This is a genomic window from Collinsella sp. SGI.184, from assembly GCF_050313415.1.
Lineage (GTDB): Bacteria > Actinomycetota > Coriobacteriia > Coriobacteriales > Coriobacteriaceae > Collinsella.
This window is the reverse complement of sequence record NZ_JBNPLJ010000018.1, coordinates 1-47,367: the sequence shown is the minus strand read 5'-3', so window position 1 is coordinate 47,367 and position 47,367 is coordinate 1. Positions and strand designations below refer to the sequence as shown.

At 57.7% G+C, this 47,367-nt stretch carries 38 protein-coding genes and 7 tRNA genes; 27 read left to right on the top strand and 18 right to left on the bottom strand.

Annotated elements, in window-relative coordinates; translation table 11 throughout:
- Positions 1-79: 79 nt before the first annotated feature.
- The 4 genes from ACQRAJ_RS07035 (at position 80) to ACQRAJ_RS07020 (ending at position 2,626) form a co-directional block, all read left to right on the top strand.
- Positions 80-170: transfer RNA gene (locus tag ACQRAJ_RS07035), tRNA-Ser, on the top strand.
- A 48-nt stretch (positions 171-218) separates the two neighbouring features.
- Positions 219-309 (top strand) — tRNA-Ser (locus tag ACQRAJ_RS07030).
- A gap of 297 nt (positions 310-606) precedes the next feature.
- The gene (locus tag ACQRAJ_RS07025) at positions 607-1,296 is read left to right on the top strand and encodes a trimeric intracellular cation channel family protein (protein ID WP_229770653.1); all 690 of its coding nucleotides are present in this window, start codon (positions 607-609) and stop codon (positions 1,294-1,296) included.
- A 184-nt stretch (positions 1,297-1,480) separates the two neighbouring features.
- Positions 1,481-2,626 carry a hypothetical protein gene (locus tag ACQRAJ_RS07020; protein WP_427748163.1) on the top strand — a complete coding sequence of 382 codons (1,146 nt, stop codon included), beginning with the start codon at positions 1,481-1,483 and terminating at the stop codon, positions 2,624-2,626.
- A 104-nt stretch (positions 2,627-2,730) separates the two neighbouring features.
- Here the strand turns inward: ACQRAJ_RS07020 and typA are convergent, their stop codons facing one another.
- The 14 genes from typA to ACQRAJ_RS06950 all read right to left on the bottom strand — a co-directional run bounded on the left by typA (position 2,731) and on the right by ACQRAJ_RS06950 (position 17,924).
- On the bottom strand, positions 2,731-4,569 hold the full coding sequence (gene typA / locus ACQRAJ_RS07015; RefSeq protein WP_154516764.1) for a translational GTPase TypA: 1,839 nt from the start codon (positions 4,567-4,569) through the stop codon (positions 2,731-2,733).
- Positions 4,570-4,686: 117 nt separating this feature from the next.
- The gene (locus ACQRAJ_RS07010) at positions 4,687-5,136 is read right to left on the bottom strand and encodes a hypothetical protein (protein WP_154516767.1); all 450 of its coding nucleotides are present in this window, start codon (positions 5,134-5,136) and stop codon (positions 4,687-4,689) included.
- A 30-nt stretch (positions 5,137-5,166) separates the two neighbouring features.
- Positions 5,167-5,556, bottom strand: coding sequence for a hypothetical protein (locus ACQRAJ_RS07005; protein WP_427748161.1), 390 nt, complete (start codon positions 5,554-5,556; stop codon positions 5,167-5,169).
- Positions 5,557-6,057, bottom strand: coding sequence for a bifunctional nuclease family protein (locus tag ACQRAJ_RS07000; RefSeq protein WP_427748159.1), 501 nt, complete (start codon positions 6,055-6,057; stop codon positions 5,557-5,559). It lies immediately after the preceding gene.
- A 153-nt stretch (positions 6,058-6,210) separates the two neighbouring features.
- Positions 6,211-6,287: transfer RNA gene (locus tag ACQRAJ_RS06995), tRNA-Ile, on the bottom strand.
- Positions 6,288-6,291: 4 nt separating this feature from the next.
- A tRNA-Ala gene (locus tag ACQRAJ_RS06990) sits at positions 6,292-6,367 on the bottom strand.
- Positions 6,368-6,434: 67 nt separating this feature from the next.
- Positions 6,435-6,511 (bottom strand) — tRNA-Ile (locus tag ACQRAJ_RS06985).
- A gap of 298 nt (positions 6,512-6,809) precedes the next feature.
- A complete protein-coding gene (gene gyrA / locus ACQRAJ_RS06980; RefSeq protein ID WP_427748165.1) occupies positions 6,810-9,497 on the bottom strand; it encodes a DNA gyrase subunit A in 2,688 nt (895 codons plus the stop codon).
- 209 nt (positions 9,498-9,706) lie between these two features.
- Positions 9,707-11,737, bottom strand: coding sequence for a DNA topoisomerase (ATP-hydrolyzing) subunit B (gene gyrB, locus ACQRAJ_RS06975; RefSeq protein WP_427748157.1), 2,031 nt, complete (start codon positions 11,735-11,737; stop codon positions 9,707-9,709).
- Between the two features lie 104 nt (positions 11,738-11,841).
- On the bottom strand, positions 11,842-12,405 hold the full coding sequence (locus ACQRAJ_RS06970) for a DciA family protein (RefSeq protein ID WP_427729032.1): 564 nt from the start codon (positions 12,403-12,405) through the stop codon (positions 11,842-11,844).
- Complete coding sequence (gene recF / locus ACQRAJ_RS06965; protein WP_427748156.1) at positions 12,392-13,498, bottom strand: DNA replication/repair protein RecF; 1,107 nt, start codon at positions 13,496-13,498, stop codon at positions 12,392-12,394. The genes ACQRAJ_RS06970 and recF overlap by 14 nt, the downstream gene beginning before the upstream one ends.
- A 9-nt stretch (positions 13,499-13,507) precedes the next feature.
- Positions 13,508-14,611, bottom strand: a complete 1,104-nt coding sequence (dnaN, locus tag ACQRAJ_RS06960; RefSeq protein ID WP_427748154.1) for a DNA polymerase III subunit beta — start codon at positions 14,609-14,611, stop codon at positions 13,508-13,510.
- Positions 14,612-14,849: 238 nt separating this feature from the next.
- Entirely contained in the window at positions 14,850-16,553 is a 1,704-nt protein-coding gene (locus ACQRAJ_RS06955) for a DnaA ATPase domain-containing protein (RefSeq protein ID WP_427748152.1), read from the bottom strand.
- 15 nt (positions 16,554-16,568) lie between these two features.
- Entirely contained in the window at positions 16,569-17,924 is a 1,356-nt protein-coding gene (locus tag ACQRAJ_RS06950; RefSeq protein WP_427748150.1) for an ATP-binding protein, read from the bottom strand.
- A gap of 365 nt (positions 17,925-18,289) precedes the next feature.
- Here ACQRAJ_RS06950 and rpmH point away from each other — a divergent pair, with 365 nt between their 5' ends.
- The 9 genes from rpmH to ACQRAJ_RS06905 all read left to right on the top strand — a co-directional run bounded on the left by rpmH (position 18,290) and on the right by ACQRAJ_RS06905 (position 23,325).
- Positions 18,290-18,424, top strand: coding sequence for a 50S ribosomal protein L34 (rpmH, locus tag ACQRAJ_RS06945; RefSeq protein ID WP_019127408.1), 135 nt, complete (start codon positions 18,290-18,292; stop codon positions 18,422-18,424).
- A 20-nt stretch (positions 18,425-18,444) separates the two neighbouring features.
- Positions 18,445-18,783 carry a ribonuclease P protein component gene (gene rnpA / locus ACQRAJ_RS06940; RefSeq protein WP_427729023.1) on the top strand — a complete coding sequence of 113 codons (339 nt, stop codon included), beginning with the start codon at positions 18,445-18,447 and terminating at the stop codon, positions 18,781-18,783.
- A complete protein-coding gene (yidD, locus tag ACQRAJ_RS06935; protein WP_154516787.1) occupies positions 18,780-19,004 on the top strand; it encodes a membrane protein insertion efficiency factor YidD in 225 nt (74 codons plus the stop codon). The genes rnpA and yidD overlap by 4 nt, the downstream gene beginning before the upstream one ends.
- A gap of 29 nt (positions 19,005-19,033) precedes the next feature.
- Positions 19,034-19,804 carry a YidC/Oxa1 family membrane protein insertase gene (locus tag ACQRAJ_RS06930; RefSeq protein WP_154516790.1) on the top strand — a complete coding sequence of 257 codons (771 nt, stop codon included), beginning with the start codon at positions 19,034-19,036 and terminating at the stop codon, positions 19,802-19,804.
- Between the two features lie 44 nt (positions 19,805-19,848).
- Entirely contained in the window at positions 19,849-20,418 is a 570-nt protein-coding gene (locus ACQRAJ_RS06925) for a protein jag (protein WP_154516793.1), read from the top strand.
- Positions 20,419-20,514: 96 nt separating this feature from the next.
- Positions 20,515-21,252: a 16S rRNA (guanine(527)-N(7))-methyltransferase RsmG gene (rsmG, locus tag ACQRAJ_RS06920; RefSeq protein ID WP_427748148.1), complete on the top strand. Its 738-nt coding sequence runs from the start codon at positions 20,515-20,517 to the stop codon at positions 21,250-21,252.
- 130 nt (positions 21,253-21,382) lie between these two features.
- Positions 21,383-22,183: a ParA family protein gene (locus ACQRAJ_RS06915; protein WP_427729019.1), complete on the top strand. Its 801-nt coding sequence runs from the start codon at positions 21,383-21,385 to the stop codon at positions 22,181-22,183.
- A gap of 19 nt (positions 22,184-22,202) precedes the next feature.
- Positions 22,203-23,081 carry a ParB/RepB/Spo0J family partition protein gene (locus tag ACQRAJ_RS06910; RefSeq protein ID WP_427748147.1) on the top strand — a complete coding sequence of 293 codons (879 nt, stop codon included), beginning with the start codon at positions 22,203-22,205 and terminating at the stop codon, positions 23,079-23,081.
- A complete protein-coding gene (locus ACQRAJ_RS06905) occupies positions 23,071-23,325 on the top strand; it encodes a hypothetical protein (protein WP_427748145.1) in 255 nt (84 codons plus the stop codon). Before ACQRAJ_RS06910 ends, ACQRAJ_RS06905 begins: the two co-directional genes overlap by 11 nt.
- Positions 23,326-23,516: 191 nt before the next feature.
- Here the strand turns inward: ACQRAJ_RS06905 and rlmN are convergent, their stop codons facing one another.
- Positions 23,517-24,569, bottom strand: coding sequence for a 23S rRNA (adenine(2503)-C(2))-methyltransferase RlmN (gene rlmN / locus ACQRAJ_RS06900; RefSeq protein WP_427748143.1), 1,053 nt, complete (start codon positions 24,567-24,569; stop codon positions 23,517-23,519).
- Between the two features lie 85 nt (positions 24,570-24,654).
- Between rlmN and ACQRAJ_RS06895 the strand changes: the two genes are divergently transcribed.
- Positions 24,655-25,620 (top strand): D-alanine--D-alanine ligase family protein, encoded by a 966-nt coding sequence (locus ACQRAJ_RS06895; protein WP_427748142.1) that lies wholly within the window; start codon positions 24,655-24,657, stop codon positions 25,618-25,620.
- Positions 25,614-28,508: a helicase C-terminal domain-containing protein gene (locus tag ACQRAJ_RS06890; RefSeq protein ID WP_427729000.1), complete on the top strand. Its 2,895-nt coding sequence runs from the start codon at positions 25,614-25,616 to the stop codon at positions 28,506-28,508. The genes ACQRAJ_RS06895 and ACQRAJ_RS06890 overlap by 7 nt, the downstream gene beginning before the upstream one ends.
- Here the strand turns inward: ACQRAJ_RS06890 and ACQRAJ_RS06885 are convergent.
- Positions 28,505-29,422 (bottom strand): helix-turn-helix transcriptional regulator, encoded by a 918-nt coding sequence (locus ACQRAJ_RS06885; protein WP_427729001.1) that lies wholly within the window; start codon positions 29,420-29,422, stop codon positions 28,505-28,507. The genes ACQRAJ_RS06890 and ACQRAJ_RS06885 overlap by 4 nt on opposite strands.
- A complete protein-coding gene (locus tag ACQRAJ_RS06880; RefSeq protein WP_427729003.1) occupies positions 29,409-30,431 on the bottom strand; it encodes a helix-turn-helix transcriptional regulator in 1,023 nt (340 codons plus the stop codon). Before ACQRAJ_RS06880 ends, ACQRAJ_RS06885 begins: the two co-directional genes overlap by 14 nt.
- A 198-nt stretch (positions 30,432-30,629) precedes the next feature.
- Here ACQRAJ_RS06880 and ACQRAJ_RS06875 point away from each other — a divergent pair, with 198 nt between their 5' ends.
- Both ACQRAJ_RS06875 and ACQRAJ_RS06870 read left to right on the top strand, forming a co-directional pair.
- A complete protein-coding gene (locus tag ACQRAJ_RS06875) occupies positions 30,630-33,740 on the top strand; it encodes a hypothetical protein (RefSeq protein WP_427748140.1) in 3,111 nt (1,036 codons plus the stop codon).
- Positions 33,741-33,760: 20 nt separating this feature from the next.
- The gene (locus ACQRAJ_RS06870) at positions 33,761-33,979 is read left to right on the top strand and encodes a hypothetical protein (RefSeq protein WP_427729007.1); all 219 of its coding nucleotides are present in this window, start codon (positions 33,761-33,763) and stop codon (positions 33,977-33,979) included.
- Between the two features lie 62 nt (positions 33,980-34,041).
- On the opposite strand, the gene ACQRAJ_RS06865 is transcribed toward ACQRAJ_RS06870, so the two are convergent.
- Positions 34,042-37,473, bottom strand: coding sequence for a SpaA isopeptide-forming pilin-related protein (locus ACQRAJ_RS06865; protein WP_427748138.1), 3,432 nt, complete (start codon positions 37,471-37,473; stop codon positions 34,042-34,044).
- Between the two features lie 297 nt (positions 37,474-37,770).
- On the opposite strand from ACQRAJ_RS06865, the gene ACQRAJ_RS06860 reads away from it, so the two are divergent.
- The 10 genes from ACQRAJ_RS06860 to ACQRAJ_RS06815 all read left to right on the top strand — a co-directional run bounded on the left by ACQRAJ_RS06860 (position 37,771) and on the right by ACQRAJ_RS06815 (position 46,685).
- Positions 37,771-37,845, top strand: a tRNA-Gly gene (locus tag ACQRAJ_RS06860).
- Positions 37,846-38,231: 386 nt separating this feature from the next.
- Entirely contained in the window at positions 38,232-39,578 is a 1,347-nt protein-coding gene (purB, locus tag ACQRAJ_RS06855) for an adenylosuccinate lyase (RefSeq protein WP_427748137.1), read from the top strand.
- Between the two features lie 129 nt (positions 39,579-39,707).
- Positions 39,708-39,971, top strand: coding sequence for a TIGR03905 family TSCPD domain-containing protein (locus tag ACQRAJ_RS06850; protein ID WP_427717875.1), 264 nt, complete (start codon positions 39,708-39,710; stop codon positions 39,969-39,971).
- Complete coding sequence (locus tag ACQRAJ_RS06845) at positions 39,971-41,182, top strand: hypothetical protein (protein ID WP_427748135.1); 1,212 nt, start codon at positions 39,971-39,973, stop codon at positions 41,180-41,182. Before ACQRAJ_RS06850 ends, ACQRAJ_RS06845 begins: the two co-directional genes overlap by 1 nt.
- A 152-nt stretch (positions 41,183-41,334) precedes the next feature.
- Positions 41,335-42,057: a response regulator transcription factor gene (locus ACQRAJ_RS06840; protein WP_006236208.1), complete on the top strand. Its 723-nt coding sequence runs from the start codon at positions 41,335-41,337 to the stop codon at positions 42,055-42,057.
- An 11-nt stretch (positions 42,058-42,068) separates the two neighbouring features.
- Positions 42,069-43,634, top strand: coding sequence for a sensor histidine kinase (locus tag ACQRAJ_RS06835; RefSeq protein WP_154516828.1), 1,566 nt, complete (start codon positions 42,069-42,071; stop codon positions 43,632-43,634).
- A gap of 118 nt (positions 43,635-43,752) precedes the next feature.
- Positions 43,753-44,631 carry a phosphoribosylaminoimidazolesuccinocarboxamide synthase gene (locus tag ACQRAJ_RS06830; RefSeq protein WP_427748164.1) on the top strand — a complete coding sequence of 293 codons (879 nt, stop codon included), beginning with the start codon at positions 43,753-43,755 and terminating at the stop codon, positions 44,629-44,631.
- Complete coding sequence (locus ACQRAJ_RS06825) at positions 44,632-45,207, top strand: hypothetical protein (protein ID WP_427717870.1); 576 nt, start codon at positions 44,632-44,634, stop codon at positions 45,205-45,207.
- 93 nt (positions 45,208-45,300) lie between these two features.
- Complete coding sequence (locus tag ACQRAJ_RS06820) at positions 45,301-46,581, top strand: aminopeptidase (RefSeq protein ID WP_427748134.1); 1,281 nt, start codon at positions 45,301-45,303, stop codon at positions 46,579-46,581.
- A gap of 28 nt (positions 46,582-46,609) precedes the next feature.
- Positions 46,610-46,685: transfer RNA gene (locus ACQRAJ_RS06815), tRNA-Lys, on the top strand.
- The last annotated feature ends 682 nt before the right edge of the window (positions 46,686-47,367 follow it).

Here is a 47,367-nt window from a genome sequence, read left to right as displayed (position 1 = left end):
GAGCGATGCAATTTAAAAAATGCCAAGTTTTTGGTTTGCACTTTGCGATTCCTCGTGTATACTGACTTTCGCATTTAACGGAGAGTTGTCCGAGTGGCCGAAGGAGCACGATTGGAAATCGTGTAGGCGTCAAAAGCGTCTCCAGGGTTCAAATCCCTGACTCTCCGCCAGTTAATTCCAAAGCAGGCCTTTGTGCCTGCTTTGTTTTTACCCCACGCGGAGGGGTGGCAGAGTGGTTGAATGCGGCGGTCTCGAAAACCGTTTGGCCTGTATAAGGTCACGAGGGTTCGAATCCCTCCTCCTCCGCCATTTTGGTTGAGAAAGCTCCCAACAAAGGGAGCTTTTTTTGATTCCCTTACAGACAAATACGGCGGCGGAGGAGGGGGTTCGAACCCGCCAGGGCGTTCAACACCAACCCAGATCTCCAAACATGTACATCACCCTCCAAAGATGTCAAAAAATGTCGTTTTTGGATGCTGATGTACATGTTTGGAACCTGTGACCGCGCCCAGTTCCGACCGTTTACCGAGCAATGGGGTCACGACCTCCCACAACCATGTACTATGTACGGGCATTTTCCAATCCAACTACCCAAAGGAACCCACCTTGCCCGTCATCGCCACTGTAATCGTTACCGCACACGCCTCGGATGCCATGGTTGCCATCCCGTTTTGGCTCGAGATGTTCGCTGTCGTCGCGGCATCGATTTCGGGTGTACTGGTTGCGCGCGAGCACAAACTCGATCTGGTGGGCGCCGTCGCGCTCGCCGTGGTCTGCGGTCTGGGCGGCGGTCTTTTGCGCGATATGACGCTCCAGGTGGGCAACGTCTACATCCTTAACCAGCCCATGGCGCTTCCGCTGTCCATCGCCACGGCGGCCATCATCTACATCTTCCCTGCCATCGTCGACAAGCCCGACAAGCTCATCCCCCTGCTCGACATCATCTCGGTGGGTATTTATGCGGCAACCGGCGCAGATAAGGCGCTCGTGTACGGATTTGCACCGGTCGTGTGCATCATGATGGGCTTTTTTACCGCGGTAGGCGGCGGCATGCTGCGCGATGGTTTTATGGGCGTGGTGCCGGGTATTTTCCAGCGCACCAACTTCTATGCCATCGCGGCTATCGCTGGATCGGCAAGCTATGTTTGCCTTGTCATGAGCGGCTTGGTCAGCAATGTCGTCGCGCTGGTCGTTTGCGTCGCAGTGACCATGGGCCTGCGCTGGCTCTCGCTGCGCTTTGACATCAAAAGCCCCACCGAGGACGATATCGCGCGTTTCCTACATCGTAAAAAATAGATTGCACGGCCCGGCCCATCGCAAGGTGACAGCCTATCTACAACCGGCCGCAGGCCCGATATCCCGCGACGCCTTACGTAGGCAATTGCCCATGCAGAATACTGCAACCGCGAGTTTCTTTTAGAGCGAAGGCGCAATGGGTACCATATTGGGCGTATGCAAATCACCAAGCAAAGGATTCACCATGCCTCACAACCAACCCGCGGCGGCGCAACATCACAACATGCGCGAACACCTCATTATGGCCTTCGCGCTTATCGCGCTGGCGTTTACCGCGCTGCCTTCCATGGCATTCGCCGGCACCGACACCGCGGGCAATGTTTTCGTGTCCGACGGGGATTCCAGTCCATCCGGCGTCGGGGGCGATCTGTACTGGGCCGGTCAAAGCCTTAGCCTGGACGACGCATCCATCGACCGCGATATCATCGCCGCCGGCGAAAGCCTGTCGATTCGCGACTGCACCGTAGGCGGCGCCGTTCGCCTGGCAGCGCGCACCATCGATATCGCCAAGACCACCATTGATGGAAGCGTGACAGTTGCCGCTCAGCACGTCGTACTTAACTCCGGCAGTACCGCCAATTGCTTCTATGCCGCAGGTGAGACGGTTGCCCTGCGCGGCTCCGCCAAGTCGGCAGTGCTCGCGGGCAGTACGGTAACCATCGACGGCACTGTCGATGGCGATGTTGAGGTCTGGGCCGACAAGCTGGTGCTCGGCAAAAACGCCAACATCACCGGCACCGTAAACGCTCATGTCTCACAGGATCCCGAACGCGCCGACGGCGCCAAAGTGGGAGCCCTCAAGATCGACCGCACCGAGAACGAGGATACCTCCACCATCAACGACGTCATCGGCGGCATCGTTGCCGCAGCTCTTTCCACCTGCTTTGTCGCGATTCTCCTTGAGCTCGTCTTTCCGCGTGCAACAGCCAGCGCGGCCGGCATGCTTCACCAGCACCCCGCCCCGCTGTGGGTGAGCGGTCTTTTGGGCACGGTAGCCGCCGTTCCCGCCATCTTGCTGCTCATCATCTCGATTGCCGGCCTGTCGCTCGCCGGAGCCCTGATGTGCGGCGTCATCGGCATCGCCCTGGTCTCGGCGGCCTTTGCGGGCACCGCGATCGCACGCATGGTCGGGCACAGCCAGAACCGCTACGCCATGGCCGCTGTGGGCGGCGCCATCGCCGGCGCCCTTACGGCACTTCCCCTTATGGGCAACTTTATCAGCGGCGTAGCCTTCGTCTTTATGCTGGGCTATCTCATTCAGATCATCTGGCGCAACGCCCACGTCAAGCCGCAACAGGCCCCCAACACCCCGGGCCTTCCCTCCGCCTAACCGCCAACCACCGCAAAGGTGTCCTTTCTCTTTGTGGTGGTACAAAAAGGGCGCCGGCCGCGATGGTCGACGCCCTTTCTTGTGAATGCTACAGAGTTCAGCGCTTATTTGTTGACCTGACCGGCGCGAACGGCAGCCTTCTTGCGATCGGTGGCGTTGAGCAGACGCTTGCGCAGACGGATGTTCTTGGGGGTGATCTCCACCAGTTCGTCATCGGCGATGTACTCCAGCGCCTCCTCCAGCGAGAAGGTGCGAGGCGGCACCAGCTGCACGGAGATATCGGAGGTCGAGGAACGCTGGTTGCCCAGGTTCTTGGTACGGGCGATGTTGACGACCATGTCGCCGGCCTTGCTGCGCTCGCCCACGATCATGCCCTCGTAGCACTCGACACCCGGCTCAACAAACAGCTGGCCGCGCTCCTGCAGCGTGCCCAGAGCGTAGGCAACGGCCTTCTCGGTGGTCATGGAGATCATGGCGCCGTTCTGACGGTTGCCGATCTCGCCGGCGTAAGGACCGTACTCCAGGAAGGTGTGATAGAACACGCCCTCGCCGTGAGTGACGTTCATGATGCGGTTCTTAAGGCCCATGATGCCGCGGGTCGGGATCTTAAACTCAAGGTGCGTCACGATACCCGATGTGTCCATGCTGGTCATAATGCCGCCAGAGGTGCCAAAGACCTCGACGACCTTGCCCGAGTACTCGTCCGGGCACTCGACGACAGCCTGCTCGACGGGCTCCATCTTGTTGCCGTTCTCATCCTTCTTAAACAGAACGCGGGGACGGCCGACCTGGAACTCAAAGCCCTCGCGACGCATGGACTCCATCAGGACGGACAGGTGCAGAATGCCGCGGCCCGAGACCTCGACGCCGCTCTTGTCCTCGAGCTCCTCGATCTTCATGGTCACATTGTTCTCGGCCTCATTGAACAGGCGCTCCTTGAGCTGACGGGCGCCCACAATGTCGCCATCGCGGCCGACGAGCGGAGAGGTCGAGGCCTCAAAGACGATGGACAGGGTCGGCGGATCGATCTCGATAGGCTCGAGCTCGACGGGGTTCTCGGGATCGGTGTAGACATCGCCGATGTCGGTGCGCTCGATACCCACGACGGCGGCAATGTCGCCGGCGCCGACTTCCTGGCACTCGGTGCGGCCCAGGTAGTCGAAGGTAAAGAGCTGCTTGACGGTAGCGGTGGCGCTGGAACCGTCGTTCTTGACGACCAGGATCTGATCGCCCTGGCGAATGGTGCCGGAGTACACGCGGCCAATGCCGATGCGGCCGACAAAGTTGGAGTGGTCGATGGTCACGCACTGCATAGCGAGCGGCGCGGTCTCGTCAACCTCGGGCGCGGGCATGTCGTCGATGATCATGTCGAGCAGCGGGTACATGTCCATGTTGCCGTCGTTGGGGTCAAGGCGGGCAAAGCCATTCATGGCGCTGGCATAGACCACGTGCTCCATGGCAAACTCGAGCTGGTCGTCGGTGGCGCCCAGGTCGGCCATAAGGTCCAGACAGTCGTTGTAGGCCTTCTCGGGGTTGGCGCCCGGACGGTCGATCTTGTTGATGACGATCATGATCTTAAGGCCGGTGTCGATGGCGTGACGTAGGACGAAGCGGGTCTGGGGCATGGGGCCCTCAAAGGCGTCGACCAGCAACAGGGCACCGTCGGCCATGCGCAGCACGCGCTCGACCTCACCGCCAAAGTCGGCGTGGCCCGGGGTGTCGATGACGTTGATCTTAACGTCCTTGTACTCGATAGAGATGTTCTTGGCGAGAATCGTGATGCCGCGCTCGCGCTCCTGGTCGTTGGAGTCCAGGACGCGATCCTCGACCTGCTGGTTGGCACGGAAGGCGTCCGTGGCACGCAGGAGCTTGTCAACCATCGTCGTCTTACCGTGGTCGACGTGGGCGATAATGGCGATGTTCCTCAGATTGTCTACGCGCATGTAGTTCCCCTATCTTCTATCTATATACAAACGGCACGCGTATGTGACCCGTCCAGCAACACAACGCTCGGCGGGAATATTGAGCCTTTTACCGAAAACTCGTTTATTTTAGCGATTCTAGATGAGAGGGGTTTCCTCACCTGCAGGTTCAGGGTCGCTCCACATAAAACCATCGCCGGCGCCCATGCCCTCGTACAGCACATATGCCGAAAAACCGCTCTCGAGCGTGGTCTCGAAGAAGCTAACGAGCAAAGCGTCGTGATATCCGCCCTCGATCTCCACACAACCGGTGTAGCCGATGGCATAGCGGGCGATGCGGCCCAGGCCTTCGTCCTTGAGACCCATCTTGTGCTCGGAGATAAAGTTGGTGGCAGCCTCCAGGCATGCCTCCTCACCGTCCTCGTCGAGAGCCGCAAGATAGCGGTTGGAGGCGGCATCCTCGATCGCCACGACAACGCCCGGGTTTTCACCGGCGGCAAGGTCGTCCAAAAACGCACCGATCAGATCGCACACCATGGCGTCGAGCTCGGCGGAGACGTTACCGGCGTCCTGCATATCCTGTGCCATCTTTTGACCTTCCCATCGCATTCGGCGTCGTTATAACTCCTGTGCCTCGGCCGCGATTCTGGCGGCAGCGTCACGGGCGCGAACCATATCCGCCGCGCGCTTGTCGAGCACCTTGATCTGGCTGGTCAGCATTACCGCATCGACCACGCCCCAGATCACCAGGCCCGCCGAAATCGAAAACCCAAGCGCACCAACTGTACCACGAAGCCGCGACAAGATTACCGCGGCAAGCGCGGAGACAACAACCATCTTGATATAGGAGTCACGGCGCTCGCGAAGGGTGCGAGCCTGCGTCACATACGCAATGCGCGCGGCCTCAAATGCCTCGGCGCGTATATGGGCCTCACGCGCGATAGCGGCTGCTTCGGTCGACACACTGGTACCCATCAGCGCTCGCCGTGCATCGTGCTCAACCGACATTTAGAAATCATCGGGCGAGAGCGTGTGGACAAACTCGTCAAACTTCTCGAACTCACTCTCGTCGTCAACCTCGTCGGCAAGCGGAGAGACGGTGCCCAAGCGATTCATGATGTCGTCCTCCACAAACATGGGGGCATTGCTGCGCACGGCAAGGGCGATAGCGTCGCTCGGTCGTGCGTCAAGCATACGCTCGCCCCTATCGGTGTGCACGACGACCGTCGCGTAGAACACCGGCGGCTCGGCGCGCACGATCTCGATACGCTCGATCTTCGCTCCCACCACTTCGATGGTATCGAGCAAAAGATCGTGGGTGATGGGGCGATCGGTGCGGCCGGTATCGATACCGCGGCTGATGGCCGCTGCCTCGTAGGAACCGGTCTGGATGGAAAGAGAGCGCAGCGGCGCGGACGAATCCGACTTACGGCAACGCTCGCGCAAGACGATCAGCGATGGCACGGGACCGGCGGCCATGACGATGGTCTCTATGTCGACACGAACCATGGAACACCTCCGGTACGTTGTGATTGGCATGCGCGGCAGCTCCGCCGCATTGAATAGCTATACTACCCAAACTTTCGCACCGCACACAAAAACTTATTGGATAGATAAGAAAAGAGCCCCGAGGCAATAGCTCGGGGCTCTTTACATTTTAGATGGTGGACCTGACAAGATTCGAACTTGTGACCTCCCGGTTATCAGCCGGACGCTCTAACCAACTGAGCTACAGGTCCATCATGGTGGAGGTTAGGGGGATCGAACCCCTGACCTCAGGCTTGCAAAGCCCGCGCTCTCCCAGCTGAGCTAAACCCCCACGGAGACAGTAATAAACACCCCAGCGGCGACTCGGCTCTCGCTGGGGTGTTTATTGCGAAAGAAAGTGGTGGACCTGACAAGATTCGAACTTGTGACCTCCCGGTTATCAGCCGGACGCTCTAACCAACTGAGCTACAGGTCCATCGCGCAAGGGATATATTAGACGAGTCGTTACGCGCGCGTCAACAACTTTTTTGAAAATCTTTGGGAGGGGTGGTCGCTGGGCTGGCGAGATAGTGTTGGTTTGCTGCTCGGGCAGTCCTGCGCAAGACGAAGGCCACATTAAGTGGCCTTCTTTGCGTGCGGAACTCGCGACAAACCAACACTATCTCGCCAGCCCAGCGACCATGGGGTCCCAAGGTTTTCAAAAAAGCGGTCGGCGCGCAGGTGCGCCGACCGCCGATATATGGGGTCTGATGATTTTTACCAGCTAGGGCCTCTTACTCGTCTAGGAGATCCTCTGGTATGTCGTTGCCGTCGCCTAGGTCGACTGGGGCCTCTTCGGTGACGTCTGCGGTCTCGGCACTCTCGCCCTCGGGCTTCTCTTCGGCGGCCGTCATGCGGGCAACGGCGCACACGCGGTCGTCATCGCTTACGGTCATCATCTTGACACCCTGCGTAGTTCGACCGGTCTGGCTGATCTCGTCGGTCTTGACGCGAATGACCGTCGCGCCCTCCGTCACGATGAACAGCTCATGCTGCGGGCCGACCGCCTTCATGGCCGCAAGGTTGCCCTTGCGCTCGGTCATTTGGATGGTGTAGACACCCTGGCCGCCGCGGTTTTGCTCCGGATAATCCGAGACCGGCGTGCGTTTGCCGTAGCCGCACTCGGTAATGACAAACAGGTCGCCCTCGCCGTTGGTGACCTCCATGCCCAGGACACTCACGCCGTCCTTCATGCCAATGCCGCGGACACCGCTGGTGTCGCGGCCGGTAGCGCGAACCTGGTCCTCGGGGAACATGATCGCCTTGCCCGCAGTGGTGGCCATGATGACCTTGTCGCCCTCGCGCACGCGGCGCACGGCGAGCAGCGCGTCGTCGTCCCTCAGGTTGATGGCGATGAGGCCATCGCGGCGGCTGCGATCATAGGCGCTCATCACGGTCTTCTTGACCATGCCGTTCTTGGTGGCAAACATCAGGTACTCATCGGCGGGGAACTCACGACAGCTAATGACGCTCGCGATCTTCTCGCCCTCCTCAAAGGGAAGCAGGTTGACGATTGCGGTGCCGCGCGCCTGGCGCGTACCAACCGGCAGCTCGTGCACCTTCAGACGGTAGACCTTGCCCTTGCTCGAGAAGAACAGCACATACTCGTGGGTGGACGCGATAAACATCTCGTCGATAACGTCGTCCTCTTTAAGGTTGACGCCCGACACGCCCTTGCCGCCGCGCTTCTGGGCGCGGTAAGCGGCCACCGGGATACGCTTCACATAGCCGGTGTGGGTGATGGTCACGACCATGTCCTCGTCGGCGATGAGGTCCTCGACGTCCAGATCCTTCTCGACCTGGCTGATCTCGGTACGGCGCTTGTCGCCAAACTTCTTGGAGATCTCGCGCATCTCTTCCTTGATGACGCCCAGAATCTTCTCCTCGTGCGTCAGCAGGTCCTCGTAGTAGGCGATAGCACGGCGCAGGCCGTCCAGCTCTTCCTGGATCTTGTCGCGCTCCAGGCCGGTCAGGCGACGCAGCTTCATCTCGAGGATGGCCGTGGTCTGCTCGGGCGTAAAGCCAAAACGCTCAATCAGGCGGCTGCTGGCCTCGGCATCGGTCTGCGAGGAGCGGATGATGCTAATGACCTCGTCGATATGGTCGAGGGCCATAAGGTAGCCCTCAAGGATATGTGCACGGGCCTGGGCCTTTTTAAGGTCAAAGTGGGTGCGGCGGGTGACTACGTCGACCTGGTGGTCGATGTAGTGTTGCAGCATCTCGCGCAGGCTCAGGCATTTAGGAACGCCATTGACGAGCGCCAGATTGTTGGCACCAAAGGTGGTCTGCAGCGAGGTGTACTTATACAGGTTGTTAAGTACGACCTGCGGGATAACGCCCTTCTTGAGCTCAATGACCAGACGGATGCCCTTTTGGTTGGACTCGTCGCGCATATCCGAGATGCCCTCGATGCGCTTGTCGTTTACGAGCTGGGCGATTTTCTCCTGCAGGGTGCCCTTGTTGACCATGTAGGGAATCTCGGTAAAGACCAGGCGGCTGCGGCCGGTCTTGGTGGACTCCACATGGGCCTTGGCACGCACGGTGATGGAACCGCGGCCGGTCTCGTAGCTCTGCCTAATGCCGGCGCTACCCATGATGATGGCACCGGTGGGAAAGTCCGGGCCGGGCATAATCTGCATGAGCTCGTCGACGGTGGCGTCGGGGTTATCGATCAGGTAGCAGGTGGCCTCGATCGCCTCGGTGAGGTTATGCGGGGCGATATTGGTGGCCATGCCTACAGCGATGCCTTGGCTGCCGTTAACCAGCAGGTTGGGGAAGCGTGCGGGCAGTACCACGGGCTCGGCGAGCGACTCGTCGTAGTTGGGCTGCCAGTCGACGGTATCCTTCTGCAGGTCGCGGAGCAGCTCCATGGCGGGCTTTGCCAGACGGCTCTCGGTGTAACGCATAGCTGCGGCACCGTCGCCGTCGATGTTGCCAAAGTTGCCGTGGCCGTCGATAAGCGGCGTGCGCATGGAGAACCACTGCGCCAGACGAACCATGGTCTCATAGACCGCGGAGTCGCCGTGGGGGTGGTACTTACCGATAACTTCGCCGACCGTCCAGGCCGACTTCTTGTGCGGGCGGTTGGGGTAGATGCCGCTCTCGTTCATGGCGTACAGGATGCGGCGGTGCACCGGCTTTAAGCCGTCGCGCACGTCCGGCAGGGCGCGTGCCGTAATGACCGACATCGAGTACTCGATAAACGACTGCTTCATCTCGCGGCCAAACTCCGAAATCTGGAGCTGGCCGCCGTTGATGTCCTCGCCGGCCGAGGCACCGCGATCGACCGCGCCAAAGCTCTCCTCGAGCTCGGCGTCGTCATCCTCTTCCTCTTCATCCTCGACATCGGGGTTGTAGGAATCCGGATCGCCGTCCTCGCCCTGCTCGGCGCGGGCGAGCAGGCGCTTCAGATCATCGGGCATACCGGCGTCGCCGGCCTCGTCCACACCCTCGTTGTTGTTGATATCGTCTGCCACGTTACCTCCTCATGGTTTGCGTGGTCCATTAGTTCCCTACCACGGAGACGGCTTTTCCAGGTGCCGCAGATTCGCCCGAAAGAGGAGGGAAGCGTACTTGGGTACGCGACCGACGATTGAGGGCGAAGGTGCGGTGGCTGGGAAAGCCGAACAGGTTAGGCATCTAAGAAGCGTGCATCATGCGCGTGTTTTTCAATGTACTCGCGGCGATAGCCCACCTCGGAACCCATGAGCTCGCGTACGGCACGGTCCGCCACCACGGCATCCTCGATCGTCACGCGCTGCAAAATGCGGGTCTTGGGGTCCATCGTCGTCGAGGCAAGCTGCTTGGGGTCCATCTCACCCAGGCCCTTGTAGCGCTGGACGGTATAGCCCTTGCGCTTCTTGGTGATCTTGCCATCCTTGGCCTTGCCGTCCTCGTCGTTGTCGTCGGGGTTCAGGCCCAGGCTCTGAATGGTGTCGCGCAGAATCTCGTCTTCGGGCTGTCGGCCGTTGGGATACACGTAGTGGATCTTGTTGCGCACCTTAATGCCAAAGATGGGCGGGCAGGCAACATAGACATAGCCGGCATCGATCAGCGGACGCATGTACTTGTAGAAGAACGTCAGCAGCAGGATGCGGATATGCGCACCGTCGACATCTGCATCGGTCATGATGATGATCTTGTGGTAGCGCGCCTTGGTGATATCGAAGTCGCCGCCGTCGCCGGCGCTCGTCGTGACGCCGCAACCGATCGCGGTGATCAGCGACTGGATGGTGTCGCTCGAGAACGCACGATGGTCGCCCACGCGCTCGACGTTCAGAATCTTGCCGCGCAGGGGCAGAATCGCCTGGATGTCTCGGCGACGGCCGTCCTTGGCCGAACCGCCTGCCGAGTCGCCCTCTACGATGAAGAGCTCGGTCAGCTCGGCATCGCGCACCGAGCAGTCGGCGAGTTTGCCGGGCAGCGACGCCGTCTCGAGCAGGCTCTTGCGACGGGTCGCCTCGCGCGCCTTGCGGGCGGCGTTGCGGGCCTTGCAGGCCTGCTGCGCCTTCTTGACGATCTCGCGGGCGGGCTTGGGGTGCTCCTCAAGGTAGTCGGCAAGACCGTCGGTCACGATCTTGAGCGTAAGCGTGCGCATGTAGGAACTACCGAGCTTGGCCTTGGTCTGGCCCTCAAACTGCGGATCGGGCAGCTTGACCGAGATGACGGCCGAGAGACCCTCGCGCACGTCGTCACCGCTCAGGTTGGCCTCTTTCTCCTTAAGCAGGTTCTGCTTGCGGGCGTAATCGTTAATCACGCGGGTGAGGGCGGTGCGGAAGCCCTCGAGGTGCATGCCGCCCTCGGGGGTGTAGATGTCGTTGGCAAACGACATGACGTTCTCGCCATAACCGGCGTTCCACTGCAGGGACACCTCGACCTCGCCCATCTTGGCCACGGGCGCATCCGGGTCCGATTTGCCCTCAATGTAGATGGGCTCCTTAAAGGCCTCGGGGACGTCCTTGCCGTCGTTGAGGAACTTGACGAAGTCGATGATGCCGCCCTCGTAGCAAAACTCCTCCACGCGGGGAGCCGCCTCGCGCTCGTCAGTCAGCACGATCTTGAGGTTCTTGTTGAGAAACGCCGTCTCTTGCAGACGATTGTGCAGTGTATCGAAATCGTAGACGCAGGTCTCGAAGATCTCGTCGTCGGGCCAGAAGGAGACGGTGGTGCCCGTCGAATCCGAGGTGCCCACGACCTCCATCTTCTTGACGGTCTTGCCGCGCGAGAATTCCATCTCGTAGATATTGCCGTCGCGGCGCACCTGCACGACCACGCGCTTGGACAGGGCGTTGACAACGGAGATGCCCACGCCGTGCAGACCGCCGGAAACCTTATAGGCCGAGTTATCGAACTTACCGCCGGCGTGAAGGATCGTCATGACGACCTCGAGCGTCGGAATCTTTTTGACAGGGTGCTCGTCGACGGGGATGCCGCGCCCGTTATCGACGACCGTAATGGAGTTGTCGGCGTGGACCGTCACCTGAATCTCGGTGCAGAAACCGGCCATGGCCTCGTCGACGGAGTTGTCAACGATCTCCCACACCAGGTGGTGCAGACCGCTGGCGCTCGTCGAGCCGATATACATGCCCGGGCGCTTACGGACGGCTTCGAGACCCTCGAGGATCTTAATTTCGCCGCCATCGTAATCGTTTTCGTTTGCCACACGTCCTCCTTCGGTTAAGAAAATCTGTATAGCCTTACTATTTTATCGTAAAAAATACCCTCGGGGACGAGGGTATTTGCCTATACAAGGCCACCAGATGCGATTTAAGACTCTTTTTTGCTTTGCACGCCCTTGGCCCACTCGGCACTGGCCCTCATGGCGTTCTGGAGGGCCTCACGCAGTTTTTGGTCTTCGATGGGCGACACCTGGCGCTCGATCTCGGCACGCTCGGCTTCATTCAGGTCGGCATGCGGCGCGGGCGGGCGCTCGGGCGCGACGGGGCGCAGGCGCTCTTTTGCCGCGGGCGGCGTGTGGCCGGGGCGGGTCGTCTTAAATACCAGGCCATCCACATGCGCGCCGGCACGCTCCATGCGTGCGCGGATTATCTCGCGCAAAAGTGTCATCTCCTGTGTCCACGAGGGCGAATCGAGATACACCAGCAGCTCGTTGGACTCGGGAAGATAACGCAGCCCCGTCACGTGCCGGCCCTCGCGCGTGCCCGAGCACACCGCGTTCCAAGCACGGTAGACCGCACGCGATTCCTCGGCGGCCTCCATTTGCGCACGACGCTCGGGCGTAGCCGACGCCAAGATGCGCTGGCGCTCGGCACCCAAAAAGTCACTGAAGGCAGCCGTGCCGTTCTCACGCTCGTAATTAGCATGCCTCACCCATGCTCACCACCTTGGCTCGATCAAGCAACTCATCGGTAAAGTATCCCAAATTGGTGGTGGTTATGACTGTCTGGATGTCGTCGCCGATCAGCTGCAAAAAAGCGGCGCGGCGATCGCCGTCGAGCTCGCTCATCACGTCATCCAAAAGCAGCAGCGGGGCGGTACCCAGAATATCGCGGGCTACGGCCACCTCGGCCACCTTCCAAGCCAGAACCAACGTACGTTGCTGACCCTGACTGGCAAACGAGCGAGCCGAGCGGCCGGCGACCGAAAACTCAATCTCGTCGCGGTGCGGACCCACGAGTGTCACGCCGCGGCGGATTTCCTCGTCGGCGCGCTCGTCGAGCGCCGCGAGCATGCGCTCGTATGCCCAGCCCCTCAGCTCCTCGCGGTCATCGGTCTGGGGCAGCTCCCCCAACGTGGACGCATAGGCCACATCGGCCTCCTCCCCGGACGCAACCAGCCCGTAGGCATTGCGCACGTGGGCGTCCAAGCGATCGAGCAGGGCCAAGCGGTGCACCAGCAGGGCCGATCCGGCGCGGGCAATCGACTCATTCCACGCACCGAGCATCTCACGGCAGCACCATGTCTCTTTGAGCAGGGCGTTGCGCTGCGTCACGCAGCGGCCGTAGGCGCTTGCCAGATCGGCATAGCGGGCGCTCAGCTGCACGCCAAAGTCGTCGAGCGCGGCGCGACGCACGCTGGCACCACGCTTAACCATATCCAGATGATCGGGGCAGAACAAAACACTCGGCAGCACGCCGCGCACGCCAGAGGCGGCACATCGCTTGCCGTTGCGGCTAAACGAACGCTTACCGTCCTCCACGCATAGGCCCATGTCCAGCACGCGGCCATCGCCCTCGAGCCTAAGCTCGGCCCTGCACAAACCCGTGCCGTCGTGCACAAGCTCGGCGGCAGTGGAATGCCTAAACGAGGCGCCGCTCGTTAGCAGCTGCAGCGCCTCTATGAGGTTGGTCTTTCCCGCCGCGTTGGGCCCCGCGAGCACCGTCACGCCATCGCTCAGTTCCAGGCGATAGCTATCGAAGCTGCGGTAGCGCGCGACGGAAAGATCGCGGGCGAACATGGCCATAGGGCGCCGCTAGATGCGCACCGGCATGACCAGGTACAGATAGTTGATCTTGTCGTAGGACTTAAAGATGCCGGCCTGCGAGTAGCTCTTGAGCTCCAGCGTGATCTCCTTCTCCTTGGACAGGGCGTTGAGACAGCCAAAGATGTAGTGGTAGTTAAAGGCAATGGTGCCCGACTCGCCCTCGGCCTCGACATCGATCGTCTCCTGCGCCAGATCCTGGTCATTGGAGATGGAGGACAGGCCCATCTGGCCGTTCTCGACATCGATCTCAAACTTGACGGCGGGGTTTGCGCTCGCGATGACCGCCACGCGCTTGAGGGCGGCATTAAAAGCCGCCACGTCGATCTTGACGCTCGTTACGCACGAATCGGGGATGAGCTGCTTGTAGTTGGGATACACACCCTCTATGCGGCGCGACACGTAGGTGGTGTTGCCGGCTTCAAAGACAACCTGGGTGTCGGTGGCACCGATCATAATGGTCGCCTGGCTCGCCATGATGCTCAGGGCGTCGTTGAAGGCATCGGCCGGCACGTTGAGCTCAAAGGAGCCCTCGAGCGTCGAGGTCTCCACCTGCGTATCGCACACGGCCAGACGGAAGGAGTCGGTCGCCACCAGGCGCACGGTGTTGTTTTCGACCCTCATATGCACACCGCCCAGGATGGGGCGGGCCTTGTCGGTCGAGGTGACGCGCCACACGCGGCTGACCATCTCGGACAGAATGTCGGTCGGGAGCTCAACGGCGCTCTCGATGGCATAGGCCGGGAACTCGGGGAAATCGTTGGCATCGAGCGTATTCAGGCGGAAGGAACTCTTCTCGCAACCGATCAGCACCTGGCGCTCCGAAAGCTCAAAGGTAACTGGGGCATCGGGAAGGGTCTTGGTGATGTTGGAGAGCATCTTGCAGGGGATTACCATCTCACCTTCCTCTTCCACATGTGCCGCGATGCGGTGACGAATCGAGATAGTGTAGTTAGAGGTCTGGAATTCCAAGATGCCGTCTTGTGCCTTGATGAGCACGCCCGACAGAATGGGGAGGGTGGATGCCGAAGCGACACCCTTCATGACGACGCCGATTGCTTGCGTAAGCGAGCTCTGGCTGACGGTGAACTTCATCTTTTAATACCTTTCTATAGATATAAATATCTTAATAATAGTAATAGTACTGACGAAACTGTTGATTACTCCCAAACATGCAGGTCAAACCCAAAAAGAGAATCGACAGTTCCCTGTGTGCAACAGGGGTCGTTTTCCACGTTCAAAACCTGCGCAAAACTTTTCATCGGAGCAGGCTGGGTTTTAGACACCTTATGCCCGCGGTTTCGACAAGTTTTCAACAGGTGTGCCTATTTCCCTACGAGCGCAGTGTAATTTTGTCTCGTAGCGATTTGAGGTCCTCGGTCACGGTCCGGTCTTCCTGGATCATCTTCTGGACTTTTTTGTAGCTCGTGCTGACGGTCGAGTGGTTGCGGTTGCCAAACTCCGCACCCACGGCGGTGGTTGTCATCTCGCACATCTCGATCGCTAGGTAAATGGCGATATGGCGAGCCTTGGCGATATTGGCATTGCGTCGCGGACCAATGAGCTCCTCATGCGTCACGCCGTACTGCTCCTCGATAACAGACTGAACTGTCTGCACGTTGATCTTTTTGGCCGACGTGTCGAAGTACTGGCTGGCGATGGCATCGATGTCGTCGAAGCTCAGCTCGCTACCCTCGCGCTCGCGGTCGCCCGCCTCCCCGGCGCAGCGCTCGCAGAAGCTCTCGAGCTCACGGATGTTGGTGCCCGATACCTCCGCCATATGTTTAAAGTGCTCGTCGGTCAGATGTCCGCTGTCGCCACCGTAGGCCGCCAGCAGCGAGTCGTCGCCCGCCTCGGGCGCCGCCGCGATCGTGTTCTCGTAATAGCGTTGCAGAATCTTGTACTTCATCTCGTAGCTGGGCTCTGCTACCAAGCAGAGCATGCCGGCGTTAAAGCGGCTGGTCAGGCGCTCGTCCATGTTCAGGTCCTTGGGCGCACGGTCTGCGGCAATCACGACCTTCTTGTTGTTGCGGATAAACTCGTCCATGAGCTGGAAAAAGTAATCCACGCTCGCGCGCTTGCCGATGATGTTTTGGATGTCATCGATGATGAGCACGTCCACGCCGTGGTATGCCTGCATGATGGGGGTGTTACTCTTCTTTTGGCGGTCGAATTCTGTCATCAGATCATCGATGTATGCCTGTGAGTTGGCGTATTTCACTTTGATCTCGGGCGACTTCTCGGCGAGCTCGTTTTTGATGGCGAGCAGCAGGTGGGTCTTGCCCAAGCCCGATTTGCCATAGATGAACAGGGATGTGCAAGTACCGCGTTCGTCTGCGAGTGCGGCGAATTTAAGCGCCGAACGATAGGCGTGGCTGTTTTCGGGGCCGTAGACAAAGTTTTCGAAGGTGAATTTTGAGTTGGCCACGAGGGGCGCGCCATCGGCGTTCTGCTCGCCCGGCGCCGCAGCCGCAGGCACGCTCACAGGCGATGTCGAGACTGGTTTTGCGCTCTTGGCGGGTGCCACGCCCTTCATCTGATTCATCATGCGGCGGAAATCGTCGGCCGACAGCGTGTTTTTGATCGCGATGCCCGGTTCTTCGCCCGGCGCCGCGTCGTGCGCGACGGGCATGTGTGAAACGCTGGGCGCGGTTGCTACCGGCACGGCTGTTGCGTGGGGCATGGTTTCACGGGAAACATCGCTCGCATTGGTCTCCGGAGCCGCCACGGGGGCGACGGTCGTCAAAGGGGGAGTGACGGGTGCCGCCCCTGTGGCGCCTGTCGTGGGACCCTGCGGGGCCACGATGTTGAGCGCGATCGGCGCAAAGGCAATCTCTTCTAGGTAGTGCTCGATAGTCGGCTGGTGCTTTTTGAGCTGCGCAATGGCAAAGCGCGACGGTGCCTCGATGGTCAAGGTGTCCTCGGTCAGGCTCACGGCACGCGATTGCCCCAACATGTTGATGAGGCGTGCATCTTGGCCGTCGCGCTGGCAAAAGGCGATGGCATCCTCCAGGATGATGCTTGCTTCCTCGTCCACTGTCTCTCCCGTTCCTTAACTTTGGGCACGCACACGAGCGCTGCCGAGTTCGGTCAGATGGTATTTCTGACCGTGTTTGATTACCAACCCGGCCTGCGCCAAGTCATTGAGTGTGCGTGACCACGTGGGCGCGGAGTTTCCAAATGCTCGCGCCAGGTCGGTGGCGCCGCACTCTTGGTTTTGAGCCAGATATCCCAGCGCCGCGTTGCCGCGCTCGCTCACAAATACGTCCGGTTGCGGCTGTGCGTATTGATTCGCCGCATTAGGATACATCATTTGAGCTGCTGGTTGTTGAGAACTCTGCATGGTTGGCATCGGCTGTTGAAAACTTTGCGGCCACTGTTGGTATGGCTGCGGCGGCATCTGCTGGGCCCAGGGATGGTACGGCTGCGGCATCTGCTGATACGGCTGCTGATAGCCCTGGGGATACTGCTGCATATATTGCTGGGAGTATCCCTGCTGCGGCATATACTGTCCCGGATATGCCTGCGGGTACGGTTGGAAGCCCATCTGCCGAGCTCCTTGCATGCCCGTCACCTGCTGCATCGCGGCTGCATCCGAATCGGCCGGGACCATGGACTCTGCCGAGCCTTGAGTTGTCGTCTGTCCCGCGGGCTGGGGGTCCTGCATGGGCGGCATGCCGGGTTGATGCATCTGCTGCGAAGCCATGGGCTGTTGTAGTGGGGACGCGGCCATGGTTTGCTGCGGAGTCATCATTGTTTGTTGTGGAAATGCTCCCGGTAGTGGGTATTCCGACCCCTGGGCCTCGGGGCGCACGGCTGCCCCGCGCCCTCCCGCGCGCTCAATTTCCTGCACGCGCTTGGGGTCGAGGCTCACCGTGACGACGGTGCCGTTGCCCATGTTATCTTCGATGGAGACTGCCCCGCCGGCGTTTTCCAGGTATTCCTGCACCATGGGAAAACCTGCCCCGGTGCCGCGTATATACCGCTTCATCTTGCTGTTTGCGCTGGTGACGCCAAAGTCGAAGGCGCGCTCTTTGTCGTCGATGCCCGGACCTTGGTCGGCAAAGCGGATAGTTTCCCCGCCGTCCAGGATCGAGATAATGGGCTCGGCAAAGTGGGCGTGGATAAAGTTTTCGACAATCTCGCGGATAACCATGAGTGAGATGTGTCCGCCTTGCTCTTTCATGCACTGGTAGACGGTGTTAGTCGTCTCTTCCAGATACGTGCGGATGTCTTGCGGCTCGATGACGATCACGCGCGGGGTCGAAAGCATGTCGTCATAGACGGCGATGCGCGCCGCATACATGGTTTTCGGTGTCTGTTTCGATGTCTGCTCGCCCTCTTCGCGCTCTTCGCGTACGCCGTTGATGTGCTCGTTGTCGGGTGCCGGGTCACCGGAATCGACCATGGTGTAAAAGTCGTCAGACATGCCGCTCGCAATCTTTCAAAAGGTTTCGGATAAATAGTAGCTCACCGCGCAATGTTTCTCATCTTTCGACAAGTTTTCAAAACATGTTGAAAACTTTGGAAAATGGGCGAAAAGTTCTCAACATTGCCAACATGACCTGTCGAAAACCGGTGAAATATCGTGAAAAGTTGGAGTCATACTCAAAAACTCATCCGGCTTATGGCGGAACCGTGTGAACTGCGCAACCTTTTACCTTTGATTTCTTGACATTTGAACATTGATTTCCCTACAATCTTCAAGCTCACGTGTCTATATCTGCGTCCGCGCCCTCGCGGACACTCGAAATGCAGCAGGAGGAACTTAAGATGAAGCGTACGTATCAGCCTAATAAGCGTAAGCGTGCCAAGACCCATGGCTTCCGCGCCCGTATGGCCACCAAGGGTGGTCGTGCCGTGCTCGCCCGTCGCCGCGCCAAGGGCCGCAAGCGTCTCACTGTCTAGCAGCGATACACGCATCTCGCATGAAGACTATTAAGTCTCGGCAAGATTTCGAGCATGTGTTCAGTCAGGGGCGTCGTTTCAGTCACCCTCTGATTCGAATGACCATATGTGAATCGGTTGGCGAAGGCGACTCTGGAAGGGTCGCCTTCGTTGGTGCTAAACGACTCGGTTGCGCAGTTGTGCGCAACCGTTCTAAGCGTGTGATGCGCGAGGCCGCCCGCAGCTGCGGATTTCCCGTTGCGGGTTATGACATCATCTTGTTCGCGACCCCCAAGACGAGGATCTCGTCGCCGGAGGAGATGAACGAGGCATTGCGTTCGCTTGTGATACGCGCCGGCGTTGCCGGGGAGGAGCGATGAGCAATCACGTTTTGCGACGTGTTGCCATCGCTCCTATTCGCATATATCAACAGGTTATTTCGCCCTTATTGCCTGACGCCTGCATTTATTATCCAACGTGTTCTCATTACGCCGTCCAGGCTATCGAGAAATACGGTGTTTGTAGAGGCTGCTGGCTTGCCGTGAGGCGCATCGCTCGCTGCAATCCCCTGCACGTCGGCGGTTATGACCCTGTGCCCTAGCGGGCACTCGCTATCGGAGGAAAAATTACATGTGGGATTGGATCGTTAACATCCTTTTCGAGCTGCTCAAGCTCATCCAGACCTTTGCGGTCGACTGGGGCCTGTCCATCATTATTCTGGTGGTCATCGTCCGTCTGCTGCTGACGCCGCTCATGCTCAAGTCGACCAAGTCGACGGCCCGTATGCAGGTGCTGCAGCCCAAGATGCTCGAGATCCAGGAGCGCTACGCTGACGACCCCCAGCGTCAGGCCGAGGAGATGCAGAAGTTCTACAGCGAGAACAAGTTCAATCCGCTGTCCGGCTGCCTGCCGCTTCTGATTCAGATGCCTATCCTCATCGCCCTGTTTACGCTTCTGCAAAACCTGCCTCATTACTTTAACGAGGGCACCTTCTCGTTCTTCAACATTCTGCCCGATCTGACCACCACGCCGAGTGCCTCTTTTGCCGATGGCTTTATGGTCGCACTGCCTGCGCTGGTTTGCCTGATTCTGTTTGCTGTCCTGACCCTGATTCCGCAGCTGTACATGTCGCGCAATCAGACTGGCCAGCAGGCCCAGAGCATGCGCATGATGGCCGTCGTCATGACCGTCATGATGCTCTGGATGGGTTGGAGCCTGCCCGTTGGTGTTCTTTTGTACTACGACGTGTCTTCTGCCTGGCAGGTCATCCAGCAGATCTTTGTGACGCAGAAGGTTATCGAGAAGGCTAAGGCCGAAGAGGAGGAGCGTCTTAAGAACGCCCCGCTGCAGGTTGAGGTCACGCGTCGCGAGAAGAAGCCGCGCCCGCACAAGAAGAAGTAGCGGTATAGTAATCTTATTTAGGTACCTAACTTTTGGAGTACGTTATGTCTGAAGAGATCGTCGAGGATATGCTTGAGGAGGTTGCCCCGCAGGCCGCGGGCGATTATCTCGAGATTGCACAGCGCTACAAGGCTGGTGAAGAGCTTACGGATGAAGAGCTCGACACCATTGCCGATGTTGCGATTTCTATTCTTCGTTCCATCCTTTCGCATTTCGACGCCGCCAACTCTCCTATCGATGAGTATGAGGGCGACGAGGGCGAACTGATTCTTGATGTAACGGCTCCCGACCTTGCCGTCCTTATTGGTCGTCATGGACGCACCCTTGATGCCCTTCAGGTTATGTTCTCGCTGTTGGTGAGCCGCAAGCTAGGCTTTAGGTATCCGGTCGTCGTCGACGTCGAGGGATATAAGAGCCGCCGCCAGGACAAGGTTGCCTCTATGGCTCAGTCTGCTGCCGAGCGGGCAGTGCGCACTCACAAAAGCGTTTCGCTTCCGCCCATGAATGCCTACGAGCGCCGTCTGGTTCATATTGCTCTTCGCGGCAACGACGCCGTCGACACGCATTCTGAGGGTTCTGACCCCGATCGTCATGTTGTGATTGTTGCTCGATAACCTAAACGAGATTATCTTAAGGGGACGTGGTTTCCACGTCCCCTTTTTTTGTCAAAAGTTCTTGATACATTGATTTTTGTCAGATAGGAGTTTGTCTTGTTTGTACTAACCGATGAACAGACAAGCCAGATGCTTAGTCGTCTAATTTCGTATTGCGAAGACTATTCTTTGAAGGTCTCCAATGATGCCCTTCGCTCATGTATTGAGCATCTAGATCTTGTTTTGGAGGCTAATAAGACCACCAATCTTACGCGCATCCTAAATATCGAAGATGCGGCTGTTCTTCATATTCTAGATTCGCTTGTGTTGCTTCCCTATATAGACATAGCTCCAGAAGGCGCTTTGTTAGACATGGGTACTGGTGCTGGGTTTCCTGGAATCCCTTTGACAATTGCTAGCGGACGTAAGGCTACCTATATCGATTCGGTTGGCAAGAAGGTTGATGCCGTCAACTCATTTGTTGAAGCTCTCAGTCTCAAGCATGCTCACGCGGTTCATGATCGTCTTGAAGAATATGCCCGAAGCCATAAGAAACAGTTTGCTGTTGTTACTGCTCGTGCACTTGCACCGTTACCAGTTCTCGTCGAGTACGCTTCACCATTTCTAATAGATAGTGGTCTCTTTGTTATTACTAAGGGAAACCCGTCAGACGTCGAACTTCAGTCTGGTCTAACTGCCGCTAGCATATGCGGGTTCACCACACTTATGACAGATGATTTAGATTTGCCAAATGGCTTGGGTCATCGCGAGTTTATCATTCTAAAAAAATCTCGTCCGGCAGCTATTTCGCTTCCACGTGCTAATGGCATGGCGAAGAAGAATCCGCTTGCCTAGATGTTTCACGTGAAACATAATGGATAGTAATTACTTGTTATGTTTCACGTGAAACATAACAGATGATGAATCGGAATGTTTCACGTGAAACATCCTCCGTTTAACAGCTTAAAATACACCAGGAGGGACCGTGGGATTTCGCGACGTTAAGCGTTCAAAGAGCGCAAAAGACACGCGTATCATTGCAATCATCAATCAAAAGGGTGGTGTGGGTAAGTCCACCACAGCAGTAAACCTTGCAGCAGCACTGGGTGAACAGGGTCGAAAGACGCTGATTGTCGATTTTGATCCACAGGGTAATAGCACGAGCGGCTTTGGAATCGAAAAAGAAGAACTCGATAACTGCATCTATGATGCATTGCTGAATGATGTTCCGGCTGAATCGCTTGTTCTTGATACAAATTGCAGTAAGGTATTTGTAATTCCGGCTACTATCCAGCTTGCAGGTGCCGAAATTGAGCTTGTAAGCGCAATTGCACGAGAGACACGCTTGAAGGATCTGCTTGAGCCTGTTAAGGATGAGTTTGATTTTATATTTATTGACTGTCCGCCTTCACTTGGCTTGTTGACCATTAATGCATTGACGGCGGCGGACAGTGTTCTGATTCCGATTCAATGTGAGTATTACGCACTCGAAGGTGTCACGAAGCTGCTTGAGTCGATGAAGATGGTCAAAACACGCCTAAATAAGAGCCTTGATACCTATGGCGTGCTTATGACGATGTATGATTCGCGAACATCGCTCTCAAATCAGGTTGTCGAAGAAGTGCAGTCGTACTTTGGCGATAAGGCATTTAAGACCTTGATTCCGCGTACGGTTAAAATATCAGAAGCACCGTCGTTCGGTGAGCCGGTAATTACATATGCGCCGCAAAATAAAGGTGCAAAGGCGTATATGAACCTTGCCAAAGAGGTGATCAAGCGTGCCTAGTCCTAGGAAGCGTGGCGGTTTGGGTCGCGGACTCAATGCATTGGTATCCGAAGCAGAATATGAGACCGGTGGATCTGCGACGTCCGCATCCAATACTGCTTCGAAAACTAAACTTCCAATCGAAGATATCGTTCCAAACCCCAACCAACCCAGAATTCATTTTAATGAGACCGAGCTTCGAGAGTTGAGTGAGTCGATTCAGGAGCATGGCGTTCTTCAGCCGCTTCTTGTACGCAAGCACGGTAATGGCTATGAGATTATCGCGGGTGAGCGCCGTTATCAGGCTTCTAAGCTCGCTGGACTTGAGGAAGTTCCTGTCATCATAAAAGATGTTGATGATGAACAGATGCTTGCGCTTGCATTGATTGAAAATCTGCAACGCTCTGATCTCAACCCCGTCGAAGAGGCTAAGGGATATCGACAGCTCATCGATGCGAGTGGTATGACTCAAGAGGCCTTGTCGAAGGCTGTTAGCAAGTCTCGCTCTGCAATCACCAATTCGCTGCGCCTACTTGATCTTCCCGAGGTTGTTCAGCAGATGATCTTTGAAGGTAAGCTGACTGCTGGCCATGCTCGTGCAATTCTTGCAGTTCCATACGAAGATGCACGCATTAAGTTAGCTGAGAAGGTTGTTGCGGAAGGATTGTCCGTCCGCGCGACAGAAAATCTTGCTCCGTTGTTTTCTGCCGGAGAGACACCAAAAACGCCTCGAACCGCAACGCCTCAGTCTTTTAAGAAGGCGGCACGCGTTCTGCGTCAGGTGTTTAACACGAACGTTCGCGTAAAGAGCTCGCGCGGTAAGAACAAGATCGAGATTGAATTTAAGGATGAAGAGGAACTCTCTCGCATTCTGGGCGAAATCATTCAGTTTGATCAAGGAGGTCAGGATGAGGAATAAAGTTCTGACTGCTGTCGCTTTGGCTGCTACTGTTGCAGTTGGCGCTTTTGCCGGTTATAAGATTGCGACAGATGATGAATTGCGTGGTCGTTTACTTCGCGGAGCGCAGGATATCGTTGATACCTCAAAAAAGAAAATGGATGTTATGACCGAGGACGTTGCCATGCGTACGGCTCAGATGACTAAGAATCCCAAGATCAACCAAGATTGGGTTAATCATCAATGGCAAAATGTAGGCTTTTAGGTACCTAACAATTAATCACCTATTCTGAGGGGCCATTGTCTGATCACTAGAACAGGGATTCCTAATTTCTTCCTAAATAATGTTGGACTATCGTATGATGCTGGTAGTCGATGAATATGAAACAGCCCCGGTTGCAATTAAGCAACCGGGGCTTTCTGATGTTTCACATGAAACGTTTGGGCTGGTCGCCCCTACGCATTCTTCTGAACTTTGAAACGCTGCTTGAGTTGGCCACAAGCCGCATCGATATCGTTACCACGGGAGTTGCGAATCGTGGTCTCGATACCACGGGACTCAAGACGGCGTTGAAGGTCTTCTACCTTATGGATCGGTGACGGCTTGAGCGGGCTGCCCTCAATATCGTTGAGCTGAATCAGGTTGACGTGGCACAGCGTGCCCTCGCAGAAGTCGCAGAGCGCCTGCATTTCGGGGTTGGTGTCGTTGACGCCCTCGATCATGGCATATTCGTACGTCGGCCGGCGGCCGGTCTTCTCGGTGTAGAGCTGCAGTGCCTCGTGAAGGCGCAGGAGTGTGTATTTCTTGACACCGGGCATGAGCTTATTGCGTGTGGACTGGATAGCGGAGTGCAGCGAGACAGCTAGGGTGAACTGCTCGGGAATGTCGGCAAACTTACGGATGCCAGGAATAACACCGCTGGTAGACACGGTGAGATGGCGCGCTCCAATGCCGATACCGTCGGGGTCATTAAGGATGCGCAGTGCCTTAAGAACCTCATCGTAGTTGGCAAAAGGCTCGCCCTGGCCCATGAACACTACGCTTGTCGCGCGCTCGCCAAAGTCATTGGAAACGTGAAGTACCTGGTCGACGATTTCCTGGGCGGTCAGCGAGCGCCTGAGGCCGTTGAGACCGGTAGCGCAAAAAGCACAGCCCATTCCGCAGCCGGCTTGGGTGGATACGCAGACAGAGAGCTTGTTACGACGGGGCATGCCGACGGTCTCGACAGAAATGCCATCGTGGTATTCGAGTAGGTATTTACGAGAGCCGTCCTTGGACACCTGCTTGGTGAGCTCGGTCGGCGTGTCGAAGGCAAATGCCTCCTTTAACTGCTCGCGGAAAGCCTTGGGAAGGTTGGTCATATCGTCAAACGAACAAACGTTCTTCTCAAAAACCCATTCAACGAGCTGCTTAGCGCGGAAAGCGGGCTGGCCGAGTTCGGCCACGAGCTCGCGAATATCGTTTTGGCTCAAGTCGCGAATGTCCTGAGATTTAGTCCTGGGATTCATGGAAGCCTTTCGATTTTGGGGAAACGTAGGGGGTATCGCTACAATATGGTATCAGCTGCAGAAATCATAGAGGAGGAGTCTGCCCATGCCGGGGAAAAGCCTAGAGAACATGCACGTAGCGGTCTTGGCGGGCGGCCATTCCGCCGAGCGCGAGATTTCGCTCAATTCGGGAAAGAACGTCGTGGTGGCCCTAAAGGAGGCTGGCTACACTTCGGTGGAGCTGCTCGATACGGCTGCCGATGATTTTATGGTGACTATGGCAACTGGCGATTTTGACGTGGCGTTTATCGCCATGCACGGCGCCGGCGGCGAGGATGGCGCCATGCAGGGAGCCATGGAGACGCTGGGTATCCCCTATACGGCGTCGGGTGTGCTCGCCAGCGCGTGTGGCGCCGATAAAGAGGTTTCAAAGCTTCTGTATGCCAAGGCGGGCATCCCCATTGCCCCCGGTTTGGCGCTTGAGGCGGGCGACGAGGTTGATATCGATCGCATCGTTGAGATTTGCGGCGAGCGTTGCTTTGTAAAGCCCGCCGTCAACGGCTCCAGCTACGGCATCTCCCTGGTACACGAGCCCTCTGAGCTGCCTGCCGCCATCGCCAAGGCCTTTGAGTACGGCGATAAGGTGCTGGTCGAAAAGTGCATCGAGGGAACCGAGATTACCGTAGGCGTCTACGGCGAGGATGACGTGCGCGCCCTGCCGATCGTCGAGATTCGCAAGCCTGAGGACTGTGAGTTCTACGACCTGGATGTGAAGTACGTCGATCCCACGGATATCCACCGTATTCCGGCGCAGATTTCGCCCGAAAACTATGCTCGTGCCCAGGAACTAGCCTGTGCGGCCCACAAAGCCCTCGGCTGTCTGGGCATTTCGCGCAGCGATTTTATCGTGAGCGAGGACGGCCCCGTCATCCTCGAGACCAATACGATTCCCGGTATGACCGATACGTCGCTGTATCCGGACGAGATTCGTCATACCAAAGACATGACCTTCCCGCAGGTCTGTGACAGTCTGATTCGCATGGGTCTCCGTCGAGCGGGCATTGCATGCTAATCGAGGATGCTGTATCTCCTGGAACGCCGCAGTTTGTCATTGATTCCTATGCAACGCTTGCCGAGCGTGCCCGCACACAATCGTTTGGCCTTATCGAGGAGGATGTTATCGTCCTCGATACCGAGACCACGGGTCTTTCGGTCCAGGACAACGAGCTTATCGAGATTTCCGCGGCCCGTCTTTCGGGCCGCGAGGTCGTTGACCGCTTTGACACGTTTGTGCATCCCAAGCAGCTGATCCCTGCCGAAATCACTGAGCTCACAAGCATCACAAACGCCGATGTGGCCGATGCCCCCTCGGCTGTAGAGGCCGTGGCTGCGCTCGCCGATTTTGTGGGCGGGTGCCCGGTTATCGCGCACAATGCCACGTTTGACCGATCATTCATCGAATCGGTCAAGGGCGGTGTCAACGTCAGCGACATCTGGATCGATTCGCTGGCGTTGTCCCGTATCGCGCTGCCGCGCCTGGCATCGCACAAGTTGTCCTTTATGGCCGATCTGTTTGGCTGCGACTCCGTGTCGCACCGTGCAAATGCCGATGTCGATGCCCTGTGTGGGGTGTGGCGCGTGCTGCTGGTTGCCCTTACGGACTTGCCGCAGGGCCTTATGGCGCGTCTGGCGGATATGCACGCGGATGTTCCTTGGTCCTATCGTCCCATTTTCTCGTTTTTGGCAGGTCAAAACCCCGGCTCGATTTTCTCGCTTGCCGCCGCCCGCGCCGACGTGCTCAAGGCCGATCGCGCCGATGATCGCGTGGATGCCGACGAGCTGCCGGTTCTTAACATGCCGAGCCGCGAAGAGATTGAGGCGGATTATGCCCCCGGTGGTCTAGTCAATCGCATGTATCCCACTTATGAGCCGCGCGACGAGCAGATTGCCATGGCGCTCGAGGTGCGCGACGCGTTGGTTACGGATACGCATCGCGTGATAGAGGCCGGTACGGGCGTCGGTAAATCGATGGCGTATCTCGTGCCCTTTGCCGAGGCCGCCCGCCGAAACAACATTACCGTTGGCATTGCGACCAAATCGAATAATCTTGCCGATCAGCTTATGTACCACGAGCTGCCAAAACTCGCCGAACAGCTGGACGGAGGCTTGTCATTCTGTGCGCTCAAGGGGTATGACCACTATCCGTGCCTGCGCAAGCTCGAGCGCATGAGCCGAAGTCAGGCAGAGATTACCACCAAGCGCGATCCGGCCGACACACTCACAGCGGTTGCGGTGATCATGGCGTATGTGTGCCAATCTGCCGATGGTGACCTCGATTCGCTCGGCATTCGCTGGCGCAGCGTCAACCGCCCCGACTTTACGACGGCCTCGCGCGAATGCGCTCGCCGCCTGTGTCCGTTCTTCCCCGATAAATGCCTCGTCCACGGTGCCCGTCGTCGCGCGGCGCATGCCGATGTTGTGGTCACAAATCATTCCCTGCTGTTTCGCAATGTTGCGGCCGAAGGGAGAATTTTGCCTCCCATCCGCCACTGGGTAATCGACGAGGCCCATTCCATCGAGCGCGAGGCGCGCCGCCAGTGGGCGCGCGTGGTCTCGGCAGACGAATCTCGCGTGCTATTTGAGCGCCTTGGCGGGTCGAGCTCCGGTGCATTGAGCCAGGTATCTCGTGATTTGGCGACATCCGAAGGCTCCACGCTTTATCTGGGGCTCACCGCGAAGGCGACGTCTACGGTCGCACACGCGAGCATGGCACTCGCCGAGGTGTTTGACGGCGTGCGCGAGCTCGGCCGTCGCGCCCGCGGTGGCTACGACAGCGCAAATCTGTGGATTGGCCCCGAGTTGCGCGAGTCGGATGACTGGCATGACTTCTTGCGGTCTGCCAGCGCTGCTATCGATGCCCTGGAGCAGGCGGATAAAAATGTTGCCGCGCTGGTGCAGGCTGTCGCTGCCGATAAACCCGAGGTCGTCGTCGACCTGGGCGATATTTCGCGCCGTCTGCACGAGCTGGCCGAGAACCTCAAGCTCATCATTGACGGCACCGACGAGCATTATGTGTACTCGCTGCAGGTCAACCGCCGCCTACGTGCGGGCGGAGAATCCATGACCGCCGAGCGCATCGACATCGGCGAGGCCCTGGCGAACGAGTGGCTGCCCGAGGTGCATACGGCCATCTTTGCCTCGGCAACCATGACGGTGTCCAAGAGCTTTGAGCACTTTAACCATGCCGTAGGCCTCGATCGCATTGGCGCTTCGGCATCCTCGTCACTACATCTGGATTCGAGCTATGACTTCGATTCGAACATGGCCGTAGTCGTGGCGGGGGACATTCCCGACCCTCGCGACCGCGAGGGCTATCTGTCCGCGCTCGAGCGCGTGCTGGTCGATGCCCATCTTGCCATGGGCGGGTCGGTACTCACGCTGTTCACCAATCGCCGCGATATGGAAGACCTGTATGCTCGGGTTGAGCCCAAGCTGGCGCGTGCCGGCCTGGAACTCAATTGTCAGCAGCGCAATTCGTCTCCCCGTCGCTTGCGCGATCGCTTTATCAACGAGTCGACCTCGTCGCTCTTTGCTCTCAAAGCATTTTGGGAGGGCTTCGATGCCGGCGGCGAGACGCTGAGATGCGTCATTATCCCCAAGCTGCCATTCTCGAGCCCCACCGATCCTCTCTCGTGCGAGCGCAATCTGCGCGAGGACCGCGCCTGGGTACGCTACTCGCTGCCCGAGGCGGTTCTCGAGGTCAAGCAGGCGGCCGGTCGCCTGATTCGTTCATCGACCGATTGCGGCGTGTTGATTTTGGCCGACCCGCGTCTGGTGACGAAGGGTTACGGCAAGAAATTTCTGACATCGCTGCCCACCAGCTCGTATCAGCGCATCGAAACGGCGCAGATCGGCCACTATCTTCAGTTATGGCGCCAAGCGCACGAACGCCATCGCTAAGAACGGAAGGCCATTGCCTCGGCGGCATCACATAGGCGCTTTGAAAGGGCGGGGTCGTCTGCGATGCGGATAGCTCCGCCCGCTGCGATAATCTGGCTAAACAGCCAGTTTTCGGAGCTATAGCAAACGGTCACGCTTGCCGTATCCTCCCCATCGGCTTTAATTGACCTGATACCTGCCCACCTCACGCGTTCTGCCATATCGAGCGGCATCAGGAGCTTAACGCTCTGGCTTGCCTGTGCAAGGGAATCGTGCAGGGACGTGGTTTCGGTCGTGTGACGCACGACGGAGTCTTCCGTCAGCAGAAGCTCCTCGATCTTGTCCATACGGTAGGAGCGCTGCCCGTCTGCCTCGACATCCCAGGCAATCAGGTATGTTTGGTCGCCATTGGTCGTGATCTTTAGGGGGTCGATCAATCGCCTGCGTGGATGCTGGTCGTCCAGGGAGCGGTAGGTGACGAGGCATCGCACACCATCCTGAATTGCACAGCAGAGTTGCTGCCAATAAGATCCACGGGCGACGGTATCGACAACGCGTTGGTTGTATCCGAGTTCCGCCGGAAGGAGTGCGCGCCGGATGCGCGCCGCCGCGCACTCCTCGATTCCGAGTGACTCCAATTCATGGTTGAGTACGGCGCCCTCGGCGGCACTCAGGCGAAGCGGCAGCACACGGCCCGCATCGCCGATGAGAACCACACGTTCATCGCGGCATTCGCAAATGATGCGCGCGCCCGATTCGCGGTCTGCGAGCGTCGAGATGATGCCGATGATCTCGTCGAGCGAAGCTCCGGAGATATCGAAGCGACTGCAGATTTCGTCTCGCGTCATGCCCGCCTCGCCGGCGGCATAGAGTGCCTCCATAATGTCAATGGAGCGCGAGAGCCTTTGTTCGCTGGTGAGCTTACGCACGGCCATGAGCGCTCACTGTCCTTTCGATGAGGCGGTTCCACGCCTGCTTGAGTTCGTTGGGCGCTACGGGCCTCATACCGTCAACACTGTGTTCCATGCAAAATGACGCCGCCGCATTCAGGTCGCGAACGTCAACGGTCCAGGTCCAGCCGTCTTTGGCGTGCTCGAGCCTTCCTCGCCCACGTGTGAGGCCGTGGACCATGTCGGATTGAGCCTGCGGAGCAAACGAGAAAGTTGCCGTGACGGGCTGGCAATCGGAGAAATCGAATTCAAAGAAGAGGTAATCGTTGAGATTGAAGTCTGTGGGAATGGCGTAGGCCCGCGATGGACGCCACGCACGAACGATGCGATCGCAGCGAAAGGTTCTGATTTTTCCGGTGGCGTCATCTAGGCCGCAAAAGTAGGCCGTTCCTTCGCGCTCGAACATGCCGTAGACGCAAACAGTGCGTTGTCGTTGCTCACCCCGTCCGTTTTGATACAAAAAACGCAGCGCGCATCGGTCGGCAAACGCGCTCCATACCGCATCGACCGTCGGCGAGTGAACAACGGGGGGCTCGGCCGTATTCGTCTCGCCGGTAAGATAGGCAATTTTGGAGCGTATGTCGGCGAGCGGGGTCGCAAAGGCCGAAGAGCCCGTGGTGAGGGTCTGATCGATAGCGTTTAGCAGAATGTCGGCATCGTCTGCGGTGATCAAGCCGCCCGCGGCAAACGTATGCTCACGGTCGATTGTCCAGGCGCTCTCCTCGGTCTCCTGGGCACCCGCGGCGCGAACTTCCTTGATCACAATGCCCCGCTCGAGCAGCTTGTCGCGGTCGCGGCGAAATTTTCGCTTATCCGAGTCGACGTTGCCCGATCCGTAGCCTAGGTCAGAATCCAGCACGATCTGCTCGGTTGTTAGAGGCTCGGGGGAACTGTTGAGGACAAAGAAAAGGTTGAGGATACGCTGGGCGGTTTTGTCGAAACCGGGTTCTGGCGCATTTGTTTTGTTTGTCGCGGTCATATCGCTTACCGTCATAGAATCCTCGCATGGGAAGGTTATTTGATGCCATGATTTTAATCCGATATGGAGATTAGGCTATATCCTTGTCCGCTCAGTGCGTTAAGATGCCCAGATTTCGGCCGATTGCGTTCGCTCGGGGTATACTTTCGACTATATACGGTTCTAATGTGCAAGCATTGGGCCTATTTGTCGGATTATGGATGTGGAGCGCACATGGCGAACACCCAGAACTATATCAATCACCTGCTGCAGGGCACGGGCATCACGCCGGCGTGCAGCGAAGAAGAGCGTTTGGCTGCCGAGGATATCGCCCAGATCTTCCGCAATCATGGCTTTGATCCCGAAGTCCAGGAATTTAACGCTCCTGCACCCAGCAGGCTGGCATTTGCCGTCACAGGCATTCTGTCTTTTGCCGGTGCCCTGCTTATGGGTATTGGCGGCAGCATCGGCTTAATCGGTGTTCTGCTGGCCATCGCCGGTGCCGTGTTGTATGTGCTCGAGCGTACCGGTCGCCCTGTTATCTCTCGCCTGGGCAAGACGGGCGTGAGTCAAAATGTCATTGCCTATCACAAGGCCACAGGTCCGCTTGCATCTCCGCGCAACCGTCCGGTGGTTGTTGTCGCCCATTACGATTCTCCGCGTGCCGAGCTCCTCGCTCGCGAACCGTACGCGCCGTATCGCGCGCTCATCGCCAAGATGCTGCCGGTCGCCACGATTGTCCCCGCTGCCGTCGCCATTCTGCGTATTCTGCCGCTCCCCGGCGCTCTGAAGGTTCTGCTTTGGATCGTTGCGATCCTCGCCTCTCTTGTAGCGCTCGCCAACGCGGCCAATATCATTGCCAACCGTTTTGTTCTTCCCTATACGTCCGGTGCGGTCTGCAATAAGTCTTCTGTAGCCGCGATGCTCGGTGTCATGGATAACGTTGCCCCTTACCAGGGCGAAAACGAGTTTCCCAACGACATTCCGTTTGATGACTATTTTGGTGAGCAAAAGCGTCGTGCCGAGGAGATGGCGCGCGCGGCGGCTGAGTATGCCGCTGCCCAGCAGCAAAACGACTACGGCAACACGATCGAGTACGAAGAGCCCTCCTACACCGAGGACGAGTTTGGCCAGCCGATCGCTCCCGAATCCGAGCAGGGCGAAGTTTTTGACGAGCAGATCGATGGCTTTGAGGGTGCCTCAGCTGACGAAACCCTGATTGGTGTCATTGCTCCCGAGGCTCAGGCTGAAGCCGAGGTTGCTGCCGAGCCGGTCGCGGATGAGGATGTCGTCGAGTCGATTGGGGCGCCCGCTGTCGCTGAGCCGAGCGAGCCCGAGCCCAAGCTGTATCGCAATGCTGCCGGTAATATTCGCTTTGGTTCTGATGCCATTCGTGCCTTGGGGATGCTTCCCGAGTCGTGCACGCTTGATTACGAAGAGGGCGAGGAGCCGACGATCGATCCCGCGCCTGCTTCGGTTGAACCTGTCGCCGCGCCTGCCGACGAGCCCGTCGTCGATACCGAGCCCGAGACGGAACCCGAGCCCAGCCCTGCACCCGAGCCGGACACCGCTGCACCCGCTCCGGTGGTTCAGGATGTGTACGACGATTCCGCCAGCGATTACGATGAGTATCCGCAGCGCGTTTCCTATGAGAGCGATACCGATTTTTCGGCCGATCTACCGGTCGCGACGCCCCATGCCGATATAGCATCTGCGTTCTCTTCGATTGGAGCCAGCGCTTCAAGCTTCTTTAAGGGCGCACTCGCTAAGGGTAAAAAACTTGTCGACGACCTTGAGGAAAAGCGTGCCGCTGCGCGCGAGGTGGCAGAGCAGGAGGCTATTGCCCACCAGCAGGCTGCCGAGGCCGAGCGTGAGCGTACGGCGCGGGAATTTGAACAGCATGAGGCTGAGCAGCCTGCCGCGACGGAGGTCGCCGAGGCTACGACGTCCTTTGAGGCCCAGCAGCCAATCGACGCCACCGAGACGCTCGATGCCGCGAAGTTCGATGCCACGATAACGTTCGAGAAGCAGGGTACTGCCATCGCCGAGCCCCTTTCTGTTTCCGATGAGTCCCAGGATGCTGCAGATGAGATCGAGGCACCCGAAGCCGAGCCGGCTGAGAGTGTCGATGCCGAGCAGGTTGAGAACGTTGACGCCGAGACGAACACCGCCGACGAGATTGAAGCCGACGCGACGGTCGTCGTTGAGCAAGAAGAGACCCCGGTGATTTCTAACGCCGATGAGTCCAGGCCGTACTCTACGCAGATCTTTACCATGCCTGCCCCGAGCGATCCCGGCTCCACGGTTGCCAACCCCGCATCGGCGCAGGTCGAGACGGTTGATTCGCTCATGGCACAGATTTCGTCCAAGGCCGCACCGCGTCCGCAGATGAATATCCCCGATCCCGCTTCTGCTCCGGTGCCCACACCTTCTTCTTCGCCGCTTGCCTCGGTCCCCGATCCGTCGCTGCCCTCGATGCAGCAGGCCAACGTCGCATCCCGCACATCCCTCTTCGATCTTCCCGACCCCTCGGCTCAGGCCGACGATCCTTTCGCGACGGCTCAGGGGCCCGAGCCCACGTCGGCACCGGTTGCCCCCTCCATGCCCGTTTCTTCGGGCGCTCAGCCCATCGAAACCATCTCGGCTCCCGTCGCCAAGGAGGCAAAGCCTCAGAAGCGTGGTCTGGGCGGCTTGTTCGGACGCAAAAAGAAGAATGAGCAGAACAGCATGAGCGACTGGCTGGGCGTCGAGGATGACTACGATGCCAAGAAGTCTGGCCGCGGTATCGGCTCTTGGGATAACTTTGAGGACGATGATAACGGCTGGAAGGGCGGTGCCACCTCTTCTGACGGCGCTTCTGCCGAGGACATGCTTTCGGCTGTTGCCTCCATGGGTGATGACGAGCTGCTTGGTCACGATATCTGGTTTGTGGCAACGGGTGCCTCGGATTGTGACGGCGCCGGTATGAAGGCGTTCCTCGAAGCCCATCGCGATAAGCTGCGTGGTGTGTTCTTTATCAATCTTGAGTCCATTGGAGCCGGTAGGCTTTCGGTCGTGACGATCGAAGGCGAGCAGCAGTTGCTCAAGGGTGATCGCCGCATCATGAATCTGGTCAGCAAGGTGTGCAAGTCGTTCCACGTTGATTGTGGCGCGTTTGAGATGCCCTATGCCAAGACCGATGCCTATGCCGCGCTCGAGGCGAGCCGTCGCGCCCTCACAATTGCCGGTGTCGATGGGCCGCGTCTTGCCTGCGCGCGCACCGAAGACGATTTGCCGTACAACGTCAACCCGACGAACATCGCTACGGTGTCCGAGGTTGTCACCGAGGTCATCCGCCGTTCGTAGCGGACCTCTAAGGAGTTAGCGTGTTTTCATACATCAAACGCCATTGGCCCGTCTATGTTGTTCTGTTTTTGATCGCCATCGCTATGGGTCTGGGGGCCGCATATATCGTGGGCGCTAAGGGGTCGACGCCCAGGTCCACGATGAGCGAAGAGGTGGAGCAAGAGCAGAGTTTGGGTGCCGACGGCATTTCGGATGGCGATCTGGAACTTGTTGACGGCGGGTCTGCGTCTACGGAATAGCCTTTGGTTACATACGCCAGATAACGGGCGAGCCGGCATATCGGCTCGCCCGTTATTTCTACCTACTCCTCTTTTGATGCCGAGCTTAGCCAAGTGAGCCAAATTGCTGTGCCACCGGCGGTCAATAGTGCGGTGAGAAAAGAGATGATGGGTGCATTGCCCGTATTTGGAAGATCCTGCGGAATGGCGCATTTTTGAACAACACGATCTTTATCGTGCGACTCGAGTTTTTCGCCTCCTCCGTTGCGGCAAAGGTCAACACGGGCACTGTTGGCGAGTGCGGTTTGGGGTGTATAAGATGAGGTTGCACACATCCGGATGATTGCCCCGTGTAAATCCGATTTGAGGGATGCCGTCGCGTCGTCAAGGTCGTCATGCTCGTCTTTAAGCCCATTGCGATTCCAAGAATCGTTGTCGCGCCGGGTCGTAAAGTCTGCGGAAACCGAGCCATACTCAAAGCGAATCCCCGTGATAACAGTGTCGTCCGAAAGCGTAAGGTCCTTTACTTCGAGGGTGGAAGACTCCGTGGTCGAGACATCGGCTTTCCAAAGACTCCAGCCATCGTAATCGACAATCCGCACATCCTCGCCCAGCCGCTCTTTGACCTCGGCTGTCTCGAGCCACGGGTTGGTGTGTTCATCGTCAAGTGTGGCGTTGGCCTTTTCCTTTATGCCCAACTTGTCTGCCGGTGACGTTCGATACCAAACATTGCAGAGCCCGTTTAAGTCGCCGAAGGCGATCGGGGTTTTAATGGCGACAAGTTTTGCCGTGCCGTCTTTGGCACATTCGAGATCGTCGGTGACGGTGAACTCGTCGACCCAGGTGCTCGATTCGTTTTGAGCGTCGATGGTGTAGGAATAGGAGCCCTTTCTGTCGGGTTGCGTCGCAGCCCGGTTTTTACCGTCGCCGTTCGCCACTGTTCCCTTTGCGGTTGGCCGCGCGATTTCTTGTCGCTTGTCGACGCTCCCCTTAATCTCAATCGGTGCATCCGTCATGGTTACGGCCTGGATCTTCCCCGTATCCTCGACTTCAAAGGATACGTCTTCAGCGAGGTCATAGGAGCGTGGGGACATTGTTTCGCGTAGGGTATAAGAACCGGGTTCAAGGTGCTCCACGCGATGTGGCTGCTCGGATGATATCCAAGAATCAATTTCTGTTCCATCGGCGTCGCATAAGACCAGTCGGGCGCCTTTAACTTCATGCTTGCCTGTCATATCGACCTTGGAGAAATCGACCTTGGTGTAATCATTAGGCAATTCGATCTGCGACTCGACCACGGGGACCTTCTGGTCGATATAAGTAAGCTCAACGATATGTGCTGTCCGATCAAGTAGATAGCCGTCGGGAGACTGGGTTTCAACGACTTTGTATCGTGCCGTTCCGCAACCCAGCGAAAGGTTGTCTACGCGAGCTTTACCCTGTTCATCAGTTGTGACGGTGGCAACGGCTTCACCGGCAAGGGCGGCAATGTGGCCATCGGGGCAAACGATATCGTCGGCAGCGCGAATTTCAAACTTGGCACCAGATAGGGCACTGCCGTCTACTGCGTCAGCCTTCACGATCTCGATGCTTCCGGTTGCCGCGCTGTTGAAATACGAGACGGCGGCGATAGGTGTGAGATCTGCATCGGCAGGAATCGTCACCTTCAGTTCGTCGCCCACAAGGTAGGGCGCTTTGGCTGCGACTTCTCGTACGTAATATGTGCCCGGCTTGAGCGATTCTGGCAACGTGACGGTGCCGGTCGCATTGGTGGTAAAGGTGTTCATAACGTTGTGCGTCGGATACCAGCATGTTTGAGAGATGGGTTCACGGTTGCTGTTGAGCAGCTGAAAACTAAAGCCGGCAAGGGGGACGGAAGCTCCCGTCTGGGCATCGCGTTTGATGATTTGGAGATGTGTCGAAAGGGTGTGATTGTCCACTATGTACTGAAGCTTGGCTCCGTCGGCGATTTGCTCGGGCGCGATGGTCCAATCCTCTGCCCGCTTGAAGCCTGCGGGAACAGTTTCCGGGACCTCGCGAACGGTATACCCCTCACGATCGTAGGGGATGGCTCCATGGACGCCGTCCGGTCGTGTGCCCGCGCCAAACCAGGCCTTGGGCTGGTCTTTGGTGGATGCGAAGCCATAGATATTTGTCGTCAATGTGCCTACGACCTGCTTAGAGCTGTTGCTGACGATTTCAAAGACGACGCCTTCCGCTGGCTGTTCTAATCCCGATTGCTCGCCGTTCCCGTAATCCTTGAACTTGGAAATCTCGAGGTCAAACGCAATATGAGTATTGGGGATGCGGCGTTCGAGCTCAACGACGCCCATGTCGTTTAGTTGATTGGGGCCGATCGTATAGGTCCAGCTGTCATGGGGGAGCAGGTAGCCCTCTGGTGCTTTCGATTCGTAGAGGGTAAAGGTTCCCAGGGGAATGCCGCTTAAGGTCGCCTGGCCATCGCCTTCGGTCGTGAAGGTGCGCGTCCACCCAGGGGTAGATTGCGAGACACAGGTAAATTCGGCTTTGGCGAGCGAGGTTCCCGCCTGCGCTCCGGCACTCGTGGCGGCATCGGTTTTGACGACACGCAGCGTGATAGAACCTGGCTGCTCGTTGATTGTGACATGTCCGCCGCTCTTTCCGGTGGTAAAGGCAATGCGATCGCGTCGGGACAGATAGCCTGTCGGCGCTTTGGTTTCGATTAGGTAGTATGCCGTGTTGGGCAAAAGCGTTGCCCGTGCACGACCGTTGCCGTCCATTTTGATGCTGCCGACGTGTTTGTCCGTGTTTTTCTCAAAGATGTTAAACGTCGCCCCAGCTAACTGATACGTATCGTTCCCGCTGGTAATGACAGTGTTTGCAGATCTTTTCTCAAAGGATACGTTGATGGTGGGCAAAACGTAGAGCATATCCTGGTGCCGGCCTTCGTTAGAGACGGGTCCGTGATAGCGTCTGGCGCGATGCGGGTCGGCCTTAATATTTCCGGCTTTTGCGTTGTCGTAGAGCCAGCGCGCCGCCGCGACAACCTCGGCGTCTTGATCGAACTTGCCGCTTTTGGCAACGCCGGCGTTGTTTGTATACGCAAAAGAGCCGTCGGGGCGCGTGGTTCCTTTGAGCATCCACACGGCAATCTGGGTTGCGGCGCGGGCGCGTTCGGCCGTTAGGTTATGGCCGCCAAATGATGTGGCGGAGGGGTATCCATGGCAGATGACGGCGGCAAACTCGTTGTCGAGCCATGTCCAACCCTGATTGTAGGTCCGCCAGGGTCCTCCTGGGCTGCTGGGGCCGGGGCAGTCTTGGTTCATGCAGTAAGAAATCGAGGCGTCTTGTGCCTCGTACTTGCCAATGCCAAACGGTCCGCACATATCGCTGATGGTGCGGAAACTAAGCGTATCGTTTCCATCGACGGCGCAGGCGGTACCAGGCGTGGCGCAGGCTAGAAACAACAAGAGGAATAGGAGCAGCGGTGCTGTTGCGATTGCGCTGTGGACAGAGTGCGTGGGTGCATTGGACATGGCTGCTCCTTATCCTTTGTGCGCCGCGCTGGGAGATTGCGGCGCGTGGGATGAGATTAGCGCCGGGGGTCATACGGGTAAGTACCGCGAGCTGACCAAGAACTTGCCAAGTTCCCAACAGATGGAGACCGGTTTTAGATAATCAAACAAAAGAGCAGGTAGAAGACGGTGTAAAAAAGTTACTCGAGTCCCTGTTTTCGCAATTCGAGCAACAAGAAGATGATTTTCCATGCGTAAAACAAGGGTTAGTGCCCTTGTATCAAACAAGACAACCGCGTTATACTATCCCCCACATATGCGGGCATCGCCAAGTGGTAAGGCATCAGCTTCCCAAGCTGACACTCGCGGGTTCGAGTCCCGTTGCCCGCTCCAGTTAAAAGTACAAGCACGGCACCATCACGGTGTCGTGCTTTTTTCAATAAAGCGCCGGGACTCGAACCCGACAGGGTGTGAGCGTTAAGCAAACGCGAAGCGTTTGTAGCGAGCAGGTGAAGGCGCCGACAGGCGCCTGAAGCCGGTGCGGATTTGCGAAGCAAATGCGCGGATGTCCCGTTGCCCGCTCCAGTTAAAAGTACAAGCACGGCACCATCACGGTGTCGTGCTTTTTTCAATAAAGCGCCGGGACTCGAACCCGACAAGGTGTGAACGTTAGGCAAATGGCAAAATGTTAGGTTAATACCTGCTGCCTATACTTGCACCTGCGCACGGTACAATGGTTGGGTTACGACCAACGTGCCAATAACCAAAAAGGAGCCGCTATGATCGATCGCTATACCCGCCCGGAGATGGGACACATCTTCTCCCTCGAGAACAAGTACGCCATTTGGCAGGAGATTGAGGTTCTGGCCTGCGAGGCCCAGGCGGAGCTCGGCAAGATCGGTATTTCTAAAGAAGAAGCACAGTGGATCCGCGACCACGCCAACTTTGAGAAGGAGAAGGTCGACGAGATCGAAGAAGTCACGCGCCATGACGTCATTGCCTTCCTGACCAATATGAAGGAGTATATTGACGCCGATGTTCCCGAGGGCGAGCCTAAACCCAGCCGTTGGGTTCACTATGGCATGACCAGCTCTGACTTGGGCGATACGGCCCTGTGCTATCAGCTTACCCAGGCCTGCGACCTAATTATCGAGGACGTCAAGAAACTCGGCGAGATCTGCAAACGTCGCGCTTTCGAGGAGCGTAACACGCTCTGCGCCGGTCGCACTCACGGCATCCACGCCGAGCCTATGACCTTTGGTATGAAGTTTGGCTCTTGGGCCTGGGAGCTCAAGCGCGATCTGGATCGCCTTGAGGACGCTCGCAAGAACGTCGCCTTCGGTGCCATCTCGGGTGCCGTTGGCACCTACAGCTCCATCGAGCCGTTTGTCGAGGAGTATGTCTGCGAGCACCTGGGTTTGGTTCACGACCCGCTGTCCACGCAGGTTATCAGCCGCGACCATCATGCCTACCTCGCTGGCGTCCTCGCCACCACGGCGGCCACCTGCGAGCGTATCGCTACCGAGGTTCGCAATCTGCAGAAGACCGATACGCTCGAGGCCGAGGAGCCGTTCCGCAAGGGTCAAAAGGGCAGCTCCGCCATGCCGCACAAGCGTAACCCCATCACCATGGAGAAGGTCTGCGGCCTGTCGCGCGTCGTGAAGTCCAACGCCCAGGTCGCCTTCGACAACGTCGCCCTGTGGCATGAGCGTGACATTTCGCACTCTTCTGCCGAGCGCGTCGCCCAGGCCGATAGCTTTATCGCACTTGACCACATGTTCCAGTGCCTTATCCGCGTTATCGATGGCCTCCAGCTGTATCCGGCTCGCATGATGGCCAACCTCAACAAGACCCGCGGTCTCATCTTCTCCTCCAAGGTTCTGTTGGCCCTCGTCGATACGGGCATTACCCGTGAGGACGCCTACGCAATCGTGCAGGAAAACGCCATGGCGACCTGGCATGAGGTGCAGGACTGCGTTTCCGGCCCCACCTTCAAGGAGCGCCTCGAGGCCGATCCGCGCTGCACCGTCAGCCAGGAGAAGCTCGACGAGATCTTTGATCCGTGGGACTTCCTCACCCGCATCGATACGGTCTTCGATCGTCTGGAGCAGCTGAGCTTCGAGTAGGTTCGGGCATAACGTTAGCTTTTTAGGGCGCTTTGCTGGTAATGTGTGTTGCCGGTAAAGCGCCTCGTTGCATTTATGGAAAGACGGGGATAATAGTCGTCTCGAATGACATTCTGAGAAGGAGATCGCATGATTTCGTTTGATTACAAGCCCCAGGGCGTGTGTACTCGCAATATTCACCTCAATCTTTCCGATGACGGCAGCAAAGTGCTGGGCGTTGAGTTTACCGGCGGCTGCAACGGCAACCTCAAGGCCATCTCTAAATTGGTCGAAGGTGTTTCTTCCGATCGTGTGATTGAGGTGTTGGCCGGCAATACGTGCGGCACGAAAAAGACCTCCTGTGCCGACCAGCTTACGCGTGCCATCGAGGCCGCGCGTGCCGAGATTGCCTAATGAGTATTTTTGATCGCGTTAAGAATGGGGTAACGCGCCGAGGATTTGTGTTGGGTGGTGCTGCCGCGAGTGCTGCCACGCTGCTTGCGGGGTGCTCGAAAAAAACGGGCACCAGCGATGATGCTGCCGGTGAGCCGCAGGTTATCAAAGATGATTCCAAGATCGTCTCGATTACCGAAGAGTATGAGGCCGTCGACATTGATCTTAAGCCGACGGCGTCGTGGACGTTGCCATTGGGGACGCTGCTGTACTACTGCGATGGAGGTTACGCTGCGGCGATGATGGCGCCCGCATCTGCGCTGCATGCCAACACGCTTGGCGTGTTCAACATGGGGGACGGCTCACTCACCACGTTGATTGACGATCCTGTCGAGGGTTCCGGTTATGCGTTTTACGACGTTCGCGCCACCGATAGCGTGTTTGCGTGGGTTGAGATGAACTACGCGAATTCGTCGTGGAAGCTCTATGCGCAAACCCTGTCGGGCGCGGCGCTTACTGGTAATGCCGTTGAGCTTGATCGCGGCGGTGAGGACTACGACCCTCCGCTGTTTACCGCCTTTGACTCGTCGGTCATCTGGTACAAGATGCCTTCGACCGGTGGCAATAAGACCGGCAGCGATTCATATTGCTACCGCCGTTCGCTCGATGAATCTAAAGCGGAGGCAATCTGGAAGTCGACAGGCCGCTTTGCGTCTGCACCGCGCGTGAGCGATGGCATCCTGACTATCTCACCCCGCGTGCGCAATGACGAGGGCGTCTACTACGGCATGACGGCGATCGACCTGACGGACGGCAACAATACCAAGAGGGCTCAGCTGGTCCTTCCTTCGTCGGTGTCACCTTTCGAGGCCGTATATATGGGCGATACGTTTGTGTTCTCCATTGAGGCGACCTATGCCGGCGTGGGCGGCCTGGGCAATATGGGTACCTACATTGGTAACGAGGGCGGCCCGTATCAATTTCTATCGCGCGAACCGCTTGCGTGCGCCGCCGGCAGGAAGGGCAAATATCTGGTTAAGGTTCAGGCATCGCATTTTCTGATCGATACCTCCGCTAAAACCTATGGTTCGCTGCTGTCGCCCGACCGCGCTCTCGAATATGGCGACTATCCAGCTACGGCGGGAAAATCGAATACGTTTTTAACCTATGCCACGGTGCGTAATAGCCAAGGAATTCCCGAGACGGTTACCGCTCGCCTGTTCTCTCTTTAGCGCCGAGGGGTTAAAAAGGCGCCAACGGGGGAATAAGCCCATTGTAACCGTGAGTACCGCCCGCCGAGCTGTCGCGCCCATGCGATACCCGGTGGGCTCAGGTGCGTTAAAATGGGCTTGTTCTTAGCTAATTGAGACAGGGGGGCCGTGTTATGGCTTCAGATGCAAAAAAGATTCTGCTGGTCGAGGACGAGAAGGCGATCCGTGACGCTGTCGCTGCCTATCTCGAGCGCGAGGGCTACTGGGTTGTTGGCGTTGGCGATGGCCAGTCTGCGATCGAGGAGTTCGAGAAGCACCAGTTCGACCTAGTTGTGCTCGACCTTATGCTCCCCAAGATCCCCGGCGAGCGCGTTTGCCGCACTATCCGCGATACCTCGGATGTGCCCATCATCATGCTTACCGCCAAGGGCGAGATCGAGGATCGCATCATCGGTCTCGAGCTTGGTGCCGACGACTACCTGATCAAGCCGTTCTCGCCGCGCGAGCTCGTCGCCCGCGTTCGCGCCCTGTTCCGTCGTGCTCACCAGGCAGACGAGCCCGCCGTTGAGGTGCTCGACTTTGGCGATCTGGTCATCGATATCTCGGGCCACAAGATCTTGGTCGAGGGCAAGGAAGTTGATTTGACCGCTTCCGAGTTTAAGCTGCTTACCACGCTTGCTCGCCATCCCGGTCGCGTCTATAACCGTATGGAGCTGGTCGAGAAGGTGCTCGGCTACGACTTTGAGGGCTACGAGCGCACCATCGACAGCCACGTGAAGAACCTTCGCGCCAAGCTGGGCGACGACCCCAAGAAGCCTAAGTGGCTCTATACCGTTCACGGCGTCGGTTATCGCTTCGAGGCTCCGGCCAAGACCGATAAGTCGGACGAGAAATAGGTAAATCACATATGACACCTGCGCGCTTTGAAATCGGACAAAAGCACAAGCAGGAGAACGAGGCGGGTTCCAAGGCAAGTTGGAACACGCCTCGTTCCGATTCACGGCCGGCGATGAGCTATCCCTCGCGTATGGCTTTGGCTTTTGCCCTGACATCGCTCATGACGGTATTGGTGCTGGTGGGCGTTGTCTCCGTTGTGTGGGGTACCGTCTTTTCGGATTACACGCGCTCCAATATCGTCGAGATCGCCAATTCTGCTGCCGAAAAGCTTGCGACGTCGTATGAGGAAAACGGCAATTGGACTGCGGGCGAGCTGCGCACGGTCGCGACATCGAGCTTGGTGTCCGACGACCTGGGTATGCAGGTCGTCAACAAAAAGGGCGTTGTCGTTTATGACGACTCATGGCCTTCGGCAAGTGCGACCGCCGATGTGCGCGAGAGCGAATTGCCGTCGAGCAGCTCGAGCGGTAAAAAGGCCTCGCATAGCCCGGTCTCGTCAGCGCCCACCGACTCCGATAGCGTTGCCAACGTCGAAATCGTTACGTCCTCTGGCGAGCATGTCGGACAGGTAAAGCTATGGGCTATCGGCTCCGACGCTCTGCTCACTAAGGCAGATTCTGCGTTTAGGGAGAAGACCTTTAACGCCATGGCTCTTGCCGCGGTTGTTGCAATCTGCATCTCGGTCGTTATCGGATCGCTCGTGTCGCGCATGCTTACCAAGCCGATTCATCGTATTACGAGCACAGCCAAGCAAATTCGCGACGGCGATCTGTCTGCTCGTACGGGCTTGCGCGGCGATGACGAAATCGACCAGCTGGGTGAGACCTTTGACGAGATGGCCACCTCGCTCGAGAAAGATATGAAGCACGAAAAGCGCCTGACCTCGGATGTCGCACACGAGCTTCGTACACCGCTCATGGCCATGCTTGCAACGGTCGAGGCCATGCAAGACGGCGTGTACCCCACCGACGACGAGCATCTGGAGACGGTCGCTTCCGAGACGCGTCGCCTGGCTCGTTTGGTGCAGCAGATGCTTGACCTATCGCGTATGGAAAACAGCACGGCTCCGCTCAATCTCGAACCGGTGGATATGGTTCCGTTCGTGCGATCGATTGTGAACGGCCAGGAGCGTCTGTTTGCCGACCGTGACCTTCGCCTTCGCTTTGCAGATGAAACCCAGGGGCACGACGATGTCGTCGAGGCCGATCCCGACATGATCACGCAATGCGTCATCAATCTCATGAGCAACGCCATGCGCTACACCCCCGAGGGCGGTTGGGTCGTAGTGTCGGTGCTCAGTGACCGCAAGCATGTCAGTATTGCCGTTTCGGATACCGGTATCGGTATTGCCAAGGACGATCTGTCGCGTATCTTCGGACGATTTTGGCGCGCCGATGCCAGCCGCGCCCGCGAAGCTGGCGGCCTGGGCGTCGGCCTCGCCGTAACTAAACAGATCGTCGAGCGTCACCATGGCTACATATCCGTGGAGTCGGAGCTTGGAAAGGGTACGACTTTTACGATTCATCTGCCCCGCGAGCACACGGCGGACGCGGCATCTACTACAATGGAGCACTAGCTTTTCGCTATTCGGTGAAGGAGGGACCGCGTCCCTGCCGCTCCGAGTTTGCGAAAACGTGCGGTAAAGAACCCGCATTTCTGTCGTATTTAGGTAAGGAGTGACTCACGTGACAACGATGGAGCGTCGTCCGGATTCCCGTGGCAAGGTTCGTGATATCTACGATGCCGGCGAAAACCTGTTGATGGTCGCCACCGATCGCATTTCTGCGTTCGACTTTATTCTTCCCGACGAAATTCCGTTTAAGGGAGAGGTGCTCAACCGTATCTCGGCGTTCTGGTTCGACAAGTTTGCCGATATCATCCCCAATCACCTCGTCTCCATCGATCCGGCGGATTTCCCCAAGGAGTTTGCCGAGTATCGTGACTATCTCGCAGGCCGCGCCATGCTGGTTAAGAAGGCCCAGACGATTCCTATCGAGTGCATCGTCCGCGGCTATCTGACCGGTTCGGGCAAGAAGACCTACGACGAGAACGGCACCGTCTGCGGCATCCAGCTGCCTGAGGGCCTGACCGAGGCCTCCAAGCTCCCCGAGCCGCTGTTCACCCCGTCCACGAAGGCCGAGATCGGTGATCACGACGAGAATATCTCGTTTGAGCGTTGCTGCGAGATCGTTGGCGAGGACATCGCCACGCAGATCCGAGATCTGTCTCTTAAGATCTACAAAGCTGCCGCCGAGTATGCAGCGACCCGTGGCATCATCATTGCCGACACCAAGTTTGAGTTTGGTGTCATCGATGGCAAGGTCACGCTGATCGACGAGTGCCTCACGCCCGACTCCAGCCGTTTCTGGCCTGCCGCCAGCTACGAGGAGGGTAAGATTCAGCCTAGCTACGACAAGCAATTCGTCCGCAATTGGCTCAAGGCCAACTGGGATATGACGGGGGAGACCCCGCATCTGCCCGCCGAGGTCATCGATGGCACGTCCGAGCGCTATCGCGAGGCCTTCCAGATCATCACGGGCTCCCAGTTTACAAGCATGAAGGAGAACGCGTAAGTGAGTACCCGCAGCGCCACGAACAAGCGCACGCAATCCCACGAGGTTACCGGGGTTGCGCGCAAGTCCGCCGCATCCGCCAAGCCAGCTCGTCAGGCAGCGAGTTCTGTTCGCGTCGTGCCGGCATCATCCAAGGCACGCCGCAAGGAGCTCGAGAAGGGCGAGAGCCTTGAGGGCCTCTCTAAAGAGGAGAAGCGCGCCCGCAAGGCTAAGCGGCGCGCCAAGGAGGACCGCATCTACACGGTGTCGAGCATCCTTCTCAAGCAGGATGAGGACTACACCAAGCGCCGCCGCATCTGGTGGGCCGTGCTTACTATCGGCATGGTGCTCGTCGTGGCCATTTGGTCTTCGCTGTACTTCGCTCCCGCTGGCATGGTGTCCAGCCCCGTCCAGATGGCCGGCATTGTTTTGTCCTACATCGTCATTCTGGGTGACTTCATCTACGACTTCGTGCGCATCCGTCCCTTGCGTAATATGTATCGCGCGCAGGCCGAGGGCATGTCCGATAACAAGCTCAACGCTATCATCGAGCGCTCGGCTGCCAAAGAGGACAAGAAGGCCTCCAAGAAGAAGTAGTAGCGTTACAACCTATAGATATCGCTAAGATATAAGGCGCGTCGTTTTTTGCGGCGTGCCTTTTTACTGTCCTGTAGATAGATGGAGTGGCACATGATTCGAGCTGCCCTGACGGTCGAAGAGGCTCTGGAGGGTATGAAGTCCCTGGAGCCCAAGATTAAAAATTATGCGCGTCTCGTTGTTCGCAAGGGCGTCAACGTTAAGCCCGGTCAGGAGGTCGTCGTTCAGTCTCCCGTCGAGTGCGCGTCATTTGCGCGCGTGGTGGTTGCGGAGGCTTATGACGCCGGTGCCGGTCACGTGACGGTCATCTGGGCTGACGATGCCGTGACGAGGCTTACCTACGAGCATGTCGAGAAAAGCTATTTTGAGCAGACTCCCGAGTGGAAGCGCATACAGCTGGATTCGTTGGCTCAGGACGGAGCCTGCTTTATCTTTATTGAGGGCACGGACCCTGCTGCCCTCAAGGGCATCGATCCCGCTAAGCCTGCCGCAGCTTCTAAGGCGAGGAACATGCAGTGTAAGGTCTTTCGCCGTGGACTGGACTACAACATTAACCCGTGGTGCATCGCCGGCGCTCCGGTCGCTGCTTGGGCGCGCGAGGTATTCCCGGGAGACGCCGATGAGGTTGCAGTCTATAAGCTGTGGAATGCGATTCTGCACACCGCTCGTGCTGATGGCCAGGACCCGGAGAGCGACTGGGAGCTCCATGACGCCACATTCGAAAAGAACCTGCGCTTCCTAAACGATAATCAATTTGATTGCCTGCACTACACCGCTTCGAATGGAACTGATCTGACGATTGGAATGACGAAAGGCCATGAGTGGGCCGGCGGCAAGGGAAAAACTCCCGACGGTCACCCTTTCTTCCCCAACATTCCCACCGAGGAGGTCTTCACCTCGCCCGACCGTATGCGCGCCGACGGCATCGTGTACTCGGCTATGCCGCTCATTCACCACGGCAATAAGGTTGACGATTTTTGGATTAAGTTCGAGAACGGCCGCGTAGTGGACTATGACGCTCGCGTGGGTAAGGCAACGCTTGCGAGCATTATTGAAACCGATGAAGGTGCTGCTCATCTGGGCGAGGTCGCGCTTATTTCCAAGAACACACCGATTCGTGAAAGCGGCATTCTATTCTACGACACACTCTATGACGAGAACGCCAGCTGTCACCTTGCGTTGGGTGTCGGTTTTCCCGAGTGCATCGAAAGCGGGTATGACATGTCCAAAGAGGAACTTCTGGAGCATGGCGTCAACGTTTCGAGCACGCACGTTGACTTTATGATTGGCACGGACGACATCGATATTACGGGCATTACACCTGATGGACGTGAAATTGTGATTTTCCAGAACGGCCAATGGAGTTGGGAATAGTCTCAGACCGTGGTACAATGCCATCCGCGGGCCGTTAGCTCAGCTGGCAGAGCAGGGGACTTTTAATCCCAAGGTCCAGGGTTCGAACCCCTGACGGCCCACCATAGAATAGAAAAGCGACTGGCGGATGCCGGCCGCTTTTTTGTTGCCGGTGCACGGGTTCGAACCCGAAAGGGCGCGGAGCTGAGGAAACGCGTCAGCGTTTGCCAGCGCAGCGCGCGAGGCGCGGAGGCGCCGAAGCGGCCGCCCGCGCAGCGGGCCCGAACCCCTGACGGCCCACCATAGAATAGAAAAGCGACTGGCGGATGCCGGCCGCTTTTTTGTTGCCGGTGCACGGGTTCGAACCCGATCTTCTCTATATATAAGGACGCCTGGCGGCCAAAACCAGCCTTTTACCGACAGGAAACCAAAACCAGATGCCGTTAGAGTAAAGTAGCGCACCAGAGATGACCGATACCTCAACACCTATAAACCAGCTGGTCATCGCCAATACCGGAAGCCGATGCTTCAGATATGACTTCAGTGAAACAGCTGAAGGATCAATTTATTTGTGAACAAAATATGGAGTGCGTGATTCCCGCCCCGCGGGCCCCTCCGGTCTGGCAATATATCTCCTTGCCGCGCGGCCCGGTCGGACCGGATTGACCGCGAGGGCGTGCACCTTGAGAACCGGATACTGCGAGGATGGACACACCAGATGTGTCGCATCCGGGCAGACATCGAACCATTTGAAATGGTCTGACTTGGATTCGTTTTTCGCAAGGCCGCCGAGAGGCGGCCCCGAGG

What these genes read in the sequence shown, in the direction of transcription:
- ACQRAJ_RS07020 (WP_427748163.1), top strand. Translation starts at nt 1,481, where the DNA reads ATGCCTCACAACCAACCCGCGGCGGCGCAACATCACAACATGCGCGAA.
- typA (WP_154516764.1), bottom strand. Translation starts at nt 4,569, where the DNA reads ATGCGCGTAGACAATCTGAGGAACATCGCCATTATCGCCCACGTCGAC.
- ACQRAJ_RS07010 (WP_154516767.1), bottom strand. Translation starts at nt 5,136, where the DNA reads ATGGCACAGGATATGCAGGACGCCGGTAACGTCTCCGCCGAGCTCGAC.
- ACQRAJ_RS07005 (WP_427748161.1), bottom strand. Translation starts at nt 5,556, where the DNA reads ATGTCGGTTGAGCACGATGCACGGCGAGCGCTGATGGGTACCAGTGTG.
- ACQRAJ_RS07000 (WP_427748159.1), bottom strand. Translation starts at nt 6,057, where the DNA reads ATGGTTCGTGTCGACATAGAGACCATCGTCATGGCCGCCGGTCCCGTG.
- gyrA (WP_427748165.1), bottom strand. Translation starts at nt 9,497, where the DNA reads ATGCCCGATGATCTGAAGCGCCTGCTCGCCCGCGCCGAGCAGGGCGAG.
- recF (WP_427748156.1), bottom strand. Translation starts at nt 13,498, where the DNA reads ATGGCCATGTTCGCCCGCGATCTTTCCGTCGCGCGCTACCGCAGCTTC.
- dnaN (WP_427748154.1), bottom strand. Translation starts at nt 14,611, where the DNA reads ATGAAGTTCACCGTCAGCCAGAGCTCGCTTACGCAAGCAATCGGCGTC.
- ACQRAJ_RS06950 (WP_427748150.1), bottom strand. Translation starts at nt 17,924, where the DNA reads ATGGTCGATTCCGGTGACCCGGCACCCGACAACGAGCACATCAACGGC.
- rpmH (WP_019127408.1), top strand. Translation starts at nt 18,290, where the DNA reads ATGAAGCGTACGTATCAGCCTAATAAGCGTAAGCGTGCCAAGACCCAT.
- rnpA (WP_427729023.1), top strand. Translation starts at nt 18,445, where the DNA reads ATGAAGACTATTAAGTCTCGGCAAGATTTCGAGCATGTGTTCAGTCAG.
- yidD (WP_154516787.1), top strand. Translation starts at nt 18,780, where the DNA reads ATGAGCAATCACGTTTTGCGACGTGTTGCCATCGCTCCTATTCGCATA.
- ACQRAJ_RS06930 (WP_154516790.1), top strand. Translation starts at nt 19,034, where the DNA reads ATGTGGGATTGGATCGTTAACATCCTTTTCGAGCTGCTCAAGCTCATC.
- ACQRAJ_RS06925 (WP_154516793.1), top strand. Translation starts at nt 19,849, where the DNA reads ATGTCTGAAGAGATCGTCGAGGATATGCTTGAGGAGGTTGCCCCGCAG.
- ACQRAJ_RS06905 (WP_427748145.1), top strand. Translation starts at nt 23,071, where the DNA reads ATGAGGAATAAAGTTCTGACTGCTGTCGCTTTGGCTGCTACTGTTGCA.
- rlmN (WP_427748143.1), bottom strand. Translation starts at nt 24,569, where the DNA reads ATGAATCCCAGGACTAAATCTCAGGACATTCGCGACTTGAGCCAAAAC.
- ACQRAJ_RS06895 (WP_427748142.1), top strand. Translation starts at nt 24,655, where the DNA reads ATGCCGGGGAAAAGCCTAGAGAACATGCACGTAGCGGTCTTGGCGGGC.
- ACQRAJ_RS06890 (WP_427729000.1), top strand. Translation starts at nt 25,614, where the DNA reads ATGCTAATCGAGGATGCTGTATCTCCTGGAACGCCGCAGTTTGTCATT.
- ACQRAJ_RS06885 (WP_427729001.1), bottom strand. Translation starts at nt 29,422, where the DNA reads ATGGCCGTGCGTAAGCTCACCAGCGAACAAAGGCTCTCGCGCTCCATT.
- ACQRAJ_RS06880 (WP_427729003.1), bottom strand. Translation starts at nt 30,431, where the DNA reads ATGACGGTAAGCGATATGACCGCGACAAACAAAACAAATGCGCCAGAA.
- ACQRAJ_RS06875 (WP_427748140.1), top strand. Translation starts at nt 30,630, where the DNA reads ATGGCGAACACCCAGAACTATATCAATCACCTGCTGCAGGGCACGGGC.
- ACQRAJ_RS06865 (WP_427748138.1), bottom strand. Translation starts at nt 37,473, where the DNA reads ATGTCCAATGCACCCACGCACTCTGTCCACAGCGCAATCGCAACAGCA.
- purB (WP_427748137.1), top strand. Translation starts at nt 38,232, where the DNA reads ATGATCGATCGCTATACCCGCCCGGAGATGGGACACATCTTCTCCCTC.
- ACQRAJ_RS06850 (WP_427717875.1), top strand. Translation starts at nt 39,708, where the DNA reads ATGATTTCGTTTGATTACAAGCCCCAGGGCGTGTGTACTCGCAATATT.
- ACQRAJ_RS06845 (WP_427748135.1), top strand. Translation starts at nt 39,971, where the DNA reads ATGAGTATTTTTGATCGCGTTAAGAATGGGGTAACGCGCCGAGGATTT.
- ACQRAJ_RS06840 (WP_006236208.1), top strand. Translation starts at nt 41,335, where the DNA reads ATGGCTTCAGATGCAAAAAAGATTCTGCTGGTCGAGGACGAGAAGGCG.
- ACQRAJ_RS06835 (WP_154516828.1), top strand. Translation starts at nt 42,069, where the DNA reads ATGACACCTGCGCGCTTTGAAATCGGACAAAAGCACAAGCAGGAGAAC.
- ACQRAJ_RS06830 (WP_427748164.1), top strand. Translation starts at nt 43,753, where the DNA reads ATGGAGCGTCGTCCGGATTCCCGTGGCAAGGTTCGTGATATCTACGAT.
- ACQRAJ_RS06820 (WP_427748134.1), top strand. Translation starts at nt 45,301, where the DNA reads ATGATTCGAGCTGCCCTGACGGTCGAAGAGGCTCTGGAGGGTATGAAG.